We start from the raw sequence: 55918 nt of genomic DNA, 5'->3' as shown, positions 1-55918 counted from the left end.
TTGGCGACGCGCTGCCGCCCGATGCGCGCTGGATGGCGGAATCGGTTCACATCCAGCTCACCAACGGGATCGAGGCGGCCAAGGCGATCAGAGGACCGATCGACAAGGCACTTGCCGATCCGGCGCTGCGCCGGAAGCTCGACTATTTCTCACTGGTGACATCCAGCCTGACGACCCTGATCGGCACCAGGCTGACCACCGAATTCGGCCTGACCGCCGGGTTCTCGTCTCTGGATGGCGACTGATCATGAGGACGCCGCTGATCGATCGGCGCGATTTCCTGAGGGCCGCGGGCGCTGGTCTCGTCGCGGCGATGGCGCCGTCGGCATGGGCAAAGACACTCGACGCCGAGGCGGTCTTCGCCACCGCTTTCGTCAAGCGCGACGGCAGCTATGGCGCGGCCGTCCTGTCCGAGGCCGGCAAGTTGTTGCACACGATCGATCTGCCCCATCGAGGCCACGACGTTACCTTCGACCCGGTGTCTAAGCGCTCGGTGGTGTTTGCCAGGCAGCCGGGCACCTTTGCTGTCGTCTTCGACCATACCGGCCGCGATGAACCGCGCACCATTGCCAGCGTTGCCGGCCGGCATTTCTTCGGCCACGGCGTGTTCTCGGCCGACGGTGCGCTGCTTTACGCAACCGAGAACGATTTCGACAATGCCGCCGGCGTCGTCGGCGTCTATGACGCGCATGCGAAATTCAAGCGCATCGGCGAGTTCCCGACCTACGGCACGGGCCCGCACGAGCTTTTGCTGCTTTCCGATGGCAGGACGATTGCTGTGGCCAATGGCGGCATCGAGACGCATCCGGATTATGGCCGCGCCGAGCTCAACATCGCAACGATGAAGCCTTCCTATGTTCTGGTCGACCGCCTTACCGGCGATCTCATCGAAAAGCACGAATTGCCGCCGGCCCTGCACCAACTGTCGATCCGCCATATGGATGCCGACCGCTCCGGCACCGTCTGGTTCGGCTGTCAGTACAGGGGGCCGGGTACCGATCGTCCCCCGCTGGTCGGCCGCGCGGCGCGCGGCATGGACTTGAAATTGCTCGACATGTCGCAGGACGTGCTCTCCGGCTTCAGGAACTATATCGGCTCGGTCGCCGCCAATCCTGCCGCCGGCACCATCGCCGTGTCTTCGCCTGAAGGGAATTCGCTTGCCGTGATCGACGCGGCCAGCGGCCGCATCGTCGCCACCAAGGTGCTGGTCGAGGTCTGCGGCGTTGCACCCGATGCGGAAAGTTTCATGGCGACGACCGGCGCCGGCGAAATCGTCGAGGCCGGTGGCTCGATACGTTCCGAGCCGGACTATGTCTGGGACAATCACGTGGTGCGTATCGAGCAGGTCGGCTAAGTCCCGATACTTATTGTGGCGATTGCGTGCGTTGAAACTTACATTTTGGCCCGCGCCGAAGCCAGGGCGCCTGACGATTTATCCATTATTCCCTTGCGGGGATCAGCCCTGGCGGGCAGAGGGAACTTGTTTCGAAACTGTCTCAACCGGCCGCTTCATGAAATTGCTTGCCATCGACTGTGCCGCCAATCTCTGCGCCGCCTGCGTCTACGACGCGGCGGCCGGGAAAGAGCTCGGCCGTTCGGTGCACGATCTCGGTAAGGGCCATGCTGAGCATCTAATGGGTGTCATCGAAGGGGCATTGAAGGCGGCGGGAACGGAATTTACCGGCCTCGGCGCCATTGCCGTTTCCACCGGTCCGGGCTCCTTCACCGGTCTGCGCGTCGGCGTCTCGGCGGCGCGCGGCCTTGCGCTGGCGCTGAAAATCCCGGCGATCGGCGTGACGACTCTGGAAGCACTGGCGGCGCAAGCGAGAGTAACGTTTCCCGGCCGCGCCGTTCTCGCCGCGCTCGATGCAGGGCGCGAGGAAATCCATGCGGCACTTTACGATGAAGCATCCGTTTTGATTTACGGTCCCTCGGTGACCACGCTCTCGCAAGCCGCCGCCATCGCGGTCGACTGCTCTGCGGTTCTTGCCGGCACCGCGACGTCGCAAATTGCCGCCTCGGTCGGGCGCGCTTTTGACACCGGCCCGGTAGGGGCCACCGCCGACATCGCCGTCTATGCCCGGCTGGCGACTGCTAAAGACGATGGTGAAAAGCCGAAGCCGTTGTATTTGCGCGGCGCGGACGCCAAGCCGCAGGCCGGCTTTGTTTTGTCGAGGCAAAAAAACTGATGCGCATTCCCTTCCTCCAGCCGCGTCGCAGGGACTACGCGATCGAGCCGCTGACGATTGCCGACAGCACGGCAATGTCGGTGCTGCATCGCGAGGATTTCGCGCGGCCGTGGACCGACGACGAATTCGCCGCGCTGCTCGAGCAGGACACGGTGTTCGGCTATGCCGCGCGCGAGACCGGACAGGGCGCCAAGCCGCCGGTCGGCTTTGTGCTGGCGCGGCTGGCGGCCGGCGAGGGGGAGATCCTGACGGTCGCGGTGGCACGCTCGCATCGGCGCCGGGGGCTCGGCTGGCAATTGATGGATGCGGTGCTGCGTGAACTGCACGCACAGCGCGCCGAGGCGCTTTTCCTCGAGGTCGACGAGATCAATGTCGCCGCGATTGCGCTCTACCGGCGGCTCGGCTTCCGCGAGGTCGGCAAGCGCGCCAACTATTACAAGTCGCCGGAACACGGCCCGACCGGCGCGCTTGTTATGCGCCGCGATCTTCGCTAGCCAAACGCCGGGGTGGTGCGGATGATCGGAAAAATCAGGATTTTCCTGGCGCTTGGGTTGGTTGTCGTCGGCTCCTTGGTGCTTGTGCCGCTGCAGGTCCTGTCGATGAAGACCGGGTTCTGGCGCGAGACCTTCATCCTGAAGATCTGGCACAGGATGATCGTCAGGGCGCTGGGGCTGCGCATCCATGTCAAGGGGGCGCTGTCCGGCCAGCGCCCATTGCTGGTTGCCGCCAACCACATCTCCTGGACCGACATCATGGTGCTGGGGTCGATGGTCGACGTGACGTTCATCGCCAGGGCCGACATGGCCGGCTGGCCGCTGATCGGCATGCTGTCGAAGCTGCAGCGCACCGTCTTCATCGAACGTGAGCGCAAACGTTCATCGGGCGACCAGGCGAGCGAGATCGCCGCCCGCATGGCCAAGGGCGACGCCATGGTGCTGTTCGCCGAAGGCTCGACCGGCGACGGCAACATGATCCTGCCGTTCAAGAGCACGCTGTTCGGCGCCGCGACAATGGCGATTGCTGAAGGGGCGGCCGAACAGGTCTTCATCCAGCCGGTGGCGATCGTCTATACGCGCCTGCATGGCGTGCCGCTCGGCCGCCGGCATCGGCCGGTTGCCGCCTGGATTGGCGATGAGGAGCTGATGCCGCACCTCAAGGTGCTGATGGCTGAGGGCGCCCTCGACGTCGAGGTGCATTTTGGCGAGGCGATTGCTTTCTCCAAGGGCTCCAGCCGCAAGGAGACGGCAAAGCAGATGGAACGCCAGGTGCGCGAGATGGTGCAGGCAGCGCTCGCCGAACCGCGCCCAAGCCGGTAGTCTGCGCAGGTTCCGGCCAGATTCGTCTGTTTTTTGTCAGGGAAAGGCGCTAGAAGCCGCGAAATGGAATTGAACACGATAGAACGCGACGACATCGGCGCTGCCGCCGAAGACCTGGTCGTTCCGGCTGCCGCGACCAGGAAGGTCTTCGTCAAGACCTATGGCTGCCAGATGAATGTCTACGATTCGCAGCGCATGACCGACGCTCTGGCGGCCGACGGGTATGCCGCGACAGACGCCATCGGCGAGGCCGATCTGGTGCTGCTCAACACCTGCCACATCCGCGAGAAAGCGGCGGAAAAGGTCTATTCCGAACTTGGGCGCATCCGTGAGTTGAAGGCGGAACGTGCCAAGACCGGGCGCGAAATGCTGGTCGGGGTCGCCGGCTGCGTGGCGCAGGCCGAGGGTGCCGAGATCATCCGCCGCTCGCCGGCCGTCGATCTGGTCATCGGCCCGCAGACCTACCACCGGCTGCCCGGTGTGCTGGCGAGGGCGCGGAGCGGCGAAAAGATCGTCGAGACCGACTATGCCGTCGAGGACAAGTTCGAGCATCTGCCGCAGCCAAAGCGCGCCGAACTGATAAGGCGCGGCGTGACCGCGTTCTTGACCGTTCAGGAAGGCTGCGACAAGTTCTGCACCTTCTGTGTCGTGCCCTATACGCGCGGCTCGGAAGTCTCGCGGCCGGTGGCACAGATCGTCGCCGAGGCCGAGCGCCTGGCGGATGCCGGCGTGCGCGAGGTGACGCTGCTCGGCCAAAATGTCAACGCCTGGCACGGAAGAGGCGAAGACGGCGAGGAATGGGGCCTTGGCCGGCTGCTGTTCAGGCTGGCGGAGATTCCAGGTCTGGCGCGGCTGCGCTACACGACCAGCCATCCGCGCGACATGGACGATGAATTGATCGCCGCCCATCGTGATTTGCCTACTCTGATGCCCTATCTACATTTACCGGTGCAATCCGGCTCCGACCGCATACTCAAGGCGATGAACCGCAGGCATATGGCCAAGGACTATCTGACGTTGATCGACCGCATCCGTGCCGCACGGAACGACATCGCACTGTCGGGCGATTTTATCGTTGGCTTTCCCGGTGAGACGGAAGCGGATTTCGAGGCGACGATGCAGTTGGTCGAAGACGTCAACTATGCCTCGGCCTTCTCGTTCAAATATTCTCCGCGCCCCGGCACGCCGGGCGCCGAGATGGGCGACCACGTGCCGGAGGCCGTCAAGGACGAGCGCCTGCAGCGGCTGCAGGCGCTGCTTCTGAAACAGCAGCAGGATTTCGGCGCAAGCCTGGTCGGCAGGACTATCGACACGCTGATCGAAAAGCCCGGGCGCCAGGCCGGCCAGAAGGTTGGCCGCTCGCCTTGGCTGCAGCCAGTTATTGTTGATGAAAAGGCCGGCGAAATCGGTGACATTATCCAGGTACGAATCACGAAGACGGGCTACAACAGCCTGTTCGCCGAATTGGCCTGAAGGCCTCGGCAGATGAGGAGAGACGGTTGAGCGCTGCTGAAGTCAAGAACCTGCCCCAGAATCTACCCTCCGGGGCCTCGGATATGGCGCACATCGTACTGACTTTCGACAATAACAAGCTTGCCAGCGCCCTCTACGGCCAGTTCGACGAGAATCTGGCCAGGCTCGAGCAGAAGCTCGGCGTCGACATCCGCTCGCGCGGCAATCAATTGACCATCAAGGGCTCCTCTTCGGCCGCTGAGCAGGCGCGCCGTGCCTTGGACAATCTTTACGGCATCCTGCAGAAAGGCACCGATATCGGCCAGTCCGATGTCGACGGCGCGGTACGCATGGCGATCGCCTCCGACGACCAGCTGACGCTGCCGACGCTGGAGCGCAAGGGCAAGGTGTCCGCCGCACAGATATCGACGCGCAAGAAGACCATCTATGCCCGCTCGCTCAACCAGGACGCCTATATGCGCGCGCTGGAGCGGTCGGAACTCGTCTTCGGCATCGGCCCGGCCGGCACCGGAAAGACCTATCTGGCGGTGGCGCATGCGGCAATGCTGCTCGAACGCGGCATGGTCGAACGCATCGTGCTGTCGCGCCCCGCGGTCGAGGCCGGTGAACGGCTTGGCTTTCTGCCGGGCGACATGAAGGAGAAGGTCGATCCCTATCTGCGGCCGCTCTATGATGCGCTCTACGACATGATGCCGGCCGACAAGGTCGAGCGGGCGATTGCCGCCGAGGTCATCGAGATCGCGCCGCTGGCATTCATGCGCGGCCGTACACTGGCGCACGCCGCCGTCATCCTCGACGAGGCGCAGAACACCACACCGATGCAGATGAAGATGTTCCTGACCCGGCTCGGCGAGAACTCGCGCATGATCGTCACCGGTGATCCGACCCAGATCGATCTGCCGCCGAACACCAAGTCCGGCCTGGTCGAGGCGTTGAGAATCCTCGACGGCGTCACCGGCATGGTGACCGTACGCTTCAATGAAGGCGACGTCGTCAGGCATCCGCTGGTCGCCGAGATCGTCAAGGCCTACGACCGTGACGGCAAGCTGGCCAGGGGCTTGGGTGTCGAAAGCTGATATGATTATGCGGCCGCATGGCTGAGGAGCAAAAGGCGGGGGGACTGCTTCCCGTCGAAATCGATATCGCGATCGAGGCGGGCGACTGGCCCGACGAGGCGGCGCTGATGCAGCTTGTCGACCGTGCCGTCTCGGCCGCCTTTGCCGAAACCGGTGCGGACGGCCGTTCCGAGCTCAGCATAGTCTTTTCCGACGATGCCCATATCCGTACGCTCAATGCCGGCTGGCGCGGCAAGGACAAGCCGACCAACGTCCTGTCTTTCCCGGCTTTTCCGTTTGCCAGGGGCGGGCCTCTGCCGCCGATGCTCGGCGACATCGTCCTGGCCGCCGAGACTGTCGCGCGCGAGGCGGCACTGGAAGACAAGCCAGTCGAGGACCATATCTCCCATCTCGTCATCCATGGCCTGCTGCATTTGCTCGGCTATGATCACGAAACGGATGCCGAAGCTGAACTGATGGAAGCGACAGAGCGCGCAGCACTTGCGAGGCTTGCCATTCCCGATCCCTACACGTAATTACAAAAGACCAATTGACCGGACGATGATGAACGACAAACCAGAGACTGCCGCCCGCTCCGACGCCGGCAGTGCGATCAAGCCTTCCGAAACGACGGAAGAGGGCTCGAGTCCGAGTACCACGACCGGCAGCTTCGCCAGCGAGGCATCGCCTGCCGGTCCTTCCCTGTTCGATCGCGTGCTCGGGTTTTTCAGGCACCGCAACGGCACCAGCCTGCGCGAGGAGATTGCCGGTGCGCTCGCCGAAACGGCGAGCGATGCAGAATCCTTCTCGCCCGGCGAACGCGCCATGCTCAACAACATCCTGCGCCTGCGCGAAGTGCGCGTCGAGGACGTCATGGTGCCGCGCGCCGACATCGAGGCGGTCGAGATCACGACGAAGCTCGGCGACCTTCTGGGGCTGTTCGAACAGTCCGGACACTCCCGCATGCCGGTGTATTCGGAGACGCTCGACGACCCGCGCGGCATGGTTCATATCCGCGACGTGCTGGCGCACATCACCAAGGTCGCCCGCGTCAGAAAGGGCAGGACGACCAGGAAAACCCCGGTCGCGACGGTTCTCGATCTCGCCCAGGTCGATCTGGCGCGCACCATCGGCGATCTCAACCTGATCCGACCGGTGCTGTTCGTGCCGCCGTCGATGCTCGCCTCCGACCTGATGGGGCGGATGCAGACGACGCGCACCCAGATGGCGCTGGTTATCGACGAATATGGCGGCACCGATGGTCTCGTCTCGCTCGAGGACATCGTCGAGATGGTGGTCGGCGACATCGAGGACGAGCACGACGAGGACGAGCCGATGATTACCCAGGCCGGCGAAGGCGTCTTCATCGTCGACGGCAAGGCCGAGATCGACGACGTCGCCAAGATGATCGGCGAGGATTTCGCTGCCGGCGAGCATGGCGAATATGTCGACACGATCGGCGGCATGATCTTCAACACGCTTGGCCGGGTGCCGGCGCGCGGCGAAGTGGTGCAGGCCATACCCGGCTTCGAGTTCCATGTGCTCGACGCCGATCCGCGCCGCGTCAAGCGCGTGCGCATCGTCGAGACCCTGAAGGGCGAGCGGCGCCGCCGCGCCGTCCGCACCGAGCAGGCTTAGGGTTTGTTTGGAGCCAAGCCCGCGGCCTGATAAATCTTGCTTCCTGATTCGCACGACTCGGAAGCATTGATGGAGCGCCAGGCCGGCCGGATAATTCTGCTTTGGGGCTGGCGGCGCGCGCTGGTGGCGTTTCTTGCCGGGGCGCTGGCGGTTCTTGCCCAGGCGCCTTACGATTTCTTCGCCGTCTGCTTCGTTTCGTTCCCGCTGCTGGTGTGGCTCCTCGATGGCGCGACCAGCGAAGCCTCGGACGGTTTTCTGCGGCGCTTGCGGCCGGCTTTCGCCACCGGCTGGTGGTTCGGTTTCGGCTACTTTCTTGCCGGTCTCTGGTGGGTCGGCTCGGCGCTTCTGGTCGAGGCCGACAGCTTTGCCTGGGCTTTGCCGTTCGCGGTGGTCGGCATCCCCCTCGCGCTGGCCTTCTTTTACGGTTTCGCTGCCGTGGTTGCCCGGCTGTTGTGGAGCAACGACATTGGCCGCATCGCCGCGCTGGCCTTCGGCTTTGCGCTGGCGGAATGGCTGCGCGGCTTTCTGTTCACCGGCTTTCCGTGGAATGCCGTCGGCTATGCGGCGATGCCGGTGCCTTTGCTGATGCAGAGCGTCTCGGTGACCGGCATGGTCGGCATGAACGCGCTTGCGGTCTTCGTCTTCGCGCTGCCGGCCCTGCTCGCGGCGCGCCGGCATCTTCGCCTCGGCGCGGCATTGCTTGTCGTTCTCGTCGCCGCCCATGCCGGCTTCGGCTATATCCGGCTCGCCGCCCCCGAAAAGCCGGCTGCCCGCAGCCTCGACGTCCGTATCGTGCAGCCTGCCGTCGACCTCACGGAAAAATGGGATGCCTCGGTGCGTGACCGCATCTTCGCCACCATGATGGGGCTTTCGGCCAAGGCGCCGGAACCCGGCCATGACAGGCCGCAATTGATCCTGTGGCCGGAGACGTCCGTGCCGTTTCTGTTCACCGAACGTCCGGATGCCCTGCCTGCGATCGGAGAGATGCTTGGCGATGGCCAGATGCTGGTCGCTGGCGTCGTTCGCGAGGAAGGCGGCTCGGCGGCCGGCAGCCGTTACTACAACTCTGTGGTGGCGATCGACGAAAGGGGCGAAATCGTCGATGCCGTCGACAAGGTTCACCTGGTACCCTTCGGCGAATACCTGCCTTTCGCCGATCTGCTCGGCCGCTTCGGGCTTGAGCAGCTTGTTGCCGGTCCGATGACCTTCGCGGCGGGCAATGACCGGCACCCGATCGCGCTGCCCGGCGGTATCCGGGCGCTGCCGTTTATTTGCTATGAGGTCATCTTTCCCGATCTCGTCGCGGTTGACGCAACGGCAGCCGAGCTTATTGTGAACGTCACCAATGACGCCTGGTTCGGCGACACGCCGGGGCCGTACCAGCACTTCAGGCAGGCGCAGATCCGGGCGGTGGAGAATGGGGTACCCCTGTTGCGCGCGGCTAATAACGGCATTTCGGCCGTTGTCGACCCGCGCGGTCGCATCGTCGACGCGCTGGCAATCGATGCACGCGGCGCCATCGATGTGCGTGTGCCGATCTCCAACCAAGCCATCGTTTCCTCCAGCCAACGACGCATTAACGGAATGCTGATCATGTTTTTGCTTGCCGTTGCGGCATGCATTTTGAACGTAAGGCAAAGGCTACGGGCGAATTGACAGCCGACACATTAGAAACTCATACTGTAAGCGCCTGAAAATTTTCGAAGTCGATAAGGTCGTTCTGTTGGGGCACGGGCCGCGGCGTCGTTTGGGCAGCAAAATAGAAAAAGCCGGATAAATTCGGCGAGGAAAAAATGACAGAAGAAAACAAGAAAAAGCCGAATCCGATCGACATCCACGTCGGAAGCCGCATCCGGCTTCGCCGCAATATGCTGGGAATGAGCCAGGAAAAACTGGGCGAAAACCTCGGCATAACGTTCCAGCAGATCCAAAAGTACGAAAAGGGCACCAATCGCGTCGGCGCCAGCCGTCTGCAGGCAATCGCCTCCATACTCGGCGTGCCCGTCGCCTTCTTCTTCGAGGATGCGCCCGGTCAGGAGCCCGCGGGCACCCGTGGATTTGCCGAGGATGCGTCGATGACCTCTGCCGTCGAATTCTGCGGCAGCCCGGAAGGGCTCCAGCTGAACCGCGCCTTCGTCAAGATCGCCGACGTGAAAGTGCGCCGCAAGATCATCGAGCTGGTGAAGTCGCTCTCCGCCGACGAGGTCGATTGACCGGCCCGTGAAGAGATTGACTGGCCCGTGAAGTAGCTGGGCATGCAATTTCTCGCCGCTGCACGTATCGAGGGATGTGTATTCCGCAGATACGCTAAAGCGCGGATCGATTTCGCTCGACACGCTTCCTCGAAGCCGTTTTCCTCAGTCTGTTGGTGCAAGGGCTGATCGCAGTGCGCCCTGCCGCCGTCTCGGGATGCAAAGATAATAACGTCAAAATTCACACCAGAACGGCTGCATGGCTTGACGAGCGGCGCCCGGCACCGTTAACAACTGGCGCGCCAAAATCGGCGGCCTGCCGATATTTTTTCAAGAGGGGACACCCGTGACGCGGCACAATTACTTCTTCACCTCGGAATCCGTTGCCGAGGGCCATCCCGACAAGGTCTGCGACCGCATCTCCGACGAGATTGTCGATCTCGTCTATCGCGAAGCCAGAAAGACCGGCATGGACCCGTGGAAGGTCCGCGTTGCCTGCGAGACGCTTGCGACGACCAATCGCGTTGTCATCGCCGGCGAGGTGCGTGTCCCCGAGACGCTGCTCAAGAAGGACAAGGAGGGCAACGTCCTGAAGGATGCTGCCGGCCATCCGATTGTCAACCCGGCCAAGTTCAAGTCGGTCGCCCGCAAGGCGATCCGCGAAATCGGCTACGAGCAGGCCGGCTTCCACTGGAAGACAGCCAAGATCGAGGTCCTGCTGCACGGCCAGTCGCCGGATATCGGTCAAGGCGTCGATAACGCCTCCGACCGGCAAGGCGAGGAGGGAGCCGGCGACCAGGGCATCATGTTTGGCTATGCCTGCCGCGAAACCCCGGACCTGATGCCGGCGCCGATCTATTACAGCCACAAGATCCTCGAATTGCTGGCGGCTGCGCGCCATGAAGGCAGCGGTGATGCCGGCAGGCTCGGACCGGATGCCAAGAGTCAGGTCACCGTCCGTTATGTCGACGGCAAAGCGGCGGAAGTGACGCAGATCGTGCTGTCGACCCAGCATCTCGATGAGACGTGGGATTCGAAGAAGGTGCGCAACGTCGTCGAGCCCTATATTCGCGAAGCACTGGGCGACCTGAAGATCGCCGACAATTGCAACTGGTACATCAACCCGACCGGCAAGTTCGTCATCGGCGGGCCCGACGGCGACGCCGGCCTGACCGGCCGCAAGATCATCGTCGACACCTATGGTGGGGCTGCGCCTCATGGCGGCGGCGCCTTCTCCGGCAAGGACACCACCAAGGTCGATCGCTCGGCCGCCTATGCGGCGCGTTATCTCGCCAAGAACGTGGTTGCCGCAAAGCTCGCCGATCGCTGCACGATCCAGCTTTCCTATGCAATCGGCGTTGCCCAGCCGCTGTCGATCTACGTCGACCTCCACGGCACCGGCAAGGTCGATGAGGCAAAGCTCGAGCGTGCGCTGCGCACCGTGATGGACCTGTCGCCGTCCGGCATCCGCCGCCACCTCGATCTCAACAAGCCGATCTATGCCAAGACGTCGTCCTACGGCCATTTTGGCCGCAAGGCCGGCCGTGACGGATCCTTCTCCTGGGAGAAGACCGATCTCGCCAAGGCGCTCAAGGACGCTATCGCCGAACCAGTCGCCGAAGCAGTCGCCGCCTAACCGCGGCGCCTATGGACCCGAAGGACCGGCCAAGCCGTGCGACCGAGGCATTTTTCGGTCGCCGGCGCGGCAAGACCATTCGACCACAGCAGGCGGCGGCGCTGGAGAGCGGCTTCGCCGTTTACAGGCTTGATCTGACGGTTGAACCGCCGGCCGATCTGCGCAGCCTTTTCGAAGCCGAAGTTTCGGCTGTCCACCTCGAAATCGGTTTTGGCGGCGGCGAACATCTTCTGCACCGTGCCACGGCCAGCCAGGCGACCGGCTTTATCGGCGTCGAGCCTTTCGTCAACGGCATGGCCAAGATGATGATGGCGGTCCGGGAGCGGCCGCTTGCCAATCTGCGCGTCTATGACGACGACGCCACACGCCTGCTGGACTGGCTGCCGCAGGCTTCCCTTGACGGCATTGATCTTCTCTATCCGGATCCGTGGCCGAAGAAGAAGCACTGGAAGCGGCGCTTCGTCAGCCCGGTCAATCTCGACCGCTTCGCGCGCGTCCTGAAGCACGGCGGAAAGTTCCACTTTGCGTCCGACATCGACAGCTATGTGAACTGGACGCTCCTGCATTGCCGGGCGCACGGCGCCTTCACGTGGCAGGCAAGCGAAGCAGCCGACTGGCATCGGCCCTATGATGGCTGGCCAGGGACGCGCTATGAGGCCAAAGCCATTCGCGAAGGCCGACGGCCCGCCTATCTCACCTTCGTGCGGAAATAAGCGGGAAATCCGAGCTGGGCACAAGGCGAGCGGGCCGAAGGCCCTCGGCGCTCACCTGGCTCAGAAGCGACGGATCTTGTCGAAGGCTGCCGGCTCCATGCCGAGATTGCGCAAATCATGCGCACGCGGCTTGCGACCGCTTTCCACAGCCCGCGACGCTGCTACGGCGCTGCCGAACACGCTAAAGACATTGCCTATGGCTGAAAAAAATCGACGATCGTTCATGATGGTACCCTTTCGAGCGCAGCGAGCGCTCCAATTGTGCAATGCAACATAGATAGTCGTGCGTGGCCGGTGCTCAAAGGGGGATCACTGCATGGGCGCCATGCATTTGGCGCAGCGCTGCGGACTCGGAGCCTTGCCGTCATGCAGGACGGGCTTGAAACGAGGACCATGATCGTCTATATCAGCTTCAAATTCTTGGTCGGTATGACGAAGAGTGGGTCCACCCGGTCCCGCTCTTTTTTATTACCTGCCGACCAAACAGGAATCGAGCGACAGAGACCGAATGACAATGACGTCAAGCGAAGGCGACGACCGCATCATCCGCGAAAGCGGCATCGATGCGCGCATCGCGCTGATCGTTCAGCCGGTACTGCGCGCCATTGGCTTCCGCTTGGTACGTGTGCACCTGTCGGGCCAGAACGGGCTGACGCTGCAGATCATGGCCGAGCGCGAGGACGGCACCATGACGGTCGAGGATTGTGAAGAGGTCAGCCGGGCGGTGTCGCCGGCTCTCGATGTCGATGATCCGATTGAGAAGGCTTATCATCTCGAAGTATCGTCGCCGGGCATCGACCGGCCGCTGGTCCGCAAATCGGACTTTGCAGCCTGGACCGGCCATCTGGTGAAGATGGAAACGTCGGTTCTCGTCGCCGACCGCAAGCGCTTCAAGGGCAAGATTGCCGAAAGCGACGCGGACGGTGTGCTGATCGAGCGTGACAAGGCCGCTTACGGCGAGGAGCCGACGGTGCGCGTTCCCTACGATGCGATTGCCGAAGCGCGGCTGGTCCTGACCGACGATCTTATCCGCGATGCGCTTTCGAAGGACAATCGGGCGCGCAAGGAAGCCAGGAAACGCCGCGGCGAACCCGAAGACGCACCAGAGGGTGCGGAAGACGAAACCGAACAGGAAATGTGATTGGGCTGCCGGCCGTAAGGTCGGCAACAAGCTCGGGAGAAAGAAGATGGTTGTAAGCGCCAACAGGCTTGAACTGCTGCAGATCGCCGATGCGGTCGCGCGTGAAAAGTCGATCGACAAGTCGATCGTCATCGCCGCCATGGCCGATGCGATCCAGAAGGCCGCGCGCTCGCGCTACGGCCAGGAAACCAATATCCGCGCCGACATCAACGCCAACACCGGCGAGATGAAGCTGCAGCGGCTGATGGAAGTGGTCGAAAAGGTCGACGATTACGCGACGCAGATTGCCATTTCCTCGGCGCGCGAGCGCAATCCGGACGCCCAGCTCGGCGATTTCATCGCCGAACAGCTGCCGCCGATGGATTTCGGTCGCATCGCCGCCCAATCGGCCAAGCAGGTCATCGTGCAGAAGGTGCGCGAGGCCGAGCGGGACCGGCAATATGACGAATACAAGGACCGTATCGGCGAGATCGTCAACGGCACCGTCAAGCGCGTCGAATACGGCAACGTCATCGTCGATCTCGGCCGCGGCGAAGCGATCATCCGCCGCGACGAACTGATTCCGCGCGAAAACTACAAATATGGCGATCGCGTCCGCGCCTATGTCTATGACGTGCGCCGCGAACAGCGCGGCCCACAGATATTCCTGTCGCGCACCCATCCGCAGTTCATGGCGAAGCTGTTCACCATGGAAGTGCCGGAAATCTACGACGGCATCATCGAGATCAAGTCGGTCGCCCGCGATCCGGGTTCGCGCGCCAAGATCGCTGTCATCTCGCGCGACAGCTCCATCGATCCGGTCGGTGCCTGCGTCGGTATGCGCGGCAGCCGCGTCCAGGCGGTCGTCGGTGAATTGCAGGGCGAGAAGATCGACATCATTCCGTGGTCGCCTTCGGCCGCGTCCTTCATCGTCAATGCGTTGCAGCCGGCGGAAGTCGCCAAGGTCGTGCTCGACGAGGATGCCGAGCGCATCGAGGTCGTCGTTCCCGACGATCAGCTGTCGCTGGCGATTGGCCGCCGCGGCCAGAACGTCCGTCTTGCCTCGCAGCTCACCGGCTGGGATATCGACATCCTGACCGAGCAGGAAGAGAGCGAACGCCGCCAGAAGGAATTCGTCGAACGGTCGTCGCTGTTCATGGAAGCCCTCGACGTCGACGAGATGGTCGGCCAGGTGCTCGCTTCCGAAGGCTTCACCAGCGTCGAGGAGGTCGCGTATGTCGATTCCGGTGAAATCGCGTCGATCGACGGCTTCGACGAGGACACGGCTTCGGAAATCCAGACCCGCGCCCGCGAATATCTGGAAAAGATCGAAGCCGAGCATGACGAGAAGCGCAAGGCGCTCGGCGTCAAGGACGAATTGCGCGAGATTCCCGGCATCACCACCGCCATGATGGTGACGCTTGGCGAGGACGGCGTGAAGACGATCGAGGATTTCGCCGGCTACGCCGCCGACGACCTGACCGGTTGGAAGGAACGCAAGGACGGCGAGACGAAGGTATTCCCGGGTGTGCTCGCCAATCACGGCGTGTCGCGCGCCGATGCCGAGCAAATGGTCTTGGCCGCTCGCCTGAAGGCTGGCTGGATCACCGAAGACGAGCTTGCCGCCGAGGGCGCGCCGGCTGACGAAACCGTCGGTGCGTGAGGTGAAACCGCATCGCACCGAACCCGCCCTTGGACGAGATGAACGATCGCACCTGCATCGTCACCCGCAGGCAAGCCGAACCGGATGAGCTGATCCGTTTCGTCGTCGGCCCGGATTCGGCCGTCGTTCCGGACATCAAGAGAAACCTGCCCGGCCGCGGTTGCTGGGTGACGGCCGACCGCCTACATATAGAAAAGGCAGCGGCCAAAAACCTGTTTGCCCGTGCTTTTAAGGCGCAGGTGACCGTGCCGGCCGATCTTGGTGGTATGGTCGACGCGCTGCTTTCCAGGTCCGCTCTGGGCATGCTTGGCCTGGCCCGCAAGGCGGGCGCCATAGCGCTCGGAGCGACCAAGGTCGAGAGCGCCGTGCGCGGCGGACTTGCACTTTTCGTGCTCCACGCGACCGAGGCTTCCGACGATGGCGTCCGCAAGATAAGCCAGGCGCGACGGGCAACCGTCCACCTCGGCGGGCCTGCGATCCGCGCTTACAAACTTTTCTCCGAGGCCGAGTTGAGCTTGGCATTGGGGGGTACAAATGTGATACATGCTGCCGTTCTCGCGGGAGACGCGGGCAGGGCGGTCCAGAAGCGCATGGTTGCGCTCGACCGATATCGGGGCGGTTCCCCGGACGATCTGGCAATGCTTGCGGCCGTTGCTGACGAAGATGATGCCGCAGAGGATATGGAATGAGCGATACGAAATCGGGCGACGACAAGACGCTGAGTGTTACGCCGAAGAAGACCTTGACGCTGAAGCGCCCCGGCATGGAGCAGGGCACGGTGCGCCAGAACTTCTCGCACGGCCGCACCAAGTCGGTGGTCGTCGAGACCAAGAAGCGCAAGTTCTCGCTGCCCGGCGACAAGCCGGAGCCGGCGGCAGCGCCTGTGTCCATCTTCACGCCGAAGCCGGTCGCGGCAGCGCCTGCCGTGCAGGAAGCTCCCAGGGCGCCGCCGCCTCCGCCGCCGGTCGAACGCGGCGGCATGGTGCTGAACGAGTTGTCGCGCCAGGAAATGGAAGCACGCCGCCGGGCTCTCGAGGGCTCGAAGGTCCGCGACGTCGAGGATCGCCAGCGCGCCATCGAGGAAGCCAAGCGCCGCAGCGAGGATGAAGAGCGCCGCCGCCGCGAGCGCGAGGAATCGGCTCGCCGTCAGGCCGAGGAAGAGGCACGGCTGCAAGCCGAGGCCGAATCCCGCCGCCGTGCCGAGGAAGAGGCGCGCCGCCGTGCGCCGCTCGCCGCCGAACTGGCGACAGTGGATGACGAGGAAGAGGTCAAGCCGAAGCGGACCGGTGCCGGTGCACCAGTGCGCCGTCTGGTCACGCCCGAAGTGGCGCGTCCTGCCAAGCCGACCAAGGGCGAGGAAGACCGCCGCCGCGGCAAGCTGACGCTGAATTCGGCTCTTTCCGACGAGGATGCGCGCGCCCGCTCGCTCTCGTCGATGCGCCGCCGTCAGGAGAAATTCAAGCGCGCGTTGCATAACGACCCACGCGAGAAAGTCATGCGTGAAGTGATCCTGCCCGAAACCATCACCATCCAGGAGCTGGCGCAGCGCATGTCCGAGCGCGCTGTCGACGTGGTCAAGTTCTTCATGAAGCAGGGCCAGATCCTGAAGCCTGGCGACGTGATCGACGCCGACACGGCCGAACTGGTCGCCACCGAATTTGGCCACACGGTCCGCCGCGTCGCCGAGTCCGACATCGAAGAGGGCTTGTTCAACATCGCCGACCGTCCCGAGGACCTGCAGCCGCGTCCGCCGGTGGTAACGATCATGGGCCATGTCGATCACGGCAAGACCTCGTTGCTCGATGCCATCCGCAATGCCAACGTCGTGTCCGGCGAAGCCGGCGGCATTACCCAGCATATCGGCGCTTATCAGGTCGAGAAGAACGGTCACAAGATCACCTTCATCGACACGCCCGGCCACGCCGCCTTCACCGCGATGCGTGCCCGCGGCGCCCAGGCGACCGATATCGCCATCCTCGTGGTGGCGGCCGACGACAGCGTCATGCCGCAGACGATCGAATCGATCAATCACGCCAAGGCGGCCGGCGTTCCGATCATCGTGGCGATCAACAAGATCGACAAGCATGACGCCGACCCGCAGAAGGTGCGCTCGGAACTGCTGCGCCACGAGGTGTTCGTCGAATCGATGGGCGGCGAGGTGCTGGACGTCGAGGTGTCGGCGACCAAGGGCATCAATCTCGACAAGTTGCTCGAAGCGATCCTGCTGCAGGCCGAAATCCTCGACCTGAAGGCCAATCCGGACCGCACCGCCGAAGGCGTTGTCATCGAAGCCCAGCTCGACAAGGGCCGCGGCCCAGTCGCTACCGTGCTGGTGCAGACCGGCACGTTGATGCCGGGCGACATTCTCGTCGCCGGCAACGAATGGGGCCGGGTACGCGCGCTCGTCAACGATCGCGGCGAGCAGGTCAAGGAAGCGCCGCCGGCAATGCCGGTGGAAGTCCTCGGTCTGCAAGGTACGCCGCTGGCGGGCGACCGCTTCGCCGTTGTCAACAACGAAGCCCGCGCCCGCGAGATCACCGAATATCGCCAGCGCCTGGCGCGTGAGAAGGCGGTGGCCAGACATGCCGGCCAGCGCGGCTCGCTTGAACAGATGATGTCGCAGTTGCAGACCAGCGGATTGAAGGAATTCCCGCTGGTCATCAAGGGCGACGTGCAGGGCTCGATCGAGGCGATCAACGCGGCGCTCGACAATCTCGGCACCGACGAGGTGCGCGCCCGCATCGTCCATGCGGGGGCTGGCGGGATCACCGAAAGCGACGTGTCGCTGGCGGAAACCTCCGGGGCTGCGATCATCGGCTTCAACGTTCGCGCCAATGCGCAGGCCCGCGCGGCCGCGGCTGCGGCAGGCATCGAGATCCGCTACTATTCGATCATCTACAATCTGGTCGATGATGTGAAAGCGGCGCTCTCCGGCCTGCTCTCGCCGGAGCGTCGTGAGACCTTCATCGGCAATGCCGAGATCCTCGAGATCTTCGACATCACCAAGGTCGGCAAGATCGCCGGCTGCCGTGTCACCGAAGGCAAGGTCGAACGTGGTGCGGGCGTCCGCCTGATCCGCGACAACGTCGTCATCCACGAAGGCACGCTGAAGACCCTGAAGCGCTTCAAGGACGAGGTTTCGGAAGTTCCGGGCGGCCAGGAATGCGGCATGGCCTTCCAGAACTACGAGGACATGCGCGTCGGTGACGTCATCGAGTGCTTCCGCGTCGAGATGGTGACCAGGACGCTATAAAGCGATTGGCACCGATATGGGCCAGGACGCTTCAAATCTGGAAGGTATGTTCCCTCTATGGGAATATACCTTCCAAACAAATGATACGCAGCTTAAACGTGCTGCGCGTTCGTTTTCCGACCTGCGGTATGGTCGATCCAGGCGTTGGATTCTCACAGGTCTTGCTTGGCTGATTTTGATAGCCGCAGTTCTTTTGATTATCTGGACATCTGCGTTGGCCGTCGCTCTGCTGGAGTACCTCTCGAAGAGTGTGGTCTCCAGTGAGACAATTTACGTTCTCGCTCCAATTGCGATGGGGACCATATATCTTATAGTAGCTCGTAGTTTTTTTGGTTTTTTAAAAAGAAAGGTAAATAATAAGAAAATTGGCGATACCACCGAATCTGTAAAAATCTTCGATGGGTATATTATTCAGTTTTTTGACGAGAGCCAGACAAAGAATCGAAAGATAGAACGGGTGCAATTGAGCAACGATTACCTGTTTTTCCTCGTAGATAAGGGTACCCGCTTCGTTTTTATCCCAAGGGATGTCGTTCCCGCCGATGCGCTCGAGAAAATAGAAATCTGGGCAACTCAGGCTCGGTCATAGAACGAAGGCCTATTAAGGTCAGTTGCCCAGGGTAGCCAAACCTGCCCAACGGCGTTAAGTCAGCGGTTTGAGGCGGTTCGAACCCGCGCGAAGGAAGAATTTTCATGCCAAGACCACCATCGGCTGGCCCATCCCAGCGCATGCTGCGCGTCGGCGAGCAGGTGCGCCATGCGCTGTCCGAGACCTTGCAGCGCGGCGAGATCCTCGATCCGCTGATCGAGAATGCCGTGGTCTCGGTCTCCGAAGTGCGCATGTCGCCCGATCTGAAGATCGCCACCGCCTTCGTCTCGCCGCTTGGCGCCAAGGATGCCGGTGCGGTGGTCGAAGCGCTCAACAAGCATGCGAAGTTCGTCCGCGGCCGCGTCTCCGGCGCGCTGCGGCAGATGAAGTACATGCCGGAATTCCGCTTCCGGCTCGACACCAGCTACGACAATTTCCAGAAGATCAACGAATTGCTGCACTCGCCCGAAGTGGCGCGCGATCTCAGCGCCGCCGACAAATACAAAGACGACCGGAAGGACAGCGAATAGTGGCGCGCCGCGGCAAGAAGAAGGGCCGGCCGATCTCGGGCTGGCTGATACTGGACAAGCCGGTCGGCATGGGCTCGACCGAAGCCGTCTCCAAGATCAAGTGGCTGTTCCAGGCGGAGAAGGCCGGTCATGCCGGCACGCTCGACCCGCTGGCGTCCGGCATGCTGCCGATCGCACTTGGTGAAGCGACCAAGACGGTGCCTTACGTCCAGGACGGCGCCAAGGTCTACCGCTTCACGGTTGCCTGGGGCGAGGAGCGTTCGACCGACGACCTCGAAGGCCCGGCGACCAAAAGCTCGGACCGCCGTCCGGCGGAAGCCGACGTGCTGGCGCTGCTTTCGAAATATACCGGCGTCATCATGCAGACACCGCCGCAATTCTCGGCGATCAAGATCGCCGGCGAGCGCGCCTATGACCTTGCCCGCGATGGCGAGACGGTCGACATTCCAGCACGCGAGGTCGAGATCGGCCGGCTCGACCTGGTCGAGCATAAGGCCGATCGCACCATCTTCGAGGTCGAATGCGGCAAGGGCACCTATGTCCGCTCGCTGGCGCGCGACATGGGCCGCGACCTCGGCTGTTTCGGCCACATCGCCGAGCTGCGGCGGGTCGAGGTCGAGCCGTTTACGCAGGAAGATTTCGTCACCCTGGCCGAGTTGGAAGCCGCCCGCTTCGGCGAACAGGGCGAGCCGCAAGCAGCAGACGCTCCGATCGACTTCGGTGCCATCGATGCGCTTCTGGTCGATACCGCCGCTGCGCTTGAATGCCTGCCGCAGGTCGCGATCAGCGACGATGCGGCAACCAAAATCCGCCTCGGCAATCCGGTCATCATTCGCGGCCGTGACGCGCCGGTAGAAGCTCACGAGGCCTGCGCCACCGCACATGGCAAGCTGGTCGCCATCGGCGCCATCGAGCAAGGCATGTTCAAGCCAAAGCGGGTCTTTATCGGGTAACAGCTGTCTCTCGGTGCATGTCTCCAACCGGATTCTATTTTGGGAAAGGATCATGCGCTAAATCAACAGGGCTACGGCGTCGTTTGCCGTCCGAAGGGATGCGTGGCGCTGTAGGGCCATCCGACGCTGCACTCGAGGGGCATATGGCAAAGGCTGAGACGGTCAAGAAGCGGGCGGTGCTCAATACACGGCGGCCGCCGGTCGGGGCTTCGCCCGGCACGCTGATCGCCGACCCGGCGGCACGCCGTTCCGAGCTCAGGCTGACGTTGATCTCGCCCGAGAAGTTCAAGACGATCGACAATGCCAGCATCGACGACGTCAACACCCATTGCCACAATTGGCCGGTCATCTGGCTCGACTGCACAGGCCTCGCCAACATCCAGCTGATCGAGGAGATCGGCCGGATTTTCAACCTGCATCCGCTGGCGCTGGAAGATGTCGTCAACACCGGCCAGCGGCCGAAGGTGGATTTCTTCGAGGACCATGCCTTTGTCGTCGTCAGGATGATCGACGATGTCACCGCGCATCGCTACGAACAGATCACCGTCTTCTTCGGCAAGAACTTCGTCGTCACCTTCCAGGAGCGCGAAGGCGACCCGTTCGATCCCGTGCGCAAGCGGATCGCAAGCTCGGTGCCCAACCGCTTGCGCTCGCGCGGCGCCGACTATCTCGCCTATGCTTTGATCGACGCCATCGTCGACAGCTATTTCCCGCCGATCGAGGCTGCCGGCGAATTGGTCGACAGCATCGAGGACCAGATGCTGAACCAGGCGCACAAGCACCAGATGCGGCAGCTTCACGAATTGCGGCGCGATGCCAATGTGCTGAAGGGCGTGCTTTGGCCGATGCGCGACGCGCTGGCGACCATGATCCGCAACGACGTCCCCTATGTGAAGGCCGAAACCAAATTATTCCTCAACGACACGCTGGATCATTCGCTGCGATTGATCGAACTGGTTGAAACGCAGCGCGACATGCTGACCGGCCTGATCGAGATGCACTTGTCGCTCAGCCAAGCGCGCACCAACGACGTTATCAGCTATCTGACGATCGTCTCGGTGATCTTCCTGCCGCTTACCTTTCTTGTCGGCGTATGGGGCATGAATTTTGACCCCGACACCTCGCCCTGGAACATGCCGGAGCTGAAGGCCTATTACGGCTATCCCCTGTCGCTCGCCTTCATGGCGGTTGTTGCGGTCGGGCTCTTTGCGTACTTCAAATGGAAGAAATGGCTCTGACTAGGCGGAAGTGCCCGTTTATGCAGCAAAAAGCCGGCTTGTGAATTGGGCTGGCCTTTTTGTCGGAATTGCACTATATGCGCCGCAGCTTCGCGCTTTGACGCGTTGCTTGCACCGGCCCCTGCTGGACGACATCCCGGCTGAGGGCGTCCCGTTTCCTCAAACAGACAAGGAAAAACACGATGTCGATTACTGCCGAACGCAAGAAGGAATTGATGGGCGAATTTGCAACCGCCAAGGGCGATACCGGGTCTCCGGAAGTCCAGGTGGCTATCCTTTCCGAGCGCATCAAGAACCTGACCGACCATTTCAAGGACCACAAGAAGGATAACCATTCCCGCCGTGGTCTGCTCGCTCTCGTTTCCCAGCGCCGCAGCCTGCTTGATTATCTCAAGCGCAAGGACGACGCGCGCTATCAGACGCTGATCGAGAAGCTCGGTCTGCGCCGTTGACGAATTGACCGGCGGGTTCTTTCGAGAGCCCGCCGGTCGCGCATTGGAGCATAGGATCATCCAAGGCTCCAATGAAGGAAGTAGAGCGCCGCGCATCGGTTGGATGCGCAAAGGACGCTCGGAAGTTTAGATTTGCGCAGGATATATTCCGAAAACCTGGTTTTCGGGTTCACGCGCAAGGCCAGTCGGATCGATTGGCCAACCCGGTTTCGAAACAGCAGAGGGCCGCTCGAAACCGCCCATGGACGGTCATGGGGCAGGATTGCAGGACGCTCGTGCGGCACCGCGCCGAATAAGCCGAGCCTCCCGTTGTCTTGCCCGTGGCTGCCCGAGAAAGGAAGCCAAGGGAAAGGGGCATCCGCGCACGCTGAAACGGCGCGGCCCTTTCCGCATACGAAGGACAAGACATGTTCAATTACCACAAAGTGGAAATCGAATGGGGCGGCCGTCCGCTCATTCTCGAAACCGGCAAGATCGCACGTCAGGCTGATGGCGCCGTGCTGGCCACCTATGGCGAAACCAAGGTTCTCGCCACCGTCGTCTCGATGAAAGAGCCGAAGCCCGGCCTCGACTTCTTTCCGCTGACGGTCAACTACCAGGAAAAGACTTACGCCGCCGGCAAGATCCCGGGTGGCTATTTCAAGCGTGAAGGCCGTCCGAGCGAGAAGGAAACGCTGGTTTCCCGCCTGATCGACCGCCCGATCCGCCCGCTCTTCGCCGAGGGCTACAAGAACGACACCCAGATCGTCGTCACCGTCGTCCAGCACGATCTCGAAAATGACCCGGACATTCTGTCGATCGTCGCCACATCCGCCGCCTTGACCTTGTCCGGCGTGCCGTTCATGGGCCCGGTTGGCGGCGCCCGCGTCGGCTACATCAACGGCGAATACGTGCTCAACCCGCATGTCGACGAGATGCAGGAATCGAAGCTCGACCTGGTCGTCGCCGGCACCGCCGACGCCGTGCTGATGGTCGAGTCCGAAGCCAAGGAACTCGGCGAGGACCTGATGCTCGGCGCCGTCATGTTCGGCCACAGGGGCTTCCAGCCGGTGATCGACGCGATCATCAAGCTGGCCGAAGTCGCCGCCAAGGACCCGCGCGACTTCACCGCGCCGGACTATTCCGCACTTGAAGCCGAGATGCTGAAGATCGTCGAAGGCGAGCTTCGCGACGCCTACAAGATCACCGACAAGCAAAAGCGCTATGCCGCCGTCGACGCTGTCAAGGCAAAGGTCAAGGCCGCGTTCGCGCCGGCAGAAGGCGAAGAGGCCAAATACACGTCCGAACAGATCGGCACCGTGTTCAAGGAACTCCAGGCCAAGGTCGTGCGCTGGAACATCCTCGACACCGGTTCGCGCATCGACGGCCGCGACCTGAAGACGGTCCGCAAGATCGTCTCGGAAGTCGGCGTCCTGCCGCGCACGCACGGTTCGGCGCTGTTCACCCGCGGCGAGACCCAGGCGCTGGTCGTCGCCACGCTCGGCACCGGCGAGGACGAGCAGTATGTCGATTCGCTGACCGGCATGTACAAGGAGAAGTTCCTCCTGCACTACAACTTCCCTCCCTATTCGGTCGGTGAAACCGGCCGCATGGGTTCGCCGGGCCGCCGCGAAATCGGCCATGGCAAGCTCGCCTGGCGCGCTATCCGGCCGATGCTGCCGACCGCCGACCAGTTCCCCTATACGTTGCGCGTCGTTTCGGAGATCACCGAGTCCAACGGCTCGTCGTCGATGGCTACCGTCTGCGGCACCTCGCTGGCTCTGATGGACGCCGGCGTGCCGCTTGCCAAGCCGGTCGCCGGCATTGCGATGGGCCTGATCAAGGAAGGCGAGCGCTTCGCCGTGCTCTCCGACATCCTTGGCGACGAGGACCACCTCGGCGACATGGACTTCAAGGTTGCCGGCACCGCCTACGGCATCACCTCGCTGCAGATGGACATCAAGATCGAGGGCATCACCGAGGAGATCATGAAGATCGCGCTCGACCAGGCCAAGGATGGCCGTCAGCACATTCTCGGCGAAATGGCCCATGCGCTGTCCGGCGCACGTGCCGAGCTCGGCGAGTTCGCGCCGCGCATTGAGGTCATGCACATCCCGACCGACAAGATCCGCGACGTGATCGGCTCGGGTGGCAAGGTCATCCGCGAGATCGTCGAAAAGACCGGCGCCAAGATCAACATCGAGGACGACGGCACGGTCAAGATCGCTTCGGCCAATGCCAAGGAGATCGAGGCGGCGAAGAAATGGATACACACCATCGTTGCCGAGCCGGAAGTCGGTGAAATCTACGAAGGCACGGTCGTCAAGACCGCCGACTTCGGCGCTTTCGTCAATTTCTTCGGTCCGCGTGACGGCCTCGTCCACATCTCGCAGCTCGCCAATGACCGCGTCGCCAAGACCTCCGATGTGGTCAAGGAAGGCGACAAGGTCTGGGTCAAGCTGATGGGCTTCGACGAGCGCGGCAAGGTTCGCCTGTCGATGAAGGTCGTTGACCAGGCCACCGGCAAGGAAATCGTGCGGGACAAGAAGAGCGAAGGCGAAGAAAACGCCGCCTAAGCTGATCTAGCTATGCAATCGAAGCGGGCGCGCCGGAAGGTCGCGCCCGTTTGCGACTCAACAACGGCCTTGCAGTTCAAGAGTGGTGAATGTCCGCCGAGCCGCTGAAGACGCTTTTCCATCCATTCGAGGCCGGGGCTGTTTCCCTGCCAGGAAAGGATGAACGCATTCTCTTTCTCGGTGCCGAGCCCGGCTTTCGCCTGCCTGAAGGGTTTGATGCCAGGCTTCATCTCGTCCAAGGCTTCCGGCCGCATTTTCGCGCCTTGCAGGCATCCGGCTTCACGGTCACGCCGCAGGTCGAAGGCGAGACTTTCGACGCGGCATTTGTGCTCGCCGGCCGCCATCGCGGCCAAAACGAGTTGCGCGTCGCCGAAGCGGTCGAACGCGTGGCACCAGGCGGGTTGATCGTCGTCGCCGGCGGCAAGGACGATGGCGTCGCCAGCCTGCGCAAGCATATCGACGCCCTTGTGCCGATCGAAGGCCACCTGCCGAAGCATCACGGCATTGCTTTCTGGTTTCGCAGGCCGGCCGATACCATTGCCGCGGCAACGCTTCGCGCCGCCAATGCGGACTTTGTGGTCGAGGACCGCTTCCGCACGGCCCCAGGCATGTTTTCCTTCGACAAGGTCGATGCGGGATCGAAGCTGCTGGTCGAAAATCTGCCCAACGATCTGCGTGGCAGCGTTGCGGATTTCTGTGCCGGCTGGGGCTATGTCGCCGCCGAGGTCGCCGCCCGCTCACCCGGCATATCGGCGCTTGACCTTTACGAAGCGGATTTCGAGGCGCTGGAGGCGGCCAAGGCCAATGTCGATAACACAGGCGTGGAGCCACGTTTCTTCTGGATAGATCTTTTGAGCGAGCCGGTCGAGCGCCGCTACGATGTGGTCGTCATGAACCCGCCCTTTCACCGCAGCCGGGCGACTGAGCCGGAAATCGGTGCCGGCATGATTCGCGCGGCAGGCAAGGCGCTGAAGCCGGGCGGCCGGCTGTTCATGGTGGCAAACCGTCAGCTTCCCTACGAACCGGTGCTGGCGGCCGCCTTCTCCAGCCATGCGGAGCTCGCCCGCGACGGCATGTTCAAGGTCTTCTCGGCGCGACGCTGAAAATGCTGCGGGGCCAGCCGGCTACACGTCGCTCGCGCTATTCCCGCCCGCCGTCGGTCTGCTTCAACTCGTCAAGCGTCGGCATGGACACGATGTGATAGCCGGAATCGACATAGTGGATTTCGCCGGTGACGCCGGAGGACAGGTCGGACAGCAAATAGAGCGCGGAGCCGCCGACTTCGTCGATCGTTACCGTGCGACGTAGCGGCGAGTTGCGCTGCTGGTAGGAGAACATGTGGCGTGCATCGGAAATCCCGGCGCCCGCAAGCGTCCGTACCGGTCCCGCCGATATGCCGTTCACCCGGATGCCGCGCGGGCCGTAGTCGTTGGCTAGATAGCGGACGCTGGCCTCCAGCCCGGCCTTGGCGACACCCATGACGTTGTAGTTCGGCATGACACGGACCGAACCGGCATAGGTCAGCGTGATCATCGAACCGCTATCCTTCATCAATGTGGCGGCGTGGCGAGCGACCTCGGTGAAGGAGTAGCAGGAGATCACCATGGTGCGGATAAAGTTGTCGCGGCTGGTGTCGGCGTAGAGGCCTTTCAGCTCGTTCTTGTCGGAAAAGCCGATGGCATGGACGACGAAATCCAGCCCGCCCCACGCCTTCCCCAAAGTCTCGAAAGTCGCGGCGACCGACACGCTGTCCTCGACGTCGCAAGGCACCACCAGGGATGCGCCCAATTTCTCGGCGAGCGGCTTGACCCGACGCCCGAAGGCCTCGCCCTGATAGGTGAAGGCGAGGTCTGCGCCATGTTCGGACAGTTTGCGGGCGATACCCCAGGCGATCGAATGATCGTTGGCAACACCCATGACAAGCCCGCGCTTGCCCTTCATCAATCCGTCCATGGTCGGCAAATCCTTATGCGGAATAGCGCTGGAAAATCAGCGTAGCGTTGGTGCCACCGAAACCGAACGAATTGGACAAAACGGTGTCGATCCTTGCATCGTCGATGCGCTTGCGCACGATCGGCATGCCCTCGAATTCCGGATCGAGGTTGTCAATGTGGGCGCTCTCGCCGATGAAGCCGCCTTGCATCATCAGGATCGAGTAGATCGATTCCTGCACGCCGGCCGCACCCAGCGAATGGCCGGTCAGCGATTTGGTCGACGTGATGAAAGGCATCTTCTCGCCGAACACCTCGCGGACGGCGCCCATTTCCTTGGAGTCGCCGACCGGCGTCGAGGTGCCGTGCGTATTGATGTAGTCGACCGGCGAGGACACCGTTGCGAGCGCCTGCTTCATGCAGCGCGCCGCGCCTTCGCCCGACGGCGCCACCATGTCGTAGCCGTCCGAGGTCGCGCCATAGCCGACGATCTCGGCATAGATCTTGGCGCCCCGTGCCTTGGCATGCTCGAGTTCTTCAAGAATCAGCACGCCGGCGCCGCCGGCAATAACGAAACCGTCGCGATCGACGTCGTAGGCGCGGGAGGCGACCGATGCCCTGTCGTTGAACTTGGACGACATGGCGCCCATGGCATCGAAGAGATCCGACATCGTCCAGTCGAGATCCTCATGGCCGCCGGCGAAGACGATGTCCTGCTTGCCCCACTGGATCAACTCGTAGCCATTGCCGATGCAATGCGCAGACGTCGAGCAGGCCGATGAGATCGAATAATTGACGCCGTGGATCTTGAACCAGGTGGCAAGCGTCGCCGAGGCGGTCGACGACATCGCCTTTGGCACCGCGAAGGGGCCGATCCGCTTGGGACTGCCGTTTTTGATCGTGGTCTCGGCCGCTTCGACGATTGCTCGGGTCGACGGTCCGCCGGAGCCCATCACGATGCCGGTGCGCTCGTTGGTGATGTCGGTCTCGTCGAGGCCGGCGTCTGCGATCGCCTGGTCCATTGCGACGTGGTTCCAGGCAGCACCCTGCGACAGGAAGCGCATGGCGCGACGGTCGATCATGCTCGATGGATCCAGCGTCGGCGCACCCCACACCCGGCAACGGAAGCCATGCTCGGCGAAAGAGTCGGAGAAGCTGATGCCGGATCTGGCATCGTGAAGCGAGGTCTGCACCTCGTTGGCATTGTTGCCGATCGACGACACGATGCCGAGACCTGTGACTACGACCCGTCTCATTCGCAACTCCTTCCAGCGCGGACCCGAACCTGAAATCAATTTCCGGAACGGAACCATGCGCAAATTAAAGTGCTACAGCGTCCTTTGGACGTCCAAGACGTGGCACTGTAGGGTCTTCGTTCAGACGGCGGCCGGTTGCTTGGACAGACCGACCTTCAGATCCGTTGCCGCGTATATGGGCTCGCCATCTGCCTTCAGCCAGCCATCGGCGATGCCAAGCACAAGCCGACCGCGCATCACTCGCTTGAAGTCGACGCCATACTCCACCTTCTTGACCGAGGGCGTGACCATGCCTTTGAACCTCACCTCGCCGGTCGACAGCGCCATCCCCTTGCCGGGTTCACCGAGCCATCCGAGATAGAACCCCGTCAACTGCCACATGGCGTCCAGGCCCAGGCATCCCGGCATGATCGGATTGCCGATGAAATGGCAGGCGAAAAACCACAAATCCGGCTTGATATCGAATTCCGCGCGGATGAAACCCTTGTCGAACGCACCGCCAGTTTCGCTGATCTCGGTGATGCGGTCGAACATCAGCATCGGCGGATAGGGCAGCTGCGCATTTCCCGGTCCGAACAGCTCGCCGCGGGCGCAGGCAAGCAATTCCTCGTAACCGTAGCTGGATTTCGAACCCGCCATCAATCTCGTCCCCGTGATCGTCCCGGGCGATAGGCGCCCTTGTCGGTGGTTTCCTAACACAATCTGTTTCAGGCCGGAAACCGGCGTTTGCGCTTAACCTGCCCGTCTGCCCGGGTCAATGCGCGCTATTGATCGCATTCGGTCGACAGAATATATGTCACGACACGTTCAGTTTCGGCAGATGCTCTATTTCTGCCATTTTGGGCGTGTCTGAGGCGGAACTGTGAGCGCGACGGGTAGATGGATCTGGGTTGCCGGAAGGATAATGTCGCTGTGGACAAGCGGGTTCGCGAGGCCGGTCTGAGGCCGACACGCCAGCGCATCGCGCTGGCCGATCTGCTTTTCGCCAAGGGCGACCGCCATCTTTCGGCCGAGGAACTGCACGAGGAGGCGCTTGCCGCCGGCGTGCCGGTGTCTCTGGCCACCGTCTACAATGCTCTGCACCAGTTTACCCAGGCCGGTCTTCTGCGCATCCTCGCCGTCGAGGGATCGAAGACTTATTTCGACACCAACACATCCGATCACCATCATTTCTATATCGAGGGCGAAAACAGGATCTTCGATATCGACAGCGGCCCGGTGACGGTTTCCAACCTGCCGGAACCGCCGGAGGGCATGGAGATCGCCAATGTCGATATCGTGGTGAGACTGCGTCCGAAACGCTGCGACTGACCGGCCCCTTATGAAATTCCTGGATTTGACGCTCCGGCTCGAATGGGTCGCGGTCGCGGTGGCGGCTGTTGCCTTCTATGCAATCGCCGGTGTTTCCTGGTGGCTGTTTGCCGTGCTCATTCTGGCGCCCGACCTGTCGATGCTGGGTTACATGGCCGGGCCGCGCGTCGGGGCCGTCGCCTACAACGCCTTGCACATTCTGATCTTGCCCGTTCTGCTGGCGCTTGTCGGCAGCGTCTTTGACAATGCAATGGCGATAGCTGTTGCGCTGATCTGGATCGCCCACATCGCCATCGACCGCGCTCTTGGCTATGGCTTGAAGCTGTCAAGCAGTTTCCAGGATACCCATCTCGGCCGCATCGGCCGCTAAACCATCTCCGAATCGAAGATCAGCGAAGCAAAATGCCGGATCCGGTGCCTGCAGCGCTGGCCTGACCTCCGGTTCGGAAAGGTCAGTTCTTGACCTTTTCGCCGGGATAGGCACCCCAGACGAGCGACTGTGCGAGCCAGCCGGTATGGCCGTCGAAGGTCATTTCGCACCATTGGCCATCGCAGGACTTGATCGTGCCCATCACCCCCGGTTCGAGGATCGCAATGACGCCTGCATCTTTTGCCGGATCGTCGAGGAGGTTGACGCGACCGTCCTTGCCGCGCTGCCAGGGGGCGACGATCGCCGTGCGGCGGCCCGAAAGCAGCGACTGGTTGATCCAGCCTTCCGAGCCATCGGCATCGCGCACCCGGCGCCACGTATCGAACTCCTGGATGATCTCCATCGGCAGGCCTGGCTTCATATACATCCAGTCGACGGAATAGTTGACCCCCGGCCCAACGCGCGAGTTGACGCGGCCGGATTTCAGGCTGACGAAGCGCGGCAGCGGCAAGCCGCTTGGTCCGAGCGTGACGCTCTGGGCGGGTGCCGCGGCACTTTGCGCCATCACTGGTGGGCTATGGATGAGAGCGCCGAGGAATGCTGCACTGAGGGTCAGGCGGAGCGACGCGAAACCAGACACTTTCGTTCCTTTCGGCGCCCGCCCATCGGCGTTCGCGCCCATTTTTCTTTGTCTTCGGCGGAACCGCTTGTTACATGGATGACCGGTACCGCGATCGGCTCTCAGTTTCGCCGTTCTTGGTTAAAGAGGTCTCAACGAGATCGGGTTCGAGGAAACAATGGCAGGCAAAAAGAAGCCCCTCGTCGTCATCACGCGCAAGTTGCCCGACCCGGTCGAGACCCGCATGCGCGAGTTGTTCGACGCCCGCTTGAATGTCGAGGACAGGCCGATGACGCAGCCGGAACTGGTGGCGGCGGTCAAGGAGGCCGACGTCCTGGTGCCGACTATAACCGACAATATCGACGCGGCGCTGATTGCCCAAGCCGGCGAAAACCTCAAGCTGATCGCCAATTTCGGCAATGGCGTCGACAAGATCGATGTTGCGGCAGCGGCCAAGAAAGGCATCACCGTCACCAACACGCCGAACGTGTTGACCGAAGATACAGCCGACATGACCATGGCGCTGATGCTGGCCGTGCCGCGGCGGCTGGCCGAAGGCGCCAACGTGCTGACCGGCGACAAGAAATGGGCGGGCTGGTCGCCGACCTGGATGCTCGGCAGGCGCATCTGGGGCAAACGGCTCGGCATTGTCGGCATGGGTCGCATCGGCACCGCCGTCGCCAGGCGCGCCAAGGCCTTTGGCCTCTCGATCCACTACCACAACCGCCACCGCGTGCTGCCGGCAATCGAGGACGAGTTGGAAGCGACGTATTGGGAAAGCCTCGACCAGATGCTCGCCCGCATGGACATTATCTCGGTCAATTGTCCATCGACACCGGCAACCTTCCACCTGCTTTCGGCGCGGCGGCTGGCGCTTCTGCAACCGTCAGCTTACATAGTCAACACCGCGCGCGGCGATATCATCGATGAGGAATCGCTGGTCAAGCTCATCCATGACGGCAAGATCGCCGGCGCCGGCCTCGACGTCTACGAGCATGAGCCGGCGCTGAACAGCAAGCTGCTGAAGCTCGCCCACAAAGGCAAGGTCGTGCTGTTGCCACATATGGGTTCGGCGACGCTCGAAGGCCGTATCGACATGGGCGAGAAGGTGATCATCAACATCCGCGCCTTCTTCGACGGTCATCGTCCGCCCGACCGCGTGCTGCCGCTGCGGGCGTGATCGGCCGCCATGCCAGCGAATTCTGGTCGCGGCGCGGCTTGCTCACTTTTGGATAGCGTTGGCTTACGAAAGAGCCTTGCGCATGGTGATTGAGGTCGGCCGGTCGTAGCCCTTGTGCGCTGTCCGTTCGGTTTCTCGAAAACCGAGGCGGGCAAAGGCTACGTGATTTCCGGTCAGCTCGATCCGGGTCTGGAGCTCGATGGCGGTCCTTTTGTGGCTGCGGGCAAGATCTTCGACGGCCTGCATCAGCTGTTTTCCAACGCCTTGTCCCTGAAGAACCGGCTCGACCGCGAGCTTTCCAATATAGAAGTCGTCTGCCCGCTTCAGGACGAAGACGCAACCGACGATCTCGTTTTCCTTCAGCGCCAGGAATGCTGTCTCCTCCAGCGCTCTAGCCCTGAGATTTTCAACGGTGAGCCGATGCGCCGAGGACGGCGGGTCAATAACCCCGTCCATGAAGGCGAAGGCGCGCATGACCAGCGCCAGCACCTCGTCCCAACGGTCGAAATCGGCCGCAAGCTGCACGATGGAAACGTCGGCAGGCAGGCTCACCGGCTGGTTCGCTTGTAGCGGATCGTGTCGAAGCGTGCCGCCAGCGCATCGTAGAGCAGCAGTCGTCCGACCAGCGGCTCGCCAATCCCGGTGATCAGCTTGATCGCTTCCATGGCCTGCAGCGTGCCGATGACCCCGGTCAGCGCGCCGACAATGCCGGCCACCGCACAGGATGGCACCAGTCCCGGCGGCGGCGCCTCGGGAAAGAGATCGCGGTAGCTTGGGTTCAACGTGCCGTCCGGACCGGTTTCGAACGGCTTCAACACGGTGACCGAGCCGTCGAAGCGGCCAACGGCCGCATGCACGAGCGGCCGGCCCTCGGCGGCGCAGGCGTCGGCTACCGCGTAGCGTGTCTCGAAATTGTCGGAGCCGTCAACGACGATGTCATAACGGGCAATGAGAGCAGGGGCGTTGTCCACGGTCAGCCTGAAATTGTGCTCTTCCACGACGACGTTTGGATTGATGCGGACGATCGCCGCCCTGGCGCTGTCGGTTTTCGCCACGCCGACATCGCCCGTGGCGTGGATCACTTGTCGTTGCAGGTTGGAAAGCGAAACGATGTCGTCGTCGACGATACCGAGGGTGCCAATCCCTGCGGCGGCGAGATATTCGAGCACCGGCGCTCCCAATCCGCCGGCGCCGATGACCAGCACCCGCGCCCGCTTCAGCCGCTGCTGGCCGGCGCCGCCGATTTCGGGCAGCACGATGTGGCGGGCGTAGCGTTCGAGTTCTTCATCGGTGAGGGCGGCTGTGATCATCGCCGGACCATATAGCGGAGGAGAAAGCTTGTCAGCGCCATCCATGCGGCTCAGAAATGTGCCATGGACGAAGTTCAAATGGTCGGCCTGACCGTACCGTGATCGACGGTCAGGAACTGCGCGCGTCCCTTGAGGCTGTCAAACAATGCGGCATCGGTCCCGGTCATGAAAGCCTGGCAGTTCAGCTCCTCCAGGATCGAGAACAAGGCCGCCCGTCGACCGCCGTCGAGATGGGCAGCAATCTCGTCGAGCAGCAGGATCGGCGTCATGCCCGACATCTCGCCGGTTAGCCGCGCATGCGACAAGACAATGCCGACCAGCAGCGCCTTCTGCTCGCCGGTCGAACAGAGCTCGGCCGGCATCGCCTTGGGCCGGTGGCGCACCACAAGGTCGGAACGGTGCGGACCGTCGAGCGTGCGTCCGGCGGTGCGGTCGCGGTCGCGCCCCTGGCCAAGCGCACGACGGAACCGTTCCTCGACGTCGACGGCCGGCAACATACCGATTTCGCCTTCCAGTTCGCCCGAGATGCCGATGTCGGCTTGCGGGAACGGTCCATCGCCGGGCAGCCGGTCGATCATGCCGGCGAGCAGGCGCACCAGTTCGGCACGCGCCGCGGCAATTGCCACGCCGGTCTCGGCCATTTGCATCTCGATCGCATCGAACCAGGCACCGTCGCGTGAACCGTCGGCGAGCAGCCTGTTGCGGCCGCGCATTGCCTTTTCGTAGTCAAGCGCGCGCTGGCCGTGGCCGGGATCGATCGCCAGCACCAGCCGGTCGAGGAAGCGCCGGCGGTCGGCCGCCGGCCCGGGGAACAGCCCGTCCATGGCCGGTGTCAGCCAGACCACGCGCAGCCATTCCAGCATGTCTTCGGCTGAGCGCGCGGCTGCGCCGTTGATCCGCACCCGCCTGCCGCCTTCGCCGTCGCTGCCAGCAATCCCGGTACCGATCTCGACCTGGCCTTCCGGTCCGTCGAGCCGGGCATGCAGCGCAAAGCCACCGTCGCCGCCTTCGCGCGCCACCTCGGCATAGGGTGCGCGGCGCAGGCCGCGGCCTGGCGTGAGCAGCGAGATCGCTTCAAGCAGATTAGTCTTGCCGGCGCCATTGTCGCCGGAGAAAACCACAGCGCCGGGATCAAGGTCGATTGCCAACGCCGCATAGTTGCGGAAATTCGTAAGTGTAAGCTTACTTATGTAGGTCTGCTTCGGTTTTGCAGATCTGGTCACGACAGCAAGATGGCCCCGTTCGGGCCCTACACCCGCATCGGCATCAGCACGTAGAGCGCGGTCTCGTCGGCCATGTCGTGGATCAGCGTCGGGGAACCGGCATCCGCCAGCATGAACTTCGCCTCCGTGCCGGTCAGTTGCGCGGCAACGTCGAGCAGGTATTTGGCGTTGAAGCCGATCTCGATCGGATCGGACGAATAGTCGGCCGCCAATTCCTCGGTGGCACTGCCCGAATCCGGATTGTTGACCGCAAGCGTGACCTGCCCTTCGGCGATCGTAAGCTTCACCGCCCGGCCGCGTTCGGACGAAATGGTCGAAACGCGATCGACGGCAGCGGCGAAACTCTGGCGATCGATAATCAGCTTCTTGTCGTTGCCGGTCGGAATGACGCGCTGGTAGTCCGGGAAAGTGCCGTCGATCAGCTTGGAGGTCAAGATGACGCTGCCGATGGTGAAACGGATCTTGGTGTCCGACAGCTCGGTGGTCACTGCAACATCGGGATCGTCGACCAGCTTTTGCAGCTCGCTGACCGTCTTTCGCGGGATGATGACGCCAGGCATGCCCTCAGAGCCTGCCGGCGCATCGATCTCGGCGCGCGCCAGCCGGTGGCCATCGGTCGCGACCGAGCGCAGCTTCAGCTTGCCGCCGGCTTCGTGCGTGTGCAGATAGATGCCGTTCAGATAATAGCGCGTCTCCTCGGTCGAGATGGCGAACTGGGTCTTTTCGATGAGCCCCTTTAGTCCGACGGAATCGAGCCGGAAAATATGCGAGAACGACCCGGCTGAAAGCTCGGGAAAGTCGGACTGCGGCAGGCATTGCAGGCGGAAGCTCGAGCGCCCCGACGTCACCGTCATGGCGTTGCCGTCTTCGTCGGTCTTCAGCGCCACCTCCGCGCCGTCGGCAAGCTTGCGCACGATGTCGTAGAGCAGATGTGCCGGGACCGTCGTCGCCCCGCCACGCTCGACCTTTGCCGGTGTTGCTTCGGTCACCTCCAAGTCGAGGTCGGTCGCCTTCATTTCAAGGCTGGCCCCCTCGGCGCTGAGCAGCACATTCGACAGGATCGGAATGGTGTTGCGCCGCTCGACCACGCGGTGAACATGGTTGAGCGACTTCAGGAGATTTGACCGTTCCAAGATAACACGCATGACGAAACAGGCTCGCTTGAATGAATGAACGGGTCTCCGGCAAGCGGCGCCCCGCGAAAGGTCTGAACAGGCTCAGAATCTGCGTAAACTGACAGGAAAAACCCGGCAAACGCAAGCCCGCGCCACCGGTTCGGGCCGGCTGCACGGGCTTTCTGGGGATAAAAAGGCCGAAGTCCGCGAGCCGGCGTTTTTCGGGCCGTCAGGCCTGGTCGTTGATCAGCCTTCTCAGCAATTCAAGTTCCTGCGCCAGTGTGTTGTCGGCACCGGAAAGATCCTCGATCTTGCGCACCGCATGCAGCACGGTCGTATGGTCACGGCCGCCGAACCGCCGCCCAATCTCCGGCAGCGAGCGCGGCGTCATCACCTTCGACAGATACATGGCGACCTGCCGTGGCTTGACGATGGTGCGTGTGCGCCGGTTGGACAGAAGTTCGGTCTTCGACACGTTGTAGTGGCGCGCGACGATGCGCTGGATGTCCTCGATACGTACCCGCTTCGGTTCGCCCGAACGATAGATGTGGCCAAGGATCTCGTCGATGCGGTCGATGGTGATCTGCGGTTCGAAGGATTGGCGAAACAAAAGCTGGTTGAAGGCACCTTCGAGCTCGCGTCCGCTGCCGGTCACCGTGCGGGCGACGTGGTTGAGGATCTCTTCGGAAATATCGAGCGACGCATCGTCGACCTTGGCGGTGGCAAGCCTGAGCTTGAGCATACCGATACGCATAGCGAAATCCGGGGCTGACATTTCCAGCGCGACGCCGCCGTTGAGGCGCGAGCGGACGCGAGGCTCCAGCGACTCCAATTCCGACGGCGGCCGGTCGGCAGCGACCACCACTTGCTTGGCGCTGTCGAGCAGCATGTTGATCAAATGGCAGAATTCGTGCTGGATCGACTTGCCCTGCAGGAACTGCATGTCGTCGATGATGAGGAGGTCGATGTCGCGCAGCTGTTCTTTCAGCGTCAGTGCGTTGTTGTCGCGGATCGCGGTGGCGAACCGCCACATGAAATACTCAGCCGTCAGATAGACGACCCGCGATTTCGGATTCTGCTTCAGCGATTCTGCGGCGATCGCCTGCAACAGATGCGTTTTGCCCAGCCCGACCGTCGCGTGGAGAAAGAGTGGATTGAAACGCACCGCGCTCGACTGCGATTCCGCGACCGCCTTGGCGGCGGCAAAAGCCACTCGGTTCGATGGTCCTTCGATGAAGGAGGTGAAAGTGTAGCGTGGATCGAGCGGCGAACCGAGAACATTGTGCCGGAACTCGGTTTCTGCCGGCATCCCCGGGCGGGGTGCCGGGACCCGTTCGACCCTGCTGGGGCTCGCCGTGCCGGCAGAGAGCGCGGTTTGCGTCTGCCTGGTCATCTTGCGCGCCGGGGCCATTTCTGGCTCGACGCTGTTGCGGCCCTGGCGTGTGGCGGTACGAACCACGATTTCGATCTTGAGGATCTCCGGATCCTCGTGCTTCCACAACTCGGTGATAAGATCGAGATAGTGGCCGTTGATCCATGAACGCAGGAATGCGGTTGGCACAGAGATGCGGACAATGCCCTTGGAGGATTCAGCGACCTTCATGCGCCCGAACCAGCTCGAATAGACCTCGGTTCCCAGACGAGCCTTCAACTGGGCCTTGACCCGATCGAACTTCTGTTCAGCTTCATTGGAAGCCGCCATGTCGTTCCTTCCGATTAACGTTCCAGGAAATGGGAGGTCGCCTGTAAGCTCCCTTTCGATGCCGCCGCTCTGCATGATCGAGTTCCTTGTCTCTTGTACCTGTTTTCCGCCGGGGATGCGCCTCCTGCATCCATGTTTCCGGCGACCGTGTCTTCGCTGCGACACCATCGCCGCCGCCGGCCGATGAATCGCCTCGTTGTCGGTCCGGCGCCGAAGAGCCGATCCGCCTTGGTCATGTCAGGGCAACAAAATGCCGTCCGGCGAAAAACCGCCGGCGCACCGTCGACCTGCCATGTACAATTACGCCAGTCCCCTACCGTATCGAAAAGACAAACCAACCCCGTCCGCGGAGTTGAATCCGCGCTGTAAACTCTGCCAATTTGAGCTGGCCGGTTTCAGGCTGGTCAAGGGCCAAGGGCCCGTCCCTTCGATGGACAGACATTACCGAAATCGCTGTGGATAGGGCAAGGCCACCCCTAACGGATTTTTAAGGAATCTGCCTAGCAAGGCACGTTTCGGATGCCGTGCTGCAACAGTTGATTTTGACAAAGCCATTGTGATTCAAACCCTTTTCCGCCGAATATGAAAAAGGCCACACAACGCGAAATTTTCTGAAATAATTCACTTGACAGCCAATTGTCGCCTATCGGCTGCAGCTGATGTGAACAAGCTGTGGATCACCATCGGTAAGCTCCTGAAAAGAAACGGTAATCTGTGACGCTCGGAAATTTTCGTATGGGCGGTTTCGGAGGCTCCGAATATGAGCGGGCATGTATATGCCGGCAAAGCATTTCGAACTTTGAAATGCTCGCGGAGCGCCGTTTTGCGGGCTTTCTTTTAAGTACTTGCCGGCAAACGAAAAAACCCGGCGCGATTGGCCGGGTTTGAAGAAGCGCAGTTCAGGATGGATATATTAGGCTGACAGCACCTTGACCCGTTGGGCCAGCCGCGACACCTTGCGCGATGCCGTGTTCTTGTGCACCACGCCCTTGGTCGCGGCGCGCATCAATTCCGGCTCGGCCACCTTGAAGGCAGCCTGTGCGGCCGCCTTGTCGCCAGCCGCGAGCGCCTCTTCGACCTGGCGGATGTAGGTCCGGACGCGGGAGCGGCGGTTCTTGTTGATCGCTGCGCGACGGGCGATCTTGCGCGTTGCCTTTTTGGCCGAGGAGGTATTGGCCATGGTGCCTCTCTTCTGATCTGGTGGGCGCTTGCGGGATACCGCAGGGCGCAAAAAACAAACGGGCAGCCACAGGGCCGCCTCGGTTGGTGCGGCTTATAGTTCAGCTTTTCCGGCGCGTCAACGCTGCAGCGCTTTCTTTTTGACCGGCGCCTTCGTCATCTCATCGGTTCGTGAAATTCGGCTTCCGCTTGCCGGTAAAGGCCGCCATGCCTTCCTTCTGGTCATCCAGCGCAAACAGCGAATGAAACAGCCGGCGCTCGAACCGCAGACCCTCTGTCAGCGTCGTCTCATAGGCGCGGTTGACGGCCTCCTTTGCCATCATCACCGACGGCAAGGAAAAACCGGCGATCTTGGCCGCTGCCTTAAGCGCTTCCTCGATCAACTCGCCGGCTGGTACGACGCGCGAGACAAGGCCGGAACGCTCGGCCTCGGCTGCGTCCATCATTCGCCCCGTCAGGCACATGTCCATCGCTTTCGACTTGCCGACGAAGCGGGTCAGGCGCTGCGACCCGCCCATGCCGGGCATGACGCCCAGCGTGATCTCGGGCTGGCCAAACTTGGCGGTGTCGGCGGCGATGATGAAGTCGCACATCATCGCCAGTTCGCAGCCGCCGCCCAGCGCATAACCCGCCACCGCCGCGATGATCGGCTTTCGTGCTCGCGTAAATTCTTCCCAGCCGACGAAGAAGTCCTGCAGATAGGCATCCACATAGGAGATCGACTGCATTTCCTTGATGTCGGCACCTGCCGCGAAAGCCTTTTCCGAACCAGTGATGACCATGGCGCCAATGTCGGCATTGGCGCCCATGCTATTCACCGACGCGACCAGTTCCGCCAGCACTTGTGAATTCAGCGCGTTGAGCGCCTGCGGCCGGTTCAGCGTAATCAGCCCGACCTTGCCGCGGGTTTCGACGATGATGGTTTCGTAGCCCATGCTTTGCTCCTCCTCCTCGCTTCTGGTTCAAGCCTGACAGGTCCGGCAGTGGAAAGTCGAACGACCGCTTTGCACGATACGCTCGATGTGGCCGCCACAACCAGGCTTGGAGCAGGCTTCGCCCTCGCGATCGTAAACCGCGAAGGAATGCTGGAAGTAGCCCAGCGATCCATCGGTCTGCATATAATCGCGCAACGACGAGCCGCCGGCGGCGATCGCATCGGCGACGACCGAGCGGATTGCTTCGGCCAGGCGTTCGCTCTGCTCTTTGGCTTTCTTGCCGGCTCTCGCGAGGGTGCCCGCTTCGCGCAGCGGCGACAGGCCGGCCCGCCAAAGCGCTTCCGAGACGTAGATATTGCCTAGCCCGGCGATCAGCCTCTGGTCCAGAAGTGCCGCTTTCAGCGGTGACTTGCGACCTTTCAGCAACGAAGCGAGCAGCGCGCCGTCCAGTGCATTTCCTGTAGGCTCGACGCCCAATCCCGCCAGCATCGGATGCATGTCGGGCTCGCCTTCCGAAAATAGCATGAACCCGAAGCGGCGCGGGTCGTTGAAGATCACGCGAGAGCGGACGCCGGCAGGTGATGCGATGTCGAAGACCACGTGATCGTGAGCGCTATTTTTTGAACGTTCGTGGTGGAACGCGCCGGGCGTTGCGCTCTCGTCGGCCGTTTCGATGCGAAACGAACCCGACATGCCGAGATGGCAGATCAAAACCGGGCCGTTGTCCACGTGGATCGTCAGATATTTGGCACGGCGGCCGAGCGCCGCAATCGTCTTGCCGGTCAGCCGCTCCGAAAATCTCTCGGGGAACGGAAACCGCAAATCCGGCCGGCGTGCCTCGACAACGACAATGCGGGCACCTTCAAGGGCCGGCTGCAGGCCGCGCCTGACTGTTTCGACCTCCGGCAGCTCAGGCATGGCCATCTATCGTGGCATGGAAGGAGGTGCCGTAACGGCCGCGCGCCAGCCCGAGATGTTCGGCCACGGTTTCGCCGATGTCGGCAAACGTCGTCCTCAGTCCGATGTCTGCGCCTTTGAAACCCGGCCGTGTCCCGATAACCGGAATTCGCTCGCGTGTGTGATCGGTGCCGCGCCACGTCGGATCGTTGCCGTGATCGGCGGTCAAAATGAGCAGATCGCCTGGCCTCAGCCGTGCGAATGCCTCGGGCAGGCGCCGGTCGAAAGCTTCGAGTGCGGCGGCATACCCCGCAACGTCGCGCCGATGCCCGAACTCGGTGTCGAAGTCGACAAAGTTCGCGAAGACGAGGTCGCCGTCGCGGGCATCTTCCATGGCGCCAAGCGCTTTGTCGAACATTGCCATGTTGCCGGCAGCCTTGCGGACTTCCGAGATCCCACGATGGGCGAAAATGTCGCCGATCTTGCCGACGGCGATAACCCGGCCGCCGCGCGCCGTCAGCCGGTCGAGCAGCGTCGGTTCCGGCGGCGGTACGGCATAGTCGCGACGATTATGCGTTCGCTCGAACGTGGCGGCGGTTTCACCGATAAACGGCCGCGCGATGACGCGGCCGATATTCAGCTGATCGACGAGCCTGCGCACCACCTTGCAGAACTCGTAAAGCCGTTCCAGGCCGAAATGAACCTCATGCGCGGCGATCTGCAGGACGGAGTCGATCGAGGTGTAGCAGATCGGCTTGCCGGTGCGGATATGGTCTTCGCCGAACCGTTCGATGATCTCGGTGCCCGGAGCATGGCAATTACCGAGGATGCCGGGCACCTTCCCTTCACGCACCATTGCTTCGGTCAATTCGGCTGGAAAGGCGGGAATCGTGTCCGGGAAGTAACCCCAGTCGAAACGGACCGGCAGGCCGGCTATTTCCCAATGGCCCGATGGCGTGTCCTTGCCGCTCGAAACCTCTTGGGCCGCCCCGTGAAAGGCGGTGGCAAGCGGGGCACTGCCGCCATTCTCGAACCTGAAACCCGTCGCCGTTGCCGCGGCCTGGCCGAGGCCGAGCGCGAGCATGTTTGGTACAAGAAGGGGCCCGTCACGCAGGCCTTCGCGATCGGCGCGGCCTTCCGCGCAGGCCCGCGCGATGTGTGCGAACGTATTGGAGCCGGTATCGCCATAACGTTCGGCATCGGCCGCGCCGCCGATGCCGAAGGAGTCGAGGACAAAAAGGAAGGCGCGTGCCATCGAATGGTTCATCATTGCCTGCGTGTTGGCTCAGACATAGGGTTCCGCGCCGCCATTGGCAATTCGGAAACCCGAACGGCACGGCTTGGCGTGCTGGCCCGGGAGAGACGAATCGCGGCATGGTCGATCTGCCGATGGAAATGCGCGGCGTGAAGCTCGCATGAGGCCTGCCCTGAACGCATTCGCCGCCGTACTGGCTTTGCTGCTGGATGCGTCTTGCGCAAACCTGGCGCGAGCCGATTGGCGCGATGTTATCGGAACGTTCCGTATCGATATCGTCGCCGAACCGTTGCCGGTCCGAGGGACTATGTGCTGGCCGCTCTAGTCTCGGCCCGCGGTCGCAAGCAATAGCAACAGCCCGTTAGCGGGCTTCAGGCGTCAGCAATCGCTGCACGGAATGGTCGGGCTCCTGCGCGGCCGCAGATAGTAAGTTTCCGCCATCGATATCGAATTGAAGACCGAGCTCAACCCGAACCGGCTTTGGCCGTCCGCCGACCAGGTGATGATTGGCTTGTACGCGAGATCGCTTTCGACCCGAATGAGGAAAGTGCCTTTGATCTTGAGCGCGCTCGGGACAGTTGTGGTGGAATCCTTGACCGCGTCGACGCTAGAGACGCCATCGACCAGTTTGCGCGACCATACGACCAGGACTTTCGGCGTCGTCTCGTTCGTCACCTGTATCGCCGTGATAATGATCTTCGGTTTCGAGCGGTTGTAGGGCTGCAGCGTGGAACTGCCGATCGCCATGATGGCATCGACATCGGCCGCCTTGACGGTCTGCTGCTGCGTGACGAGATCCGCTACCATGCTGCCGATGCGGCTGACCTTTTTGCTGGTCTCGATGGCTTGCGAGGCCTCCATTGTCATAAAGTACATGATCAACAGGACAGGCACGATGAGGGCAAACTCGACAGCCGCAATACCGCGGCGGTCCGAGCAAAGCCGGACTGCTCTTGTACAAATCCCTGCGATGCCCAGCTGTGCCCCCGCACGAATCATGGCTTTGCCCTTTTCCAGCGACTATGTGGTTCAGTTGTCGAACGGCTCGTTCTGCCAAGTGATCGAAGCAAAATGCAGCGTTTTGCCGTCCTTCAGGTTGGCCATCGATTTGGCCATGAAGTCGGTCATCACCGGCCATTTGTAAAAAACCCGCAGCATGTTTCTCGACTCCGCCAGGCCAGGTGCGACGGTGAAGGTCTGTGTGCTCGTGCCCTTGGTCAGCACGACGTCGCCATCCTGAATCTTGAAACCGGCCAGCGCCGCATCGGCGAAGGTCGGATATTCGCGCAAGTCCACCAGCAATCCGGGACAGGTCTTGGCGACCATGATCTCCAATTTGGTGCAGATCATATCCCGCAGCTTGGTACCGGACACATCGGTCGGTCTTAGTTGGCCGGTACGCAGCTGGCGCGCGATGTCGTCGGTGGCGTTTGCCATCACTTCCTGTGCGGCAAAAGAAATGCAGCTCTCCAGGATGGCGAAGACAAGAAGCGCGAAAGGAATTGCAAGCATGGCGAATTCGATCGCCGTGCTCCCGCGGCGGTCGCCCAGAAACCGTCTTGGAAAACCTGCTCGTCCTGCCTTGCTCATGTCCTCTGCCCGCCGATGCCGCTTCTGTATCGGTCCCACCCTTAGTCGGAACCGATTGAAGTCCGGTTGGAATGACCGTTAAATTCAATGGGAAGGCCTTAACCCGGCGATAACCGAAGCACGTTCCCGTCAAAGGCGGAGACGTCGGCTAGCTAATGCCCGGCGCTCATTTCGGCTTCAGAGGCCTTCTCGGCATCGCTCTTATACGAGCTTTCGCAATATGGCGCGCAGGACATGGTCTGTACTTCGGAACGCCGATAGATGCGCACCGACGATGCTGCCTGGCGCACGACGGTTATTTGCTCATCGACGATCGGGTTACCCTCTTGGTCGAGGACGACGAGATTGGTGACGCCAAATCCCTTGCCGGTCAGTACGATGGTCGATGCGTCCTGCACGGAGGCGTCGGCGATCGCCGGATTGCCGACGACAATCGTATCGGCGGCGCGCGACAATTTGATAATTTTTGCCTGGTTCATCGTCACCTCGATGCCGGCGCCGGCCTTGGCTGGAAAGGCGAAAGCCGCTGCGGCAAAAAGCACGGCAACTGGAAATGATGATCTCGGCCCGGCCATTGAGGCGCCCCCTGGCAAACTGTTCAACAGAACATGAACGAGATTGGTGAACCAACCGTTAAGCGGCTGGAGTTCAGGATTAAGCCGGAACCGGCATTGGGCCCAGCCGGCACGGCTGGAACGTCTTTGCCGAATTGCGCCTTTTGCGCCTTTTGTCAGCCCGTGGGCCCAGCGGCGGGTATTTTAGTTCTGGGTTAACCACGCAATGTCGTCGAAGCGGGAAAGGAATCGGTAAGCCTGTTTATTAAGCCGATTGAAACAGCTTCTCCTTAGATTCGCAGTATCCGATCAGCCACCAAGAGAAGTTGACGGAAGTGCTGTAACAATTGGAGTAGGAGCTCGAATGTCTAACCTCATCGCACGTTTTGTGAAGGACGAATCCGGCGCGACCGCTATCGAATACGGTCTGATCGCCGCCCTTATCGCGCTTGCCATCATGGTCGGCGCCGGCTCGCTCGGCAACGCGCTGAACGCCAAGTTCAGCACCATCTCCACTAAGGTGAGCGGTAGCTGATCGTAACAGGTTCGCTTGTTCTCCAAATAAGGGCCGCCGCACTGGCGGCCCTTATTTAGTCTTTAGTCCCGGCACGATTTGAAATTCGGGCCTCATCAATCGTTAAGCGAATGTGACTAGGCTGAGGGCCAGATGCAATTTGACCACAGGCGCGCCGATGCTTGAAGCCGTGATCTTCGTCGTGTTTCCGTTCTGCATGCTTTTTGCCGCGATCTCCGATATGCTTTCGATGACGATCGCCAATCGCGTGCCGGTGTTGCTTGTGGTTGTGTTCGCCTTGGCTGCGCCTTTGACCGGCATGGACTGGGTCACCTATGGCTGGCATTTCGCCGCCGCCGGCCTGGTTCTCGCGGTGACGTTCGGCCTGTTCGCGCTGGGCGGCATGGGCGGTGGCGACGCCAAGCTTCTGGCTGCCACTGCTATGTGGATGGGACTGAACATCCATCTCATCGAGTACCTCGTCGCCTCGACATTCATCGGCGGCCTGCTGACGCTAGCCATCCTCGCCTATCGAAAGTCGCCGCTTGCCGCCGTCACAAGCCACAATCCGTTCCTGCGCCATTTCGCCGATGAGGCGACCGGCGTTCCGTACGGCATCGCGCTTGGCGTTGGCGGTCTGCTCACCTATTCCGACTCGCCATTGATGGCCTGGGCACTTACCAGGCTGGCGGGCTGAATTTCGCTTTACGCCGTTGGCGCCGAGCAGGCGAGTTGGCCACGTTTTCCTTCGGGCCGGGCTTGTCGATCTAATTTATGTAAACGTTAAATTAATCACGATCGTAAGTATAACATTAACCTTGTTTTGACGATTGCCGCTGCAAAGTCCCGCTTGGCTACGTGGTTTGCCAAGGCGAGGTTCGGACAGATGCCAGCATCCCGATTGATTATTCTGAGCGTGGCGATAGCCGCGGCCGGTGGTGCAGGCTATGTCGCGAAGAACATGGTCGTGGCTCCGCCGCCTCCGGTTGTCGATTCCGGTCCTCAGGCGCCGACGATCGCACTGCAGGATGTGCTTGTTCTTTCCGGCGACGTTCCGATGGGCAGTCCGCTTGAAAACAACATTTCCTGGGAGTCATGGCCGTCCGCCGGCATCAACGCAAATTTCATCACCCGCGCCGCCGAGCCTGAAGCGCTGGACAAGCTGAAGGGCGCCGTCGCCCGCGTGGCGCTCTACGCCGGCGAACCGCTGCGGCGCTCGAAGCTGATCGGTGAGGGGCAAAGCTTCATGTCGTCGATCCTGCCCTCCGGCATGCGGGCTGTTGCCACAAGCATCTCGGCCGACACCTCGGCCGGTGGCTTTATTCTTCCCAACGATTTCGTCGACGTCATCATGACCCGCAGAGCCGATCCCGCCAATGGCGGTGGTTCGGGCTTCACGACCGAAACTATTCTCAAGAATATTCGCGTCCTGGCGATCGACCAGACCATTCAGGAAGACGAGGAAGGCAAGAAGACCAGGGTGGGCCAGACCGCCACCCTGGAATTGACGCCGCAGCAGTCAGAGATCATCACCGTCGCACAGCAGATGGCAGATCGCCTGACATTGGCGCTGCGCTCGATCAAGGATAGCCAGGACAAGAATGTGGGCGAAGCCGACTACCTGGTTTCCGGCAATGGCCGGCGCGGAACGGTGCGGTTGATCAAGTCGGGCGAAGTTTCCGAAGTGGGGGCAAGGAAATGAGTCTAAAAACCAAACTGCCGCTCACGCTGGCTGCGGCGATCGGCCTGTTTCTCCTTGGAACGAATGCATATGGCATCCTCGATGCCAGTGCGGCGGGCAATGCCAGGGTTACGGCTTCGACCGCCACCCAGCGGGTCAAGCTTGGACTGAACAAGTCGGTGGTCATCGACCTCCCGAGTGATGCCTACGACATTCTCGTCGCCAACCCCGCTGTAGCCGACGCGGTGACCCGCACCGCCAGGCGCATCTATCTGTTTGGAAAGGCGGTCGGCGAGACCAATATCTTCGTCTTTGGCCCGAATGGCGAGCAGATCGTCAGCCTTGACCTAGCGGTCGAACGTGACGTCGCCGGGCTGGAGGATTACATCAAGCGCTTCATCCCGTCATCGGAGGTCAAGGTCGAGTTGCTGAACGACAACGTCGTTCTGACCGGAACCGTTGACACTCCTCTGGACGCCAAGCGCGCGGCTGATCTGGCGAACATCTTCGTGTCCGGCGGCGAGGCGACCACGGGTCAATATTCGCAGACCGCTGCCGGCGGTTCGGCTGAAGCCGGCGTCGCGATCGATAACCCGGATGCCGAGCGCCGCGTCAGCAAGATCGTCAACCTGCTGCAGATTATCGGCGACGACCAAGTGACGCTGAAGGTGACGGTCGCGGAAGTCAGCCGCTCGGTGATGAAGCAGCTCGGCGTCAACATGGTGGGCAACGGCAGCAGCAACGGCATCAGCTGGGGCGCGGTAAGCGACAATTTCACTGGTTTGGGCAAGTCGCTGTCGAACTCGGGCCTCGCTATCGGGAGCTCGACGCTGCAGGCCTACATCAATGCCATGGAACAGTCCGGCGTCATGAAAACCCTCGCCGAACCAACATTGACGGCCGTATCCGGCGAGAAGGCGACCTTCAAGGTTGGCGGCGAATACAACATGGTGACCAGCGTTTCCCAAGCCGTATCAAACGATAACCAGACCGGTCTGAAGACGTATTCGATCGAGAAGATCGAATACGGCATTGGCCTGGAATTCCAGCCGGTGGTGCTGTCTCCCGGCCGTATCAGCCTGAAAGTCAGAACCTCGGTTTCCGAGCCGACAACGGAGGGGTCTGTGTCTTTGTCCGAAGGTGTAACAAGCCCGGGCATGAATGCCCTGTCGCTCCGCAAGCGCTTGGCCGACACAACAGTGGAACTGCCTTCGGGCGGCTCGATGATGATTGCCGGCCTTGTCCGCGATGATCTCAGGCAAGCCGTCAACGGCTTGCCCGGTCTGACAAAGATTCCAGTGCTTGGCGCGCTGTTCCGCAGCAGGGATTTCGTTCGCAACGAGACCGAGCTCGTCATCATCATAACGCCCTATCTGGTGAAGCCGGTGGCGCGCAACGATCTTGCCAAGCCGGATGACAATTTCAACGCCGCCAGCGATGGCGCCGGCATTTTCCTTGGCCGCGTCAACCGTGTCTACGGCACCATGCAGACCGACAAGCCCAACGGCCGTTACCACGGCGTTGTCGGCTTTATCTACAAGTAAGCGGGGAAGCGGTCATGTCTAAGGCAACATCGAAGGCGCAGGCGATCACCGCGACGCGGTCAGTCCATTCGCGAATCTGGCGGCCGGCCGTTCCCATAATAGCGATCGCGGTGGCGGCATTGCTGGCCGGCTGCGCCAATCGCGACAGCGTCACGGTAGGTGCCATACCGGACGATTATCGCACCACCCATCCGATCGTCATAGCCGAGAAGATACAGAAGATCGATCTTCCGGTCGGCGCCGGCGACCGTGGTATGACCAGATCCCAGCGTGACACACTCCTGGGCTTCCTGGACGGATACGACAGGAGCGCGGCCCCGGTGCTGACGATTGAGATTCCGAGCGGCTCAGCCAACGAAATCGCAGCGGCAGCGGCCGGCCGCGATTTCGCCAGGCTGGCCATAGCCAGCGGCATCAGCCGGAAGCGGATCGCCTTGCGGTCCTATCAGTCTGTCTCGGCCGAAGCGTCCGCACCGGTCCGTGTTGCCTACGTCTCGGTGAAGGCTCAGACGGATAAATGCGGGCGCTGGCCCGAAGACCTGCTGCAGACTTCGGAAAACAAGCACTATGCCGATTTCGGCTGTTCGTATCAGAACAACCTGGCTGCCCAGATGGCCAATCCGTCCGATCTGATCGGGCCACGCAAGCCGACGCCGATCGACGCGGAAAATCGCGGCGCGGTGATCGACGTCTATCGTGACAGAGGTATCTCGGACGAATTCCTCGGCAATTCGGAAGTCGAATATTAACGAGTGTTGAGGCTCAACAAACCCTAAGCCGCGCAAGTCACGGAAAGTGATGACAATGAGCAATCTTGCCTATGACACAGAGGTACCGGGCGGCGAAACCTCGGAGCAGGATATTGCCGCGATGCAGGCGTTGCGGCCGATCCCGCGCATTTCGATCCAGGCATTTTGCGAGACCGAAGGCGTAGCCAATCCGGTCGAGCGCGCCGGCGAGGATCGCCGCATGGCCAAGGCCCATCTGAAGGTGCATATGGGGGGCATCCCCACCGCCATCGAATTCTATCAGTCGGCGCCGACACCGAACCTGATCCTGCTTGAATCGCGCAGCGAGCCGAAGCTGTTGCTGGAACAACTCGCACAGCTCTCCGAGCATTGTGATCCGACCTCCAAGGTGGTGGTTGTCGGCCACTACAACGATGTCGGCCTGTACCGCGAACTCATCCGTTCGGGCATTTCCGAATATGTCATCGCGCCCGTATCGATGGCCGACATCGTCAGCGTGGTGTCTTCGATCTTCGTTGATCCGGAAGCTGAGCCGATCGGCCGCTCGATTGCGTTCATCGGCGCCAAGGGCGGCGTCGGCTCCTCAACCATAGCCCATAATGTGGCCTGGGCCATGTCGTCCCTTTTCAAATCCGAAGTGGTTGTCGCCGATCTCGACCTCGCCTTCGGAACGGCCAATATCAATTTCGACCAGGACCCGGCGCAAGGCATTGCCGAGGCGGTCTTCTCGCCGGAACGCGTCGACGAGGTCTATCTCGACCGGCTGCTCGCCCAATGCGCCGAGCACTTGTCGCTGCTTGCGGCACCTTCGACCCTGGAGCGGGTCTACGATTTCGATCCTGACGCCTTCACCCAGCTTATCGACATAGCCCAGCGTAGCGCGCCGCTCCTCGTGCTTGATGTTCCCCACGTCTGGGCCGGCTGGACCAAGAACACGCTGGTCAAGGCCGACGAGATCGTCATCACGGCGACGCCCGAACTGGCCAATCTGCGCAACACAAAGAACCTGGTCGACATGCTGAAGCGGCTTCGTCCGAACGATCCTGCGCCAAAGCTTGTAATAAACCAGGCCGGTGTGCCGAAACGTCCCGAGATTACGCCGTCCGACTTCTCCGAATCGCTCGGCCTTTCGCCGATGTCGATCATCCCGTTCGAGCCGCTTTTGTTCGGAAATGCTGCCAATAATGGACGTATGCTCGGTGAAATGGATGCCAAGAGTCCGGTCGTCGCCACGATCAACGAGATCGCCCATGTGCTGACAGGGCGCAGCGAAATCAAGGTGAAGAAAAAGGCTGGCCTCGGCAACCTGATCGGCAAGCTTTCGCGCAACAAGAAGTGATGCCTCAGCGGTGGAATTGGTAAGCGATCATGTTTGGTAAAAGAGGCAGCGACGACGGCAACCGGACCATTCCGGAATTCCGTCAGCCAGCACCCGCACCTGCTGCGCCGGCGGCCGCCAACCCTGTGGAAGCGGCTGTAACTGCCAGGCCGGCGGCGCTGCCGCCATCCGGCGCGCCTGCCGCGCCGGCGGTTCGCCGTGCGGTCGAGCCGCCGCCATTGGCCCCGGAGCCGAAAACTATCCAGCGCCAAAAGAGTGAAACCTACTACGACACCAAAAGCCAGGTCTTCGCCGCACTCATCGATACGATCGATCTGTCGCAGCTGGCCAAACTCGATCCCGAAAGCGCGCGCGAGGAAATCCGCGACATTGTCAACGACATCATCGCGATCAAGAATTTCGCGATGTCCATCGCCGAGCAGGAAGAGCTTCTCGAGGATATCTGCAACGACGTTTTGGGCTACGGGCCGCTGGAGCCACTGCTTGCCCGCGACGATATTGCCGACATCATGGTCAATGGCGCCAAGAACGTCTACATCGAAGTCAACGGCAAGGTCGAGCAGACCGGCATCCGTTTCCGCGACAACCAGCAGCTCCTCAACATCTGCCAGCGTATCGTCAGCCAGGTTGGCCGCCGCGTCGATGAATCAAGCCCGATCTGCGATGCGCGTCTTCCTGATGGCTCCCGTGTCAACGTCATCGCACCGCCCCTGGCTATCGACGGCACCGCACTTACCATCCGCAAGTTCAAGAAGGACAAGCTGACGCTCGACCAGCTGGTCAAGTTCGGCTCGATTTCGCCGCAAGGGGCCGAGATTCTCAAGATCATCGGCCGTGTCCGCTGCAACATTGTCATCTCGGGCGGTACCGGCTCAGGCAAGACGACGCTGCTCAATTGCCTGACCAACTATATCGACCGCGAGGAACGCGTCATCACCTGCGAAGACTCAGCTGAGCTGCAATTGCAGCAGCCGCATGTGGTGCGTCTCGAAACCCGTCCGCCCAACCTCGAAGGCGAGGGCGAAGTGACCATGCGCGACCTGGTCAAGAACTGTCTGCGCATGCGCCCCGAACGCATTATCGTCGGCGAAGTGCGCGGACCCGAAGTGTTCGACCTGCTGCAGGCGATGAACACCGGCCATGACGGCTCGATGGGAACGATCCACTCGAACAGCCCGCGCGAATGCCTCAACCGTATTGAGTCGATGATCGCCATGGGCGGCTATACGCTGCCGCAAAAAACCGTGCGCGAAATCGTCGTCGGCTCCATCGACGTGATCATACAGGCTGCACGCCTGCGCGACGGATCGCGGCGTATCACCCACATCACCGAGGTGATCGGCATGGAAGGCGACGTCATCATCACCCAGGACATCGTTCTCTATAACATCAAGGGCGAGGACGCGAACGGCAGGCTGCTGGGCGAGCACGTGTCGACTGGCATCGGCCGTCCGCATTTCTGGGAGCGCGCCCGCTATTACGGTGAGGAGCAGCGCCTCGCGGTTGCGCTCGAGGCGATGGAGAAACGCGCTGACTGATCCGTCTGGAAGCGTGAGGGCCAGGGTCGATGTTCGGAATTGACGGCACTGTATTGGCATTCGTCGTGCTCGCCGGCTTCAGCGCCGGCGCTGTCGCCTATGCTTTCCTGTTCAACCGGATCAGCACCGAGAAGCAGGTCGGCAAGCGGCTTGATTCGATCAAGACCGCCGAGACGGATCGTTCCGTCGTCAAGGCTTCGCGTGATCGCGTGGCGGAAGCGGCCAAGCGTCGCAAGTCCGTCCAGGATTCGCTGAAAGATCTCGATCAAAAGCAAAAGTCCAATCAGAGCCTGGTCAAGAAGCCACCGCTGAAGATCCAAATCCGTCAGGCCGGCATGAAGATCTCGCTTGAGCGCTTCTATGTCTACTCGGCGGTCTGCGGCGTCGTCTTGACGGCTGTTGTCTATTTCATCGGCGCACCACTGCTGGTCTTGCCGGCTGCGCTGCTGGTCGGCGTCTTGGGTCTGCCCCGCTGGTTCGTCTCGTTTCGCCGCGCGCGCCGCGTCAAGGCGTTCCTCAACGAATTTCCGAACGCGCTCGATATCATCGTGCGTGCGGTAAAATCCGGTCTGCCGCTGAACGATGCCGTGCGCCTGATCGCCAACGAGTCCCCCGAGCCGGTCAAGACCGAGTTCCGCCGCATCGTCGATTCGCAGCAAATGGGTTTGTCGATCCCCGACGCGGCCATGCGCATGCCAGAAACGATGCCGTGCACCGAGGCGAGCTTCTTCGGCATCGTCATCCAGATTCAGTCTCAGGCCGGCGGCAATCTTTCCGAAGCGCTGGGCAATCTATCGCGCGTGCTTCGCGACCGCAAGAAAATGAAAGCCAAGGTCCAGGCGTTGTCCATGGAAGCCAAGGCATCCGCCGTGATCATCGGCGCCTTGCCTTTCGTCGTCGCCTTTCTCGTCTATTTGACGAGCCCGAACTACATCATGCCCCTCTTCACCACCAGCACCGGCCATCTGATCCTCGGTTGTTCCGGCATCTGGATGTCGATGGGCGTCCTGGTAATGCGCAAGATGATGAACTTCGAAGTCTAGGACTCGCGTATGACCGATCACGTCATCAGAACTCTCACCGATCCGTCTCTGCTGATCGCACTGCTGGTCGGCATTGCGGTGTTTGCGACCGTCTTCACGCTGCTGCCCGCCTTTGGCGGAAACCAGCTCAAGGCGCGCATGAAATCCGTGGCGCTGGAGCGCGATGAGCTGCGCGCCAAGCAGCGTGCGCGGCTGGCAGTCGAAGCCGACCGCCGACGCAAGGGCCTGCGCGAAGAACAGTCGGTCGGCATGCGCAATATTGTCGATCGCCTGGATCTCAGGCGTGCGCTGGCGGATGAAGGTACCTTGCAGAAATTGAAAGTGGCGGGTTTTCGCGGGCAAAATCCGCTGACACGCTTCCTTTTCTTCCGTCTCGTCCTGCCCTTCATCGGCTTTGCATTGGCGGCGATGTATCTGTTCGTGCTCGGAGGATTGCCCGAGCAGCCGCTTTTCGTGAAGCTGTTCGTGTGCATCGTGGTAGCCTATGCGGGGTTCTACGCGCCGGTGCTCTACGTCAACAACCGCGCTACCAAGCGCAAGCAGTCGATTCAGATGGCGTGGCCGGACGCGCTCGACCTGTTGCTGATATGCGTCGAGTCCGGCATGTCGGTGGAAGCGGCGCTCCGCAAGGTCGCCGATGAGATCGGCGCGCAATCGGTGGCATTGGCGGAAGAGTTCATCCTGACCAACGCCGAGCTTTCCTATCTGCAGGAGCGCAAGCAGGCCTACGAGAACCTTGCAAGCCGAACTGGCCTCGAATCCGTCAGGTCGGTGTCCCAGGCGTTGGTTCAGGCTGAGCGCTACGGTACGCCCGTGGCGCATGCGCTGCGCGTGCTGGCCGCCGAAAGCCGCGACATGCGCATGAATGCCGCCGAGAAGAAGGCCGCGGCCTTGCCGCCCAAGCTCACCGTGCCGATGATCCTGTTCTTCCTGCCGGTGCTGTTCGCCATCATTCTGGGTCCCGCCGGCATCCAGGTCAGCCAGCGCGGCATCTTTGGCGACCAGCCGAAATCCAGCAGCGAGTAGCGCCAGCGGCGTCGCCACAAAGCTGATATGATTCAGGGCCGCGCTGCCGGTGCAGCGCGGCTCTTTGCGTTTGACATGTTGCGGAATTCTCGCGCCGGTTCGGCGCTCGAAGCGGTCAGTTGGTGGCGGGCTTTGCCTTGTCCTGGTCCTTGAGCTGGCTCCAGGCATTCTGCTGCGCCAGCATCTGGCGCAGGTAAGCGACATTGGCCTGCGCCTGATCCGGCGACAGCTCTTGCGAGGCGATCTTCTCGGCCTCGTCGAAACGGCCTTGCAGACCGACGACCAGCGCCAGGTTCTGGCGGACGCGGCTGTCTGCATTCGGCTGCTGGGCGGCCGAGCGCATATAGGTTTCGGCCGTGCGCAAATCACCTTCCAGCACGTACGACATGCCGAGATTGGAAAGGATCGACGGTTCGTTCGGCCTGAGGTCAAGCGCCTTGCGATAGCCTTGGCGCGCCTCGTCCTTTTGGCCGAGCTGGTCGAGAATGGCAGCTTCGGCCGATACCAGTTTCCAGTCAGGATATTCGGGCGTCTGGGCGCGGCGCACGGCATCGAGAGCCGGCTCGAACTGACCGTTGGCGGCTAGCGCCTTGCCATAGGCGGCGAGCACGTCGCGGTCCTTCGGCAAGGCGATCGCCAGCTTGCGCATCACCGCAAGCGACTGGTCTGCGTCGCCGTCCATCTGCAGCGCCGCGGCATAGTTTGTCGCGGTCCGCTTGTCGCTGGGGTTTTTCGAATAGGACTGGCCGAGCGCCATCGTAGCGTTGTGCAGTTCGCCCGCCGACATTGTTTCCAGCGGCTTGCCGCTTGGACGAGAAATCGAGCCAGTCGTCAATTTGCTGGTTCCGCAGCCGGCGACGCCTGCGGCAAGCACCATCATCAACGCTGTGGTGATCAGCCTATGTGCACTGGCGTTCATCCTGCGGTTGGTCGGCATCGGCACCAGGGCTCCGTTTATGCGCGTGACCATTTGCGTGGTCATCTTCCCTCCCGCAGAAATATTCTGTTAACCCTAACGGAGTGTTAAGAAACGCCGACTCGGAAGCCCGGAGACCAGCGAATGCCTGTCGAACTCGTCGAGAAAGAATTGAGCAGTGCGCTGCCGGTCCATCTGGTGGCCAAGGGTGCTCTGGCGGCGGCGGGCCTTGCGCCATCCTCGGTCGCCTGGGCCAAGGCCAACGGCTTTTCCGGCGAGGCCGGCAGGACGCTGATCGTGCCTGGCGACAACGGTGCGATTACCGGAGCCCTGTTCGGCACCGGTGATGGCGAGGGCGCACTGGCCATCGGCGCACTAGCGAGAGCCTTGCCCGAAGGCGACTGGCATTTTGCGTCCGCACCGGCCAAGCCCGAGCTTACGGCACTCGCCGTGGCGCTCGGCGGCTATGTCTTCACCCGCTACGGCAAGAAGCCAGGCAAGACGCTTCGCCTCGCGCTGCCGGCAGGCACCGACGGCGCCCGCATCCGCCGCCTCGCCGATGGCATTTTTCTGGCGCGCGATCTGGTCAACACGCCGACCAGCGATATGGGCCCCGGGCATTTGGAGAAGGCCGCCAGGACCTTGGCCGCGACGCACAAGGCCGAAATATCGGTGACCAAAGGTGACGATCTTCTTACCGCCAACTTTCCGATGATCCACGCCGTCGGTCGAGCTTCGGCCGACGCGCCCCGCCTGATCGACATGATTTGGGGGCCGAAGAATGCCCCCAAGATAACGCTGGTCGGCAAGGGCGTCTGCTTCGATACAGGCGGTCTAGACATCAAGCCTTCCTCGGGCATGCTTTTGATGAAGAAGGACATGGGTGGCGCTGCCAACGTGCTTGGCCTCGCCTCCATGATCATGGCCACCGGGCTGAAGGTCCGGCTGCGCGTGCTCATCCCCGCAGTCGAGAATTCGATTGCCGGCAATGCCTTCCGGCCCGGCGACGTGCTGGCCAGCCGCAAGGGCATCACCGTAGAAATCGGCAACACCGACGCCGAGGGGCGGCTGGTGCTCGCCGATGCCTTGGCCTTGGCCGATGACGAAGAGCCGCAGATGCTGGTCGATATGGCGACGCTGACAGGCGCTGCCCGTGTTGCGCTCGGTCCCGACCTGCCGCCGTTCTATACCGGTGACGAGGCGCTTGCATCCGAGCTGGCGGACGCCTCCGTTGCGGTCGAGGATCCGCTATGGCGCATGCCGTTGTGGAAGCCCTATGACGCCAAGCTGGCGTCGAAGGTGGCCGACATCAACAACGTCACGTCGGACGGTTTCGCCGGCTCGATCACCGCGGCGTTGTTCCTGAAGCGCTTCGTCGAAAAGACCGCCGCTTGGGCGCATGTCGACATCTTCGCCTGGAACCCGTCCGATCGCCCGCACGGCCTTGCCGGTGGCGAAGCGCAAGGCATCCGGGCGCTGGAGCAGGTCATTTCGAACCGCTACGGCTGATTCTCGGGCATAGCCGACGAAGGTATTGACTGAAACGGAACCGAAACAATTTTCCGTCATGCTGGACGGATGTCGATTATCATGCGTCCAAGCCAGGCCTTGCGACTATGGCAACAGGTGGTGCTGTCCGAGGTGCGTGACGACGCGCCTGATCTCACCATGCGCCAGACGGCGATCCTGTTCACCATCTATCTCGATCCGCCGCCGCACACGGTGCGCGGGCTCGCCGCCCGCCTCAACGTCACGAAGCCGGTGATCACCCGTGCGCTCGATACGATGGGCGCGCTGAAACTGGTGTCGCGCCATCGCGACGAGCTCGACAAGCGCAACGTGCTGGTCAGGCGCACAGTCGAAGGCGCGCTCTTTGTCGAGCGCTTTGGCGATGTTATCATTGCCAGAGCCCAAGAGTTGCCCATTTGACCAAGTTGCCCATTTGAACGAGTTGCCGATTTGACCGCCAGGGATGCCCGCCTCCATGCCTTCCGCTCCGATCTCGCCGACGCCAGGCTGAGAGGCGAGGTTTCCGCCGACCGTTTCGTCGCCGGCCGGCCGGCTCGCATCACCGCCTCCGTCGCCGACATCCGCAAGGCGCCGCGGCCGGACGCCGGCGTCGATACCCAGCTTCTGTTCGGCGAAGACGTCCTTGTCTTCGAGGACGTTGAGGGCTGGGCCTGGATACAGGCCGAGCGCGACGGCTATGTCGGCTATGTCGCGGACACCGTGCTGGGCGATCGGGAGCATGCGCCTACCCATGTTATCTCGGTGCCGCGCACTTTCCTCTATCCGGGACCGGATTTGCGGTTCCCGGTGAGCGGGCAGCTCTCGATGGGGTCATTGGTGGCGGTGACGGGCTCAGCCGAAACGCGCGGCACGCATTATGCGCTGTTGCCGTCCGGCCAAGCGGTCATCTCGGGTCACCTCAGGCCGGTCGCCGAGGCCGCCGCCGACTATGTTGCGGTCGCCGAGGCGTTTCTCGGCACGCCCTATCTGTGGGGCGGCGTCTCCGGATTCGGCATCGATTGTTCCGGTCTCGTGCAACTTGCAATGCACATGGCTGGCAGGCAAGT

57 protein-coding genes and 1 pseudogene (2 of these 58 cut by a window edge) are annotated in these 55918 nt (G+C 61.9%); 40 read left to right on the top strand and 18 right to left on the bottom strand.

Annotation, left to right across the window (positions count from 1 at the left end; all coding sequences use genetic code 11):
* The 13 genes from AC0L2Y_RS12410 to trmB all read left to right on the top strand — a co-directional run.
* Positions 1–245: the 3' portion of an imelysin family protein gene (locus AC0L2Y_RS12410; protein WP_473556398.1), read on the top strand. The gene continues 829 nt to the left of window position 1, outside the view; 245 of the gene's 1074 nt are visible here — the last part of the coding sequence; the start codon falls outside the window, past its left edge; it ends in the stop codon at positions 243–245.
* A gap of 2 nt (positions 246–247) precedes the next feature.
* Complete coding sequence (locus tag AC0L2Y_RS12405) at positions 248–1354, top strand: DUF1513 domain-containing protein (RefSeq protein ID WP_473556396.1); 1107 nt, start codon at positions 248–250, stop codon at positions 1352–1354.
* 157 nt (positions 1355–1511) lie between these two features.
* The gene (tsaB, locus tag AC0L2Y_RS12400) at positions 1512–2189 is read left to right on the top strand and encodes a tRNA (adenosine(37)-N6)-threonylcarbamoyltransferase complex dimerization subunit type 1 TsaB (RefSeq protein WP_352566256.1); all 678 of its coding nucleotides are present in this window, start codon (positions 1512–1514) and stop codon (positions 2187–2189) included.
* The gene (gene rimI, locus AC0L2Y_RS12395) at positions 2189–2683 is read left to right on the top strand and encodes a ribosomal protein S18-alanine N-acetyltransferase (RefSeq protein WP_473556394.1); all 495 of its coding nucleotides are present in this window, start codon (positions 2189–2191) and stop codon (positions 2681–2683) included. Before tsaB ends, rimI begins: the two co-directional genes overlap by 1 nt.
* 21 nt (positions 2684–2704) lie before the next feature.
* Complete coding sequence (gene olsA / locus AC0L2Y_RS12390; protein WP_473556392.1) at positions 2705–3505, top strand: lyso-ornithine lipid O-acyltransferase; 801 nt, start codon at positions 2705–2707, stop codon at positions 3503–3505.
* Between the two features lie 63 nt (positions 3506–3568).
* Positions 3569–4978, top strand: a complete 1410-nt coding sequence (gene miaB, locus AC0L2Y_RS12385; protein WP_473556390.1) for a tRNA (N6-isopentenyl adenosine(37)-C2)-methylthiotransferase MiaB — start codon at positions 3569–3571, stop codon at positions 4976–4978.
* Positions 4979–5061: 83 nt separating this feature from the next.
* Positions 5062–6054, top strand: coding sequence for a PhoH family protein (locus tag AC0L2Y_RS12380; protein ID WP_473556448.1), 993 nt, complete (start codon positions 5062–5064; stop codon positions 6052–6054).
* A 17-nt stretch (positions 6055–6071) separates the two neighbouring features.
* Positions 6072–6569 (top strand): rRNA maturation RNase YbeY, encoded by a 498-nt coding sequence (gene ybeY / locus AC0L2Y_RS12375; protein ID WP_352664285.1) that lies wholly within the window; start codon positions 6072–6074, stop codon positions 6567–6569.
* 28 nt (positions 6570–6597) lie between these two features.
* Positions 6598–7671 carry a hemolysin family protein gene (locus AC0L2Y_RS12370; RefSeq protein ID WP_473556387.1) on the top strand — a complete coding sequence of 358 codons (1074 nt, stop codon included), beginning with the start codon at positions 6598–6600 and terminating at the stop codon, positions 7669–7671.
* Between the two features lie 69 nt (positions 7672–7740).
* On the top strand, positions 7741–9327 hold the full coding sequence (gene lnt / locus AC0L2Y_RS12365; RefSeq protein ID WP_473556386.1) for an apolipoprotein N-acyltransferase: 1587 nt from the start codon (positions 7741–7743) through the stop codon (positions 9325–9327).
* Positions 9328–9464: 137 nt separating this feature from the next.
* Complete coding sequence (locus AC0L2Y_RS12360; RefSeq protein WP_352488149.1) at positions 9465–9884, top strand: helix-turn-helix domain-containing protein; 420 nt, start codon at positions 9465–9467, stop codon at positions 9882–9884.
* A 325-nt stretch (positions 9885–10209) separates the two neighbouring features.
* Positions 10210–11499 carry a methionine adenosyltransferase gene (metK, locus tag AC0L2Y_RS12355; RefSeq protein WP_352566254.1) on the top strand — a complete coding sequence of 430 codons (1290 nt, stop codon included), beginning with the start codon at positions 10210–10212 and terminating at the stop codon, positions 11497–11499.
* Positions 11500–11510: 11 nt separating this feature from the next.
* The gene (gene trmB / locus AC0L2Y_RS12350) at positions 11511–12212 is read left to right on the top strand and encodes a tRNA (guanine(46)-N(7))-methyltransferase TrmB (protein ID WP_473556382.1); all 702 of its coding nucleotides are present in this window, start codon (positions 11511–11513) and stop codon (positions 12210–12212) included.
* A 60-nt stretch (positions 12213–12272) separates the two neighbouring features.
* On the opposite strand, the gene AC0L2Y_RS12345 is transcribed toward trmB, so the two are convergent.
* Complete coding sequence (locus AC0L2Y_RS12345) at positions 12273–12437, bottom strand: hypothetical protein (RefSeq protein ID WP_352488153.1); 165 nt, start codon at positions 12435–12437, stop codon at positions 12273–12275.
* Positions 12438–12720: 283 nt separating this feature from the next.
* Here AC0L2Y_RS12345 and rimP point away from each other — a divergent pair, with 283 nt between their 5' ends.
* From rimP to AC0L2Y_RS12290, 11 genes are all read left to right on the top strand, one after another.
* The gene (rimP, locus tag AC0L2Y_RS12340; RefSeq protein WP_352488160.1) at positions 12721–13353 is read left to right on the top strand and encodes a ribosome maturation factor RimP; all 633 of its coding nucleotides are present in this window, start codon (positions 12721–12723) and stop codon (positions 13351–13353) included.
* Positions 13354–13399: 46 nt separating this feature from the next.
* Positions 13400–14995 (top strand): transcription termination factor NusA, encoded by a 1596-nt coding sequence (nusA, locus tag AC0L2Y_RS12335; RefSeq protein ID WP_352566252.1) that lies wholly within the window; start codon positions 13400–13402, stop codon positions 14993–14995.
* A 38-nt stretch (positions 14996–15033) separates the two neighbouring features.
* Positions 15034–15684 (top strand): RNA-binding protein, encoded by a 651-nt coding sequence (locus AC0L2Y_RS12330; protein WP_352488163.1) that lies wholly within the window; start codon positions 15034–15036, stop codon positions 15682–15684.
* A complete protein-coding gene (infB, locus tag AC0L2Y_RS12325) occupies positions 15681–18248 on the top strand; it encodes a translation initiation factor IF-2 (RefSeq protein ID WP_473556378.1) in 2568 nt (855 codons plus the stop codon). The genes AC0L2Y_RS12330 and infB overlap by 4 nt, the downstream gene beginning before the upstream one ends.
* Positions 18249–18264: 16 nt before the next feature.
* Complete coding sequence (locus AC0L2Y_RS12320) at positions 18265–18837, top strand: hypothetical protein (protein WP_473556377.1); 573 nt, start codon at positions 18265–18267, stop codon at positions 18835–18837.
* A gap of 104 nt (positions 18838–18941) precedes the next feature.
* Positions 18942–19367: a 30S ribosome-binding factor RbfA gene (gene rbfA, locus AC0L2Y_RS12315; protein ID WP_473556375.1), complete on the top strand. Its 426-nt coding sequence runs from the start codon at positions 18942–18944 to the stop codon at positions 19365–19367.
* Positions 19367–20320, top strand: coding sequence for a tRNA pseudouridine(55) synthase TruB (gene truB, locus AC0L2Y_RS12310; protein WP_473556372.1), 954 nt, complete (start codon positions 19367–19369; stop codon positions 20318–20320). The genes rbfA and truB overlap by 1 nt, the downstream gene beginning before the upstream one ends.
* Positions 20321–20463: 143 nt before the next feature.
* Positions 20464–21558, top strand: coding sequence for a magnesium/cobalt transporter CorA (gene corA, locus AC0L2Y_RS12305; RefSeq protein WP_473556371.1), 1095 nt, complete (start codon positions 20464–20466; stop codon positions 21556–21558).
* A 140-nt stretch (positions 21559–21698) separates the two neighbouring features.
* Positions 21699–22010 (top strand): 30S ribosomal protein S15, encoded by a 312-nt coding sequence (rpsO, locus tag AC0L2Y_RS12300; protein ID WP_280940423.1) that lies wholly within the window; start codon positions 21699–21701, stop codon positions 22008–22010.
* Positions 22011–22417: 407 nt separating this feature from the next.
* Positions 22418–24565 carry a polyribonucleotide nucleotidyltransferase gene (gene pnp, locus AC0L2Y_RS12295; RefSeq protein WP_292654001.1) on the top strand — a complete coding sequence of 716 codons (2148 nt, stop codon included), beginning with the start codon at positions 22418–22420 and terminating at the stop codon, positions 24563–24565.
* Between the two features lie 89 nt (positions 24566–24654).
* On the top strand, positions 24655–25668 hold the full coding sequence (locus AC0L2Y_RS12290) for a class I SAM-dependent methyltransferase (RefSeq protein WP_473556369.1): 1014 nt from the start codon (positions 24655–24657) through the stop codon (positions 25666–25668).
* A gap of 37 nt (positions 25669–25705) precedes the next feature.
* On the opposite strand, the gene fabI is transcribed toward AC0L2Y_RS12290, so the two are convergent.
* From fabI to fabA, 3 genes are all read right to left on the bottom strand, one after another.
* Positions 25706–26518 carry an enoyl-ACP reductase FabI gene (gene fabI, locus AC0L2Y_RS12285; protein ID WP_352488171.1) on the bottom strand — a complete coding sequence of 271 codons (813 nt, stop codon included), beginning with the start codon at positions 26516–26518 and terminating at the stop codon, positions 25706–25708.
* 13 nt (positions 26519–26531) lie between these two features.
* On the bottom strand, positions 26532–27752 hold the full coding sequence (fabB, locus tag AC0L2Y_RS12280; protein ID WP_473556366.1) for a beta-ketoacyl-ACP synthase I: 1221 nt from the start codon (positions 27750–27752) through the stop codon (positions 26532–26534).
* A 120-nt stretch (positions 27753–27872) separates the two neighbouring features.
* Positions 27873–28391 (bottom strand): 3-hydroxyacyl-[acyl-carrier-protein] dehydratase FabA, encoded by a 519-nt coding sequence (fabA, locus tag AC0L2Y_RS12275; RefSeq protein WP_254816277.1) that lies wholly within the window; start codon positions 28389–28391, stop codon positions 27873–27875.
* A gap of 240 nt (positions 28392–28631) precedes the next feature.
* On the opposite strand from fabA, the gene irrA reads away from it, so the two are divergent.
* Together irrA and AC0L2Y_RS12265 are read left to right on the top strand one after the other, a co-directional pair.
* A complete protein-coding gene (gene irrA / locus AC0L2Y_RS12270; protein WP_023676913.1) occupies positions 28632–29063 on the top strand; it encodes an iron response transcriptional regulator IrrA in 432 nt (143 codons plus the stop codon).
* A gap of 10 nt (positions 29064–29073) precedes the next feature.
* A complete protein-coding gene (locus AC0L2Y_RS12265; protein ID WP_473556363.1) occupies positions 29074–29433 on the top strand; it encodes a DUF4260 domain-containing protein in 360 nt (119 codons plus the stop codon).
* 82 nt (positions 29434–29515) lie between these two features.
* Here the strand turns inward: AC0L2Y_RS12265 and AC0L2Y_RS12260 are convergent, their stop codons facing one another.
* On the bottom strand, positions 29516–30073 hold the full coding sequence (locus tag AC0L2Y_RS12260; RefSeq protein WP_473556361.1) for an SH3 domain-containing protein: 558 nt from the start codon (positions 30071–30073) through the stop codon (positions 29516–29518).
* Positions 30074–30230: 157 nt separating this feature from the next.
* On the opposite strand from AC0L2Y_RS12260, the gene AC0L2Y_RS12255 reads away from it, so the two are divergent.
* Entirely contained in the window at positions 30231–31232 is a 1002-nt protein-coding gene (locus AC0L2Y_RS12255; RefSeq protein ID WP_473556358.1) for a 2-hydroxyacid dehydrogenase, read from the top strand.
* 63 nt (positions 31233–31295) lie between these two features.
* On the opposite strand, the gene AC0L2Y_RS12250 is transcribed toward AC0L2Y_RS12255, so the two are convergent.
* The 9 genes from AC0L2Y_RS12250 to AC0L2Y_RS12210 all read right to left on the bottom strand — a co-directional run bounded on the left by AC0L2Y_RS12250 (position 31296) and on the right by AC0L2Y_RS12210 (position 40848).
* Positions 31296–31784, bottom strand: coding sequence for a GNAT family N-acetyltransferase (locus AC0L2Y_RS12250; RefSeq protein ID WP_473556355.1), 489 nt, complete (start codon positions 31782–31784; stop codon positions 31296–31298).
* Positions 31781–32542, bottom strand: a complete 762-nt coding sequence (locus tag AC0L2Y_RS12245) for a molybdopterin-synthase adenylyltransferase MoeB (RefSeq protein ID WP_352488174.1) — start codon at positions 32540–32542, stop codon at positions 31781–31783. Before AC0L2Y_RS12245 ends, AC0L2Y_RS12250 begins: the two co-directional genes overlap by 4 nt.
* 74 nt (positions 32543–32616) lie before the next feature.
* The gene (recF, locus tag AC0L2Y_RS12240; protein ID WP_473556352.1) at positions 32617–33765 is read right to left on the bottom strand and encodes a DNA replication/repair protein RecF; all 1149 of its coding nucleotides are present in this window, start codon (positions 33763–33765) and stop codon (positions 32617–32619) included.
* 26 nt (positions 33766–33791) lie between these two features.
* On the bottom strand, positions 33792–34910 hold the full coding sequence (dnaN, locus tag AC0L2Y_RS12235) for a DNA polymerase III subunit beta (RefSeq protein ID WP_352488176.1): 1119 nt from the start codon (positions 34908–34910) through the stop codon (positions 33792–33794).
* 199 nt (positions 34911–35109) lie between these two features.
* The gene (gene dnaA, locus AC0L2Y_RS12230) at positions 35110–36657 is read right to left on the bottom strand and encodes a chromosomal replication initiator protein DnaA (RefSeq protein WP_473556349.1); all 1548 of its coding nucleotides are present in this window, start codon (positions 36655–36657) and stop codon (positions 35110–35112) included.
* An 838-nt stretch (positions 36658–37495) separates the two neighbouring features.
* Positions 37496–37762, bottom strand: a complete 267-nt coding sequence (gene rpsT, locus AC0L2Y_RS12225) for a 30S ribosomal protein S20 (RefSeq protein WP_023676922.1) — start codon at positions 37760–37762, stop codon at positions 37496–37498.
* Between the two features lie 160 nt (positions 37763–37922).
* On the bottom strand, positions 37923–38696 hold the full coding sequence (locus tag AC0L2Y_RS12220) for an enoyl-CoA hydratase (protein ID WP_023719544.1): 774 nt from the start codon (positions 38694–38696) through the stop codon (positions 37923–37925).
* A 27-nt stretch (positions 38697–38723) separates the two neighbouring features.
* Entirely contained in the window at positions 38724–39614 is an 891-nt protein-coding gene (gene mutM, locus AC0L2Y_RS12215) for a bifunctional DNA-formamidopyrimidine glycosylase/DNA-(apurinic or apyrimidinic site) lyase (protein WP_473556348.1), read from the bottom strand.
* On the bottom strand, positions 39607–40848 hold the full coding sequence (locus AC0L2Y_RS12210; RefSeq protein ID WP_473556445.1) for a phosphopentomutase: 1242 nt from the start codon (positions 40846–40848) through the stop codon (positions 39607–39609). Before AC0L2Y_RS12210 ends, mutM begins: the two co-directional genes overlap by 8 nt.
* Before the next feature lie 160 nt (positions 40849–41008).
* Between AC0L2Y_RS12210 and AC0L2Y_RS12205 the strand changes: the two are divergent.
* A pseudogene (locus AC0L2Y_RS12205) lies at positions 41009–41137 on the top strand (phosphate/phosphite/phosphonate ABC transporter substrate-binding protein); the annotation flags it as partial.
* Between the two features lie 89 nt (positions 41138–41226).
* Here AC0L2Y_RS12205 and AC0L2Y_RS12200 read toward each other — a convergent pair.
* The 3 genes from AC0L2Y_RS12200 to AC0L2Y_RS12190 form a co-directional block, all read right to left on the bottom strand.
* Entirely contained in the window at positions 41227–41847 is a 621-nt protein-coding gene (locus tag AC0L2Y_RS12200) for a TadE/TadG family type IV pilus assembly protein (protein WP_023676926.1), read from the bottom strand.
* A gap of 30 nt (positions 41848–41877) precedes the next feature.
* Complete coding sequence (locus AC0L2Y_RS12195) at positions 41878–42438, bottom strand: TadE/TadG family type IV pilus assembly protein (RefSeq protein ID WP_352664241.1); 561 nt, start codon at positions 42436–42438, stop codon at positions 41878–41880.
* A 152-nt stretch (positions 42439–42590) separates the two neighbouring features.
* Positions 42591–43013, bottom strand: coding sequence for a pilus assembly protein N-terminal domain-containing protein (locus AC0L2Y_RS12190; RefSeq protein WP_352455128.1), 423 nt, complete (start codon positions 43011–43013; stop codon positions 42591–42593).
* A gap of 343 nt (positions 43014–43356) precedes the next feature.
* Here AC0L2Y_RS12190 and AC0L2Y_RS12185 point away from each other — a divergent pair, with 343 nt between their 5' ends.
* From AC0L2Y_RS12185 to AC0L2Y_RS12145, 9 genes are all read left to right on the top strand, one after another.
* Positions 43357–43527 carry a Flp family type IVb pilin gene (locus AC0L2Y_RS12185; protein WP_352488184.1) on the top strand — a complete coding sequence of 57 codons (171 nt, stop codon included), beginning with the start codon at positions 43357–43359 and terminating at the stop codon, positions 43525–43527.
* Between the two features lie 157 nt (positions 43528–43684).
* Entirely contained in the window at positions 43685–44203 is a 519-nt protein-coding gene (locus tag AC0L2Y_RS12180; protein WP_473556345.1) for an A24 family peptidase, read from the top strand.
* 189 nt (positions 44204–44392) lie between these two features.
* Entirely contained in the window at positions 44393–45208 is an 816-nt protein-coding gene (gene cpaB, locus AC0L2Y_RS12175) for a Flp pilus assembly protein CpaB (protein ID WP_352488187.1), read from the top strand.
* Positions 45205–46731 (top strand): type II and III secretion system protein family protein, encoded by a 1527-nt coding sequence (locus AC0L2Y_RS12170; RefSeq protein ID WP_352488188.1) that lies wholly within the window; start codon positions 45205–45207, stop codon positions 46729–46731. Before cpaB ends, AC0L2Y_RS12170 begins: the two co-directional genes overlap by 4 nt.
* Before the next feature lie 14 nt (positions 46732–46745).
* A complete protein-coding gene (locus AC0L2Y_RS12165; RefSeq protein ID WP_473556343.1) occupies positions 46746–47480 on the top strand; it encodes a CpaD family pilus assembly protein in 735 nt (244 codons plus the stop codon).
* 55 nt (positions 47481–47535) lie between these two features.
* A complete protein-coding gene (locus AC0L2Y_RS12160; protein WP_352488190.1) occupies positions 47536–48819 on the top strand; it encodes a CpaE/TadZ family protein in 1284 nt (427 codons plus the stop codon).
* A 29-nt stretch (positions 48820–48848) separates the two neighbouring features.
* Positions 48849–50357, top strand: coding sequence for a CpaF family protein (locus tag AC0L2Y_RS12155; RefSeq protein WP_473556342.1), 1509 nt, complete (start codon positions 48849–48851; stop codon positions 50355–50357).
* Positions 50358–50386: 29 nt separating this feature from the next.
* Positions 50387–51400 carry a type II secretion system F family protein gene (locus AC0L2Y_RS12150; RefSeq protein WP_352488193.1) on the top strand — a complete coding sequence of 338 codons (1014 nt, stop codon included), beginning with the start codon at positions 50387–50389 and terminating at the stop codon, positions 51398–51400.
* A gap of 9 nt (positions 51401–51409) precedes the next feature.
* Positions 51410–52426 (top strand): type II secretion system F family protein, encoded by a 1017-nt coding sequence (locus AC0L2Y_RS12145; RefSeq protein ID WP_292654024.1) that lies wholly within the window; start codon positions 51410–51412, stop codon positions 52424–52426.
* A gap of 115 nt (positions 52427–52541) precedes the next feature.
* Here the strand turns inward: AC0L2Y_RS12145 and AC0L2Y_RS12140 are convergent, their stop codons facing one another.
* Entirely contained in the window at positions 52542–53363 is an 822-nt protein-coding gene (locus AC0L2Y_RS12140; protein ID WP_352488566.1) for a tetratricopeptide repeat protein, read from the bottom strand.
* Between the two features lie 123 nt (positions 53364–53486).
* Between AC0L2Y_RS12140 and AC0L2Y_RS12135 the strand changes: the two genes are divergently transcribed.
* From AC0L2Y_RS12135 to AC0L2Y_RS12125, 3 genes are all read left to right on the top strand, one after another.
* A complete protein-coding gene (locus tag AC0L2Y_RS12135) occupies positions 53487–54851 on the top strand; it encodes a leucyl aminopeptidase family protein (RefSeq protein WP_473556340.1) in 1365 nt (454 codons plus the stop codon).
* A 69-nt stretch (positions 54852–54920) separates the two neighbouring features.
* Positions 54921–55271, top strand: coding sequence for a MarR family winged helix-turn-helix transcriptional regulator (locus tag AC0L2Y_RS12130; protein WP_023676939.1), 351 nt, complete (start codon positions 54921–54923; stop codon positions 55269–55271).
* Positions 55272–55301: 30 nt separating this feature from the next.
* Positions 55302–55918, top strand: partial view of a C40 family peptidase gene (locus AC0L2Y_RS12125; RefSeq protein ID WP_473556337.1) — the 5' portion only. 244 nt of this gene lie beyond the right edge of the window; the window shows 617 of its 861 coding nt (coding positions 1–617); its start codon is at positions 55302–55304; the stop codon falls past the right edge of the window.

The organism is Mesorhizobium sp. WSM4830, assembly GCF_055811495.1.
Note: the sequence above shows the minus strand (reverse complement) of the source record. Positions and strands in the feature narration are given on the sequence as shown.

Excerpts from the sequence above, each read along its gene's own strand:
- AC0L2Y_RS12405 (WP_473556396.1), top strand. The coding sequence starts at position 248 with ATGAGGACGCCGCTGATCGATCGGCGCGATTTCCTGAGGGCCGCGGGC.
- tsaB (WP_352566256.1), top strand. The coding sequence starts at position 1,512 with ATGAAATTGCTTGCCATCGACTGTGCCGCCAATCTCTGCGCCGCCTGC.
- rimI (WP_473556394.1), top strand. The coding sequence starts at position 2,189 with ATGCGCATTCCCTTCCTCCAGCCGCGTCGCAGGGACTACGCGATCGAG.
- olsA (WP_473556392.1), top strand. The coding sequence starts at position 2,705 with ATGATCGGAAAAATCAGGATTTTCCTGGCGCTTGGGTTGGTTGTCGTC.
- miaB (WP_473556390.1), top strand. The coding sequence starts at position 3,569 with ATGGAATTGAACACGATAGAACGCGACGACATCGGCGCTGCCGCCGAA.
- AC0L2Y_RS12380 (WP_473556448.1), top strand. The coding sequence starts at position 5,062 with ATGGCGCACATCGTACTGACTTTCGACAATAACAAGCTTGCCAGCGCC.
- ybeY (WP_352664285.1), top strand. The coding sequence starts at position 6,072 with ATGGCTGAGGAGCAAAAGGCGGGGGGACTGCTTCCCGTCGAAATCGAT.
- AC0L2Y_RS12370 (WP_473556387.1), top strand. The coding sequence starts at position 6,598 with ATGAACGACAAACCAGAGACTGCCGCCCGCTCCGACGCCGGCAGTGCG.
- lnt (WP_473556386.1), top strand. The coding sequence starts at position 7,741 with ATGGAGCGCCAGGCCGGCCGGATAATTCTGCTTTGGGGCTGGCGGCGC.
- AC0L2Y_RS12360 (WP_352488149.1), top strand. The coding sequence starts at position 9,465 with ATGACAGAAGAAAACAAGAAAAAGCCGAATCCGATCGACATCCACGTC.
- trmB (WP_473556382.1), top strand. The coding sequence starts at position 11,511 with ATGGACCCGAAGGACCGGCCAAGCCGTGCGACCGAGGCATTTTTCGGT.
- AC0L2Y_RS12345 (WP_352488153.1), bottom strand. The coding sequence starts at position 12,437 with ATGAACGATCGTCGATTTTTTTCAGCCATAGGCAATGTCTTTAGCGTG.
- rimP (WP_352488160.1), top strand. The coding sequence starts at position 12,721 with ATGACAATGACGTCAAGCGAAGGCGACGACCGCATCATCCGCGAAAGC.
- nusA (WP_352566252.1), top strand. The coding sequence starts at position 13,400 with ATGGTTGTAAGCGCCAACAGGCTTGAACTGCTGCAGATCGCCGATGCG.
- AC0L2Y_RS12330 (WP_352488163.1), top strand. The coding sequence starts at position 15,034 with ATGAACGATCGCACCTGCATCGTCACCCGCAGGCAAGCCGAACCGGAT.
- infB (WP_473556378.1), top strand. The coding sequence starts at position 15,681 with ATGAGCGATACGAAATCGGGCGACGACAAGACGCTGAGTGTTACGCCG.
- AC0L2Y_RS12320 (WP_473556377.1), top strand. The coding sequence starts at position 18,265 with ATGGGCCAGGACGCTTCAAATCTGGAAGGTATGTTCCCTCTATGGGAA.
- rbfA (WP_473556375.1), top strand. The coding sequence starts at position 18,942 with ATGCCAAGACCACCATCGGCTGGCCCATCCCAGCGCATGCTGCGCGTC.
- corA (WP_473556371.1), top strand. The coding sequence starts at position 20,464 with ATGGCAAAGGCTGAGACGGTCAAGAAGCGGGCGGTGCTCAATACACGG.
- pnp (WP_292654001.1), top strand. The coding sequence starts at position 22,418 with ATGTTCAATTACCACAAAGTGGAAATCGAATGGGGCGGCCGTCCGCTC.
- AC0L2Y_RS12290 (WP_473556369.1), top strand. The coding sequence starts at position 24,655 with ATGTCCGCCGAGCCGCTGAAGACGCTTTTCCATCCATTCGAGGCCGGG.
- fabI (WP_352488171.1), bottom strand. The coding sequence starts at position 26,518 with ATGGACGGATTGATGAAGGGCAAGCGCGGGCTTGTCATGGGTGTTGCC.
- fabB (WP_473556366.1), bottom strand. The coding sequence starts at position 27,752 with ATGAGACGGGTCGTAGTCACAGGTCTCGGCATCGTGTCGTCGATCGGC.
- fabA (WP_254816277.1), bottom strand. The coding sequence starts at position 28,391 with ATGGCGGGTTCGAAATCCAGCTACGGTTACGAGGAATTGCTTGCCTGC.
- irrA (WP_023676913.1), top strand. The coding sequence starts at position 28,632 with ATGGATCTGGGTTGCCGGAAGGATAATGTCGCTGTGGACAAGCGGGTT.
- AC0L2Y_RS12265 (WP_473556363.1), top strand. The coding sequence starts at position 29,074 with ATGAAATTCCTGGATTTGACGCTCCGGCTCGAATGGGTCGCGGTCGCG.
- AC0L2Y_RS12255 (WP_473556358.1), top strand. The coding sequence starts at position 30,231 with ATGGCAGGCAAAAAGAAGCCCCTCGTCGTCATCACGCGCAAGTTGCCC.
- AC0L2Y_RS12245 (WP_352488174.1), bottom strand. The coding sequence starts at position 32,542 with ATGATCACAGCCGCCCTCACCGATGAAGAACTCGAACGCTACGCCCGC.
- dnaN (WP_352488176.1), bottom strand. The coding sequence starts at position 34,910 with ATGCGTGTTATCTTGGAACGGTCAAATCTCCTGAAGTCGCTCAACCAT.
- dnaA (WP_473556349.1), bottom strand. The coding sequence starts at position 36,657 with ATGCAGAGCGGCGGCATCGAAAGGGAGCTTACAGGCGACCTCCCATTT.
- rpsT (WP_023676922.1), bottom strand. The coding sequence starts at position 37,762 with ATGGCCAATACCTCCTCGGCCAAAAAGGCAACGCGCAAGATCGCCCGT.
- AC0L2Y_RS12220 (WP_023719544.1), bottom strand. The coding sequence starts at position 38,696 with ATGGGCTACGAAACCATCATCGTCGAAACCCGCGGCAAGGTCGGGCTG.
- mutM (WP_473556348.1), bottom strand. The coding sequence starts at position 39,614 with ATGCCTGAGCTGCCGGAGGTCGAAACAGTCAGGCGCGGCCTGCAGCCG.
- AC0L2Y_RS12210 (WP_473556445.1), bottom strand. The coding sequence starts at position 40,848 with ATGGCACGCGCCTTCCTTTTTGTCCTCGACTCCTTCGGCATCGGCGGC.
- AC0L2Y_RS12200 (WP_023676926.1), bottom strand. The coding sequence starts at position 41,847 with ATGATTCGTGCGGGGGCACAGCTGGGCATCGCAGGGATTTGTACAAGA.
- AC0L2Y_RS12195 (WP_352664241.1), bottom strand. The coding sequence starts at position 42,438 with ATGAGCAAGGCAGGACGAGCAGGTTTTCCAAGACGGTTTCTGGGCGAC.
- AC0L2Y_RS12190 (WP_352455128.1), bottom strand. The coding sequence starts at position 43,013 with ATGGCCGGGCCGAGATCATCATTTCCAGTTGCCGTGCTTTTTGCCGCA.
- AC0L2Y_RS12185 (WP_352488184.1), top strand. The coding sequence starts at position 43,357 with ATGTCTAACCTCATCGCACGTTTTGTGAAGGACGAATCCGGCGCGACC.
- AC0L2Y_RS12180 (WP_473556345.1), top strand. The coding sequence starts at position 43,685 with ATGCTTGAAGCCGTGATCTTCGTCGTGTTTCCGTTCTGCATGCTTTTT.
- cpaB (WP_352488187.1), top strand. The coding sequence starts at position 44,393 with ATGCCAGCATCCCGATTGATTATTCTGAGCGTGGCGATAGCCGCGGCC.
- AC0L2Y_RS12170 (WP_352488188.1), top strand. The coding sequence starts at position 45,205 with ATGAGTCTAAAAACCAAACTGCCGCTCACGCTGGCTGCGGCGATCGGC.
- AC0L2Y_RS12165 (WP_473556343.1), top strand. The coding sequence starts at position 46,746 with ATGTCTAAGGCAACATCGAAGGCGCAGGCGATCACCGCGACGCGGTCA.
- AC0L2Y_RS12160 (WP_352488190.1), top strand. The coding sequence starts at position 47,536 with ATGAGCAATCTTGCCTATGACACAGAGGTACCGGGCGGCGAAACCTCG.
- AC0L2Y_RS12155 (WP_473556342.1), top strand. The coding sequence starts at position 48,849 with ATGTTTGGTAAAAGAGGCAGCGACGACGGCAACCGGACCATTCCGGAA.
- AC0L2Y_RS12150 (WP_352488193.1), top strand. The coding sequence starts at position 50,387 with ATGTTCGGAATTGACGGCACTGTATTGGCATTCGTCGTGCTCGCCGGC.
- AC0L2Y_RS12145 (WP_292654024.1), top strand. The coding sequence starts at position 51,410 with ATGACCGATCACGTCATCAGAACTCTCACCGATCCGTCTCTGCTGATC.
- AC0L2Y_RS12140 (WP_352488566.1), bottom strand. The coding sequence starts at position 53,363 with ATGCCGACCAACCGCAGGATGAACGCCAGTGCACATAGGCTGATCACC.
- AC0L2Y_RS12135 (WP_473556340.1), top strand. The coding sequence starts at position 53,487 with ATGCCTGTCGAACTCGTCGAGAAAGAATTGAGCAGTGCGCTGCCGGTC.
- AC0L2Y_RS12130 (WP_023676939.1), top strand. The coding sequence starts at position 54,921 with ATGTCGATTATCATGCGTCCAAGCCAGGCCTTGCGACTATGGCAACAG.